The sequence below is a fragment of the Pedobacter puniceum genome (genome assembly GCF_009674685.1).
GTDB lineage: Bacteria > Bacteroidota > Bacteroidia > Sphingobacteriales > Sphingobacteriaceae > Pseudopedobacter > Pseudopedobacter puniceum.
On the sequence record NZ_WKJI01000001.1, the window covers coordinates 922,747 to 980,417 of the forward strand.

48 protein-coding genes and 1 riboswitch (2 of these 49 only partly in view) are annotated in these 57,671 nt (G+C 33.1%); of the genes, 34 read left to right on the top strand and 14 right to left on the bottom strand.

The window, feature by feature from the left end:
• The 5 genes in view from GJJ64_RS04150 to GJJ64_RS04170 are tightly spaced (at most 45 nt apart) and all read left to right on the top strand, a layout consistent with a single transcriptional unit that may run on beyond the window.
• Positions 1 to 16 carry the end of a hypothetical protein gene (locus GJJ64_RS04150; protein WP_154286477.1) on the top strand. The gene continues 803 nt to the left of window position 1, outside the view, so 16 of the gene's 819 nt are visible here — the last part of the coding sequence; its start codon lies off the left edge, out of view; the stop codon is at positions 14 to 16.
• A gap of 45 nt (positions 17 to 61) precedes the next feature.
• Positions 62 to 964 carry a histone deacetylase family protein gene (locus tag GJJ64_RS04155; protein ID WP_154286478.1) on the top strand — a complete coding sequence of 301 codons (903 nt, stop codon included), beginning with the start codon at positions 62 to 64 and terminating at the stop codon, positions 962 to 964.
• A gap of 3 nt (positions 965 to 967) precedes the next feature.
• Positions 968 to 2,023 (top strand): nucleoid-associated protein, encoded by a 1,056-nt coding sequence (locus tag GJJ64_RS04160; RefSeq protein ID WP_154286479.1) that lies wholly within the window; start codon positions 968 to 970, stop codon positions 2,021 to 2,023.
• A gap of 15 nt (positions 2,024 to 2,038) precedes the next feature.
• Positions 2,039 to 2,812 (top strand): HipA family kinase, encoded by a 774-nt coding sequence (locus tag GJJ64_RS04165; protein ID WP_154286480.1) that lies wholly within the window; start codon positions 2,039 to 2,041, stop codon positions 2,810 to 2,812.
• Complete coding sequence (locus GJJ64_RS04170; protein WP_154286481.1) at positions 2,799 to 3,182, top strand: DUF3037 domain-containing protein; 384 nt, start codon at positions 2,799 to 2,801, stop codon at positions 3,180 to 3,182. Before GJJ64_RS04165 ends, GJJ64_RS04170 begins: the two co-directional genes overlap by 14 nt.
• Here the strand turns inward: GJJ64_RS04170 and GJJ64_RS04175 are convergent, their stop codons facing one another.
• The gene (locus GJJ64_RS04175) at positions 3,183 to 4,118 is read right to left on the bottom strand and encodes a hypothetical protein (RefSeq protein ID WP_154286482.1); all 936 of its coding nucleotides are present in this window, start codon (positions 4,116 to 4,118) and stop codon (positions 3,183 to 3,185) included.
• A 1,247-nt stretch (positions 4,119 to 5,365) separates the two neighbouring features.
• Here GJJ64_RS04175 and GJJ64_RS04180 point away from each other — a divergent pair.
• The 12 genes from GJJ64_RS04180 to GJJ64_RS04235 all read left to right on the top strand — a co-directional run bounded on the left by GJJ64_RS04180 (position 5,366) and on the right by GJJ64_RS04235 (position 18,224).
• Entirely contained in the window at positions 5,366 to 7,039 is a 1,674-nt protein-coding gene (locus tag GJJ64_RS04180) for a tetratricopeptide repeat protein (protein ID WP_154286483.1), read from the top strand.
• Positions 7,039 to 7,368 carry a nucleotide pyrophosphohydrolase gene (locus GJJ64_RS04185; RefSeq protein WP_154286484.1) on the top strand — a complete coding sequence of 110 codons (330 nt, stop codon included), beginning with the start codon at positions 7,039 to 7,041 and terminating at the stop codon, positions 7,366 to 7,368. The genes GJJ64_RS04180 and GJJ64_RS04185 overlap by 1 nt, the downstream gene beginning before the upstream one ends.
• Complete coding sequence (locus GJJ64_RS04190; RefSeq protein WP_154286485.1) at positions 7,365 to 8,981, top strand: McrB family protein; 1,617 nt, start codon at positions 7,365 to 7,367, stop codon at positions 8,979 to 8,981. Before GJJ64_RS04185 ends, GJJ64_RS04190 begins: the two co-directional genes overlap by 4 nt.
• The gene (locus tag GJJ64_RS04195) at positions 8,981 to 11,194 is read left to right on the top strand and encodes a DUF2357 domain-containing protein (RefSeq protein WP_154286486.1); all 2,214 of its coding nucleotides are present in this window, start codon (positions 8,981 to 8,983) and stop codon (positions 11,192 to 11,194) included. The genes GJJ64_RS04190 and GJJ64_RS04195 overlap by 1 nt, the downstream gene beginning before the upstream one ends.
• A 151-nt stretch (positions 11,195 to 11,345) precedes the next feature.
• The gene (locus GJJ64_RS04200; RefSeq protein WP_154286487.1) at positions 11,346 to 11,975 is read left to right on the top strand and encodes a hypothetical protein; all 630 of its coding nucleotides are present in this window, start codon (positions 11,346 to 11,348) and stop codon (positions 11,973 to 11,975) included.
• 222 nt (positions 11,976 to 12,197) lie between these two features.
• Positions 12,198 to 12,770, top strand: coding sequence for a UbiX family flavin prenyltransferase (locus GJJ64_RS04205; RefSeq protein ID WP_039453760.1), 573 nt, complete (start codon positions 12,198 to 12,200; stop codon positions 12,768 to 12,770).
• 62 nt (positions 12,771 to 12,832) lie between these two features.
• The gene (gene mtaB, locus GJJ64_RS04210; RefSeq protein ID WP_154286488.1) at positions 12,833 to 14,152 is read left to right on the top strand and encodes a tRNA (N(6)-L-threonylcarbamoyladenosine(37)-C(2))-methylthiotransferase MtaB; all 1,320 of its coding nucleotides are present in this window, start codon (positions 12,833 to 12,835) and stop codon (positions 14,150 to 14,152) included.
• Positions 14,153 to 14,167: 15 nt separating this feature from the next.
• On the top strand, positions 14,168 to 15,331 hold the full coding sequence (locus GJJ64_RS04215) for a prolipoprotein diacylglyceryl transferase (protein WP_154286489.1): 1,164 nt from the start codon (positions 14,168 to 14,170) through the stop codon (positions 15,329 to 15,331).
• Entirely contained in the window at positions 15,331 to 15,792 is a 462-nt protein-coding gene (locus GJJ64_RS04220; RefSeq protein ID WP_154286490.1) for a GtrA family protein, read from the top strand. Before GJJ64_RS04215 ends, GJJ64_RS04220 begins: the two co-directional genes overlap by 1 nt.
• The gene (locus GJJ64_RS04225) at positions 15,785 to 16,579 is read left to right on the top strand and encodes an inositol monophosphatase family protein (RefSeq protein ID WP_154286491.1); all 795 of its coding nucleotides are present in this window, start codon (positions 15,785 to 15,787) and stop codon (positions 16,577 to 16,579) included. Before GJJ64_RS04220 ends, GJJ64_RS04225 begins: the two co-directional genes overlap by 8 nt.
• On the top strand, positions 16,576 to 17,061 hold the full coding sequence (locus GJJ64_RS04230) for a heme-binding domain-containing protein (RefSeq protein WP_149074165.1): 486 nt from the start codon (positions 16,576 to 16,578) through the stop codon (positions 17,059 to 17,061). The genes GJJ64_RS04225 and GJJ64_RS04230 overlap by 4 nt, the downstream gene beginning before the upstream one ends.
• Before the next feature lie 20 nt (positions 17,062 to 17,081).
• Positions 17,082 to 18,224: a putative sensor domain DACNV-containing protein gene (locus tag GJJ64_RS04235; RefSeq protein ID WP_154286492.1), complete on the top strand. Its 1,143-nt coding sequence runs from the start codon at positions 17,082 to 17,084 to the stop codon at positions 18,222 to 18,224.
• Here GJJ64_RS04235 and GJJ64_RS04240 read toward each other — a convergent pair.
• Together GJJ64_RS04240 and GJJ64_RS04245 are read right to left on the bottom strand one after the other, a co-directional pair.
• Positions 18,213 to 18,389: a hypothetical protein gene (locus GJJ64_RS04240; RefSeq protein WP_154286493.1), complete on the bottom strand. Its 177-nt coding sequence runs from the start codon at positions 18,387 to 18,389 to the stop codon at positions 18,213 to 18,215. The two genes, GJJ64_RS04235 and GJJ64_RS04240, sit on opposite strands and share 12 nt — an antisense overlap.
• Entirely contained in the window at positions 18,376 to 18,651 is a 276-nt protein-coding gene (locus GJJ64_RS04245) for a hypothetical protein (RefSeq protein ID WP_154286494.1), read from the bottom strand. Before GJJ64_RS04245 ends, GJJ64_RS04240 begins: the two co-directional genes overlap by 14 nt.
• Positions 18,652 to 18,835: 184 nt before the next feature.
• Positions 18,836 to 19,025: riboswitch (cobalamin riboswitch) on the top strand.
• Between the two features lie 102 nt (positions 19,026 to 19,127).
• On the opposite strand from GJJ64_RS04245, the gene GJJ64_RS04250 reads away from it, so the two are divergent.
• The 5 genes from GJJ64_RS04250 to GJJ64_RS04270 all read left to right on the top strand — a co-directional run bounded on the left by GJJ64_RS04250 (position 19,128) and on the right by GJJ64_RS04270 (position 23,748).
• Positions 19,128 to 21,044 (top strand): TonB-dependent receptor plug domain-containing protein, encoded by a 1,917-nt coding sequence (locus GJJ64_RS04250; protein ID WP_154286495.1) that lies wholly within the window; start codon positions 19,128 to 19,130, stop codon positions 21,042 to 21,044.
• Positions 21,045 to 21,079: 35 nt separating this feature from the next.
• Positions 21,080 to 21,658, top strand: coding sequence for a DUF6580 family putative transport protein (locus GJJ64_RS04255; RefSeq protein ID WP_154286496.1), 579 nt, complete (start codon positions 21,080 to 21,082; stop codon positions 21,656 to 21,658).
• 170 nt (positions 21,659 to 21,828) lie between these two features.
• Positions 21,829 to 22,332: a bifunctional adenosylcobinamide kinase/adenosylcobinamide-phosphate guanylyltransferase gene (locus tag GJJ64_RS04260; RefSeq protein WP_154286497.1), complete on the top strand. Its 504-nt coding sequence runs from the start codon at positions 21,829 to 21,831 to the stop codon at positions 22,330 to 22,332.
• Positions 22,333 to 22,340: 8 nt separating this feature from the next.
• On the top strand, positions 22,341 to 23,033 hold the full coding sequence (locus tag GJJ64_RS04265; protein WP_154286498.1) for an SIR2 family NAD-dependent protein deacylase: 693 nt from the start codon (positions 22,341 to 22,343) through the stop codon (positions 23,031 to 23,033).
• Positions 23,026 to 23,748: a Dph6-related ATP pyrophosphatase gene (locus GJJ64_RS04270; protein ID WP_154286499.1), complete on the top strand. Its 723-nt coding sequence runs from the start codon at positions 23,026 to 23,028 to the stop codon at positions 23,746 to 23,748. Before GJJ64_RS04265 ends, GJJ64_RS04270 begins: the two co-directional genes overlap by 8 nt.
• Positions 23,749 to 23,968: 220 nt before the next feature.
• On the opposite strand, the gene GJJ64_RS04275 is transcribed toward GJJ64_RS04270, so the two are convergent.
• From GJJ64_RS04275 to GJJ64_RS04285, 3 genes are all read right to left on the bottom strand, one after another.
• Entirely contained in the window at positions 23,969 to 25,360 is a 1,392-nt protein-coding gene (locus GJJ64_RS04275) for an arginine decarboxylase (protein ID WP_149074173.1), read from the bottom strand.
• A 91-nt stretch (positions 25,361 to 25,451) separates the two neighbouring features.
• Positions 25,452 to 26,366, bottom strand: a complete 915-nt coding sequence (gene ctlX, locus GJJ64_RS04280; RefSeq protein WP_154286500.1) for a citrulline utilization hydrolase CtlX — start codon at positions 26,364 to 26,366, stop codon at positions 25,452 to 25,454.
• 22 nt (positions 26,367 to 26,388) lie between these two features.
• Positions 26,389 to 27,831 carry an arginine deiminase family protein gene (locus GJJ64_RS04285; protein ID WP_154286501.1) on the bottom strand — a complete coding sequence of 481 codons (1,443 nt, stop codon included), beginning with the start codon at positions 27,829 to 27,831 and terminating at the stop codon, positions 26,389 to 26,391.
• A 120-nt stretch (positions 27,832 to 27,951) separates the two neighbouring features.
• Here GJJ64_RS04285 and mnmE point away from each other — a divergent pair, with 120 nt between their 5' ends.
• Together mnmE and GJJ64_RS04295 are read left to right on the top strand one after the other, a co-directional pair.
• A complete protein-coding gene (gene mnmE, locus GJJ64_RS04290) occupies positions 27,952 to 29,337 on the top strand; it encodes a tRNA uridine-5-carboxymethylaminomethyl(34) synthesis GTPase MnmE (protein WP_154286502.1) in 1,386 nt (461 codons plus the stop codon).
• A 253-nt stretch (positions 29,338 to 29,590) separates the two neighbouring features.
• A complete protein-coding gene (locus GJJ64_RS04295; protein ID WP_154286503.1) occupies positions 29,591 to 32,929 on the top strand; it encodes an Eco57I restriction-modification methylase domain-containing protein in 3,339 nt (1,112 codons plus the stop codon).
• On the opposite strand, the gene GJJ64_RS04300 is transcribed toward GJJ64_RS04295, so the two are convergent.
• Entirely contained in the window at positions 32,913 to 33,542 is a 630-nt protein-coding gene (locus tag GJJ64_RS04300; protein ID WP_317162911.1) for a TaqI-like C-terminal specificity domain-containing protein, read from the bottom strand. The two genes, GJJ64_RS04295 and GJJ64_RS04300, sit on opposite strands and share 17 nt — an antisense overlap.
• A 42-nt stretch (positions 33,543 to 33,584) precedes the next feature.
• Here GJJ64_RS04300 and GJJ64_RS04305 point away from each other — a divergent pair, with 42 nt between their 5' ends.
• From GJJ64_RS04305 to GJJ64_RS04320, 4 genes are all read left to right on the top strand, one after another.
• A complete protein-coding gene (locus GJJ64_RS04305) occupies positions 33,585 to 34,202 on the top strand; it encodes a master DNA invertase Mpi family serine-type recombinase (protein ID WP_154286504.1) in 618 nt (205 codons plus the stop codon).
• Between the two features lie 101 nt (positions 34,203 to 34,303).
• Complete coding sequence (locus GJJ64_RS04310) at positions 34,304 to 36,136, top strand: ATP-binding protein (RefSeq protein ID WP_154286505.1); 1,833 nt, start codon at positions 34,304 to 34,306, stop codon at positions 36,134 to 36,136.
• Positions 36,137 to 36,327: 191 nt separating this feature from the next.
• Entirely contained in the window at positions 36,328 to 39,555 is a 3,228-nt protein-coding gene (locus GJJ64_RS04315) for a helicase-related protein (RefSeq protein WP_229655456.1), read from the top strand.
• A 179-nt stretch (positions 39,556 to 39,734) separates the two neighbouring features.
• Positions 39,735 to 41,351: a family 43 glycosylhydrolase gene (locus GJJ64_RS04320; protein ID WP_195759222.1), complete on the top strand. Its 1,617-nt coding sequence runs from the start codon at positions 39,735 to 39,737 to the stop codon at positions 41,349 to 41,351.
• A 40-nt stretch (positions 41,352 to 41,391) separates the two neighbouring features.
• Here the strand turns inward: GJJ64_RS04320 and GJJ64_RS04325 are convergent, their stop codons facing one another.
• The 3 genes from GJJ64_RS04325 to sucC form a co-directional block, all read right to left on the bottom strand.
• Entirely contained in the window at positions 41,392 to 43,047 is a 1,656-nt protein-coding gene (locus tag GJJ64_RS04325) for an IPT/TIG domain-containing protein (RefSeq protein ID WP_154286507.1), read from the bottom strand.
• A 9-nt stretch (positions 43,048 to 43,056) separates the two neighbouring features.
• Positions 43,057 to 43,800: a hypothetical protein gene (locus tag GJJ64_RS04330; protein ID WP_154286508.1), complete on the bottom strand. Its 744-nt coding sequence runs from the start codon at positions 43,798 to 43,800 to the stop codon at positions 43,057 to 43,059.
• A 122-nt stretch (positions 43,801 to 43,922) separates the two neighbouring features.
• The gene (gene sucC, locus GJJ64_RS04335; protein ID WP_154286509.1) at positions 43,923 to 45,113 is read right to left on the bottom strand and encodes an ADP-forming succinate--CoA ligase subunit beta; all 1,191 of its coding nucleotides are present in this window, start codon (positions 45,111 to 45,113) and stop codon (positions 43,923 to 43,925) included.
• A gap of 216 nt (positions 45,114 to 45,329) precedes the next feature.
• Between sucC and GJJ64_RS04340 the strand changes: the two genes are divergently transcribed.
• The 5 genes from GJJ64_RS04340 to GJJ64_RS04360 all read left to right on the top strand — a co-directional run bounded on the left by GJJ64_RS04340 (position 45,330) and on the right by GJJ64_RS04360 (position 49,397).
• Positions 45,330 to 45,983 carry an ABC transporter ATP-binding protein gene (locus tag GJJ64_RS04340; protein WP_154286510.1) on the top strand — a complete coding sequence of 218 codons (654 nt, stop codon included), beginning with the start codon at positions 45,330 to 45,332 and terminating at the stop codon, positions 45,981 to 45,983.
• Positions 45,984 to 45,985: 2 nt separating this feature from the next.
• Positions 45,986 to 46,729 carry a hypothetical protein gene (locus tag GJJ64_RS04345; protein WP_154286511.1) on the top strand — a complete coding sequence of 248 codons (744 nt, stop codon included), beginning with the start codon at positions 45,986 to 45,988 and terminating at the stop codon, positions 46,727 to 46,729.
• Positions 46,726 to 47,334 carry an HAD hydrolase-like protein gene (locus tag GJJ64_RS04350; protein WP_154286512.1) on the top strand — a complete coding sequence of 203 codons (609 nt, stop codon included), beginning with the start codon at positions 46,726 to 46,728 and terminating at the stop codon, positions 47,332 to 47,334. The genes GJJ64_RS04345 and GJJ64_RS04350 overlap by 4 nt, the downstream gene beginning before the upstream one ends.
• Before the next feature lie 75 nt (positions 47,335 to 47,409).
• A complete protein-coding gene (locus tag GJJ64_RS04355; RefSeq protein WP_154286513.1) occupies positions 47,410 to 49,035 on the top strand; it encodes a S41 family peptidase in 1,626 nt (541 codons plus the stop codon).
• A gap of 95 nt (positions 49,036 to 49,130) precedes the next feature.
• Positions 49,131 to 49,397, top strand: a complete 267-nt coding sequence (locus tag GJJ64_RS04360; RefSeq protein ID WP_154286514.1) for a hypothetical protein — start codon at positions 49,131 to 49,133, stop codon at positions 49,395 to 49,397.
• Between the two features lie 148 nt (positions 49,398 to 49,545).
• Here the strand turns inward: GJJ64_RS04360 and GJJ64_RS04365 are convergent, their stop codons facing one another.
• The 4 genes from GJJ64_RS04365 to smc all read right to left on the bottom strand — a co-directional run bounded on the left by GJJ64_RS04365 (position 49,546) and on the right by smc (position 57,514).
• Positions 49,546 to 50,040, bottom strand: coding sequence for an FKBP-type peptidyl-prolyl cis-trans isomerase (locus GJJ64_RS04365; RefSeq protein ID WP_154286515.1), 495 nt, complete (start codon positions 50,038 to 50,040; stop codon positions 49,546 to 49,548).
• 34 nt (positions 50,041 to 50,074) lie between these two features.
• Entirely contained in the window at positions 50,075 to 52,081 is a 2,007-nt protein-coding gene (locus tag GJJ64_RS04370) for a thioredoxin domain-containing protein (RefSeq protein ID WP_154286516.1), read from the bottom strand.
• Between the two features lie 1,011 nt (positions 52,082 to 53,092).
• Positions 53,093 to 53,974 carry a glycoside hydrolase family 25 protein gene (locus tag GJJ64_RS04375; RefSeq protein ID WP_154286517.1) on the bottom strand — a complete coding sequence of 294 codons (882 nt, stop codon included), beginning with the start codon at positions 53,972 to 53,974 and terminating at the stop codon, positions 53,093 to 53,095.
• A gap of 3 nt (positions 53,975 to 53,977) precedes the next feature.
• The gene (gene smc / locus GJJ64_RS04380) at positions 53,978 to 57,514 is read right to left on the bottom strand and encodes a chromosome segregation protein SMC (protein WP_154286518.1); all 3,537 of its coding nucleotides are present in this window, start codon (positions 57,512 to 57,514) and stop codon (positions 53,978 to 53,980) included.
• A 63-nt stretch (positions 57,515 to 57,577) separates the two neighbouring features.
• On the opposite strand from smc, the gene GJJ64_RS04385 reads away from it, so the two are divergent.
• Positions 57,578 to 57,671, top strand: the start of a protein-coding gene (locus GJJ64_RS04385; RefSeq protein ID WP_154286519.1) for a hypothetical protein. The gene runs 362 nt beyond the window's last position; the window shows 94 of its 456 coding nt (coding positions 1–94); the start codon lies at positions 57,578 to 57,580; its stop codon lies beyond the right edge, outside the window.

Sequence of the window (57,671 nt, forward strand, 5' to 3'; positions counted from 1 at the left end):
CGAATTGGTTTCTTAACACAGATGATAAGCTTATTTTCGTTGATAAATTTCTAAACTTTTAATGCTTAAAATAGCTTACGATTCTATTTATGCCCATCCTCTGCCAGAGGGGCATCGTTTCCCGATGCTGAAATATGAGCTTATTCCGCTACAACTTAAACATGAAGGTATCATCACACAAGATAATTTATACGCTCCCGATATTTTAGATGAAGAAATTGTACTCTTAACCCACGAAAAACAATACTGGGAAAAGCTTAAAAATTTATCATTAACCTATCAAGAAGAGAAAAGAACAGGTTTTCCGCTATCAGCACAGTTGGTAGAAAGAGAATTGCGTATTGCCCAAGGTACTATTGATGGCTGTTTTTATGCTATTGAAAATGGCGTGGCTTTTAATGTTGCTGGTGGTACACACCATGCGGGCAGCAATTGGGGAGAAGGTTTTTGTTTGTTAAATGACCAAGCTATAGCAGCTAATTATCTTATACATAAGCAAATATACAAATCTATTTTAATTGTTGATTTAGATGTTCATCAAGGCAATGGTACCGCTCAAATATTTCAAAATAATCCTCAGGTTTTTACTTTTTCTGTTCATGGCGATAAAAATTTCCCTTTTAGAAAAGAACAGTCTGATTTAGATGTTCCTTTACCAGATGGCGTTGAAGATGATGAATATTTAACCATGCTAGCCCAAAAATTAGATGAAGTATTTGATAAAGCTAAGCCCGATTTTGTTTTTTACCTTTCCGGAGTTGATGTTTTAGCTACCGATAAACTAGGTAAACTGGCTTTAAGCCCCACAGCCTGCCAAAAAAGAGATGAAATGGTATTTAAAAAATGCTTGGCTCAACAGCTTCCTGTTCAGGTAAGTATGGGTGGTGGCTACTCGCCCAATATAAAAGATATTGTTGATGCCCACTGTAATACCTTTAAAGTGGCAAATGATTTATATTTTTAGGGCATGATTACATTTTTTGAATCCGATTTAGAGCATATCTCTGTTCATAAAGTAGGAAATAAAGTACAAGACGAATATTTTACCCTTTCTGATAGCACCTTACACATACAAGACGAGTTTCTGCGTAATTTATTGATGCAGTATTTCTTAAAACCTTTTGAAAAAGTGAATGAGGTTTATAGATTTATGCATTCTAGCGATTTAGCTTTAAATGAAATCTATCATTTCGCTAGTCAGATTTTTAAAGATACCACCAATTTTCATGAGCTTAGTCAGCAAATAACCCGTCATTTATACGATATTTCAAACCATCCAAAAATAAAATCGGGCGAGGTTTATATCGCTTTGTTTAACGATGTACAAATAGAAGGAGAGCTTCATCAAGCTTTAGGTATCTTTAAATCAGAAACCAAAGAAACTTACATGAAGGTTTACCCTGATGCTGGCGGCTTTGCTTTAACCTATGAACAAGAGGCTATCAACATCCAAAAACTAGATAAAGGCTGTTTAATTTTAAATACCGATAAAGAAGAAGGCTATAAAGTGGTGGTGATAGACCAAACCAACAAAACACAAGAAGCCGCAGTGTATTGGAAAGATGATTTCCTGAAATTAAAAATCAGAAACGATAACTTTAACCAAACCAATAATTACCTAAGTTTATACAAGAACTTTGTTAACGAGAAAATAGACGAGCAATTTGAAGTATCAAAACCAGATAAGATTGATTTATTAAACAAATCCATCAAATACTTTAAAGAAAAAGAACAGTTTGATTTTAACGAGTTTTCTGAAGAAGTTATTGGAAACGAAACCGCTGCAACATCATTTAAAGCAATGGTTCAGAATTTTGAGCAAGAGTTTGATACACCCATAGGAGAGCGCTTTGATATTTCTACACAAGCCGTAAAAAAGCAAAGTAGCGCCTATAAAACCGTTTTAAAATTGGATAAAAACTTCCATGTTTATATCCATGGCGATAGACAATTGATAGAAAATGGCTTTGATGATAGTAAAGGCATGAATTACTACAAAATTTACTATAAAGAAGAAAAATAGCCGATATTTAGCTTGATGATGGAATTAAGGAAAGTAACGGTCACCAGATATGTAACCCCTTTAAGAGAAGGCGGTTCTATGCCTGCTATTGCCGAAGCGGATGATGGTTTTCTTTATGTTTTAAAATTTAGAGGTGCTGGCCAAGGTACAAATGCTTTAATTGCCGAATTAATAGGAGGAGAACTAGCCCGTAAATTGGGTTTTAAAATACCAGAGCTTGTTTTTGCAGATTTAGATGAGGCTTTTGGACGTACCGAGCCTGATGAAGAAATTCAGGATTTGCTAAAATTTAGTACCGGATTAAACCTAGCTTTACATTACCTGTCTGGTTCTATCACCTACGACCCTGGTGTGTATCAGGTAGACCCTCTTTTGGCCTCAAAAATTGTTTGGCTAGATGCTTTCTTAATGAATATGGACCGTACCGCCAGAAATACCAATATGCTATGGTGGCACAAAGAGCTTTGGTTAATAGACCATGGTGCTTCTTTATATTTTCATCATTCTTGGGATAATTGGCAAGAGCAAGCAAAAAAGCCCTTTACGCTAATTAAAGACCATGTTTTATTAAAGCAAGCTACCAAGCTTGATGAAGCACATGACATTTTTAAAGCACAAATTACACCCAATGTTTTAGAAGAAATTGTACAGCTTATTCCTGATGATTGGTTAAAAGGAACTTATTTTGATAGTCCGGAAGCTTATAGAGATGCTTATGTAGCATTTTTAACCAGTCGCTTAAATCATGCCGATAACTTTTTAGAAGCCGCCAAAAATGCAAGAGCGTAATTTATATGAATATGCGATTATTCGCCTTGTCCCTAAAGTAGAAAGAGAAGAATTTCTAAATATTGGGGTGGTATTGTATTGCGCTAAAGCTAAATTCTTAAAAGCTGTTTTTTATATAGATGAAAACAGATTAAAAGCATTTCCATCAGCCACAGAAATTGATGATTTAAAGCAACACCTACATATATTTGATTGTATTTGTAAAGGCCAAAATTGCGATTCGCCTATTGCTCAGTTAGATTTACCCTCTCGTTTTAGATGGTTAACCGCCACCAGAAGCACTATTTTACAATGTTCTAAAGTACATCCGGGTTTAAGCCAAAACCCTGAGGAAACTTTAAGTCAATTACTAGAGCAGTTTGTGAAGTAACTAATTCATTTTCCCTTTTACATAAAGCGTTACCAAAGAAGCATGCTTAATGCCTAAAGTATTTCCAGGTTCTATTTCTAGCATATTGGCTAAATAAACATCCAAAATACCTTGGAAAACTTTTCTTTGGGCTTTCTCGGTATCCTCATCAAAAGTTGGGAAATCATACACCGTTAATTTACCCGATGTTTCTACAATAGCCCTAAAGGCAAAATTAAATTCTTTATAAGCTTTGCTGATGTTTACCTCGTATTCTGGATATAAATAAGCATAAGATTTACTTTGCGATAAAGCTTTATCAAAAGTGCTGGTTTTCTCTACACTAATATTTTTACTGATGGCTGTAAACTGCACAGGGTTACGGGCTGCAAATAAATAATTAGAATCTAGCGGATGTAAATTTGCCTGTTTAGCCCTCTCGGTAACAAATAAAGTATCTTGCTTACTTGGTTTTCTTAATTCTGCAACTGTAGTTTTAAGCTTGCTTTTGATGTAATTATCTGCATAAAAAGTCATGTAAACATTAGAGCGTACATCGTTTTTAACGCGTAAACTTTGTACTTCTAAACGCTGCAAAACAATACTGTCTTTTGCTAAAGAAATCACACTAAACCATTCTTTAGCAAAGTTATAATAGCTTTTATGATCGTGGTGGAGGTAAAAACCAACCATTTTATTCATGGTAGGACTAAAAACATCAACAGAATCTTGAGCTTGGAAAGCTAAAGTCCACTCGGGTTCTTGCTGAAAGCCTATCTCATTAAAAGATAATCCGTTTTTAAATTCCCTTCTCACTTCATGGAAAACTATCCCTTTTAAGTCTTCAAAAGTAAGTTCAGAGTTATTAACCGTATTTTTATCAGATGAAGAGCAAGCCGTTAGCCATACACAAAAAACGATAAGTAAATAGGATAGCGCTTTAATTTTTGATGTCATATAAATTTTTGGAAACGCAAAAATAAGATGTTTTTGTATTGGTGGTGAGTTTTATTGATTGAATTTTGATGGATTGAATGATTGATTCAGTTGCCAGTTGTGGGTTTCCTGTTCTCAGTTCTGGATGGTGAGTTTTATTTATTGAAGGATTGATTTTAGAATGATTGATTAAGCTTTCTGCCTTCTGCTTTTTTGATTGATTTTTTAATTTTGAATTTTTTACTTTTTAATTTTTCCTTTTGAATTTCCCTCTGAATTTTTCCTTCCGAGCCACTTTCATTCTAATTAATTTTTATAATAATTTAGAAACTAGAAATTTTTAGTGTTTCACCCTAGGATCACCCTACTACCACCCTAGGATGAGCCTACTTTCTGCTTGGTAAAGAAATGGTAAAAATCACTCAATTTTTGACTTTCAATAAATATTTACTTACTTAGAGTTAAAATCTAATTTATTAAAATGCCTGTGAATTTGGATGTAAATCATTATACAATAAGTTGTATAAATACCAATGTTTTACGTTGTATTTTTTCGATTTACACAATAAACAAGTTACTAGAACAAAAAAAGAAAGCCATTTTGAAAGGTGTGCAAAGACATAGAAACAATTTAGCCATTTTGCAGTGGCGCATTTGGTTTTGGCTCTACCAGCAAACTGACCCTTCGCAAAGCCAAAATTTGCCGCCATACAGGAAATCAGTATCGTTTATTCTGTTATATTTGCCCATATTTAAGTTGACACGGCTTTAATGAGTAAGGCAGAAAGTGGCGAACGTAATTTGAACAGATAACAGGTTATAAAGCTTGTGAAATTATTAAAAGTTTCAGGAGACGAGTTTGTTTCACTTTAGGTTTTGTGACAATTAATTGAAGCTGTAGCGACAGACCTATTTAGCAAAACAAGGAATAAAAAGGGTTTAAGAAAAATCAAGAACTGAATTTATGCAAATTATTCATCAATTAAATAATTTCCTCTTAACAATATTTCCGGAGTTAGTGGGGGGGGGGTAATGACTTAATTATCAGTACATTAGAAAGTTATTACGCTTATGGTCCTTTTAAACCTAAAGTTACTATTAATAATAACTGGATAACTATTGATATTGATACTCCTGCTATTCTTTCCCAAGATGTTGATTACAGAAAAGTTGTAACACTATGTGAAAAGGGAAAATACACTGAAGCAAAACCAATTCTAAAAAATCTTATTGAAAAGAATCCTTCCAATTCGGAGTACCACCGGATTATGGGACAAATATTATCTGATGAAGGTGACCAAGAAGAAGCGATTAATTGCTTAATAGACGCTTTGCGTTGGGATTCGAAAAATGGTTGGGCTTTGCTGATGATGGGAAATATTTTTGCAAAATTCAAAGATGATGTTCCAACGGCAATGAAATATTATGACCAAGCATTAGTCACCAATCCTAATGACAATATCACGATTAATAATATTGGTGCTAACTTAATGCAACAAGGAAAACTTGAAGAAGCAAAGAAATATTTCTGGGAAGCCATCAGAATAAACGACAAATACCCAAATACTCATTTTGCTTTAGGAATGATTGCTGAAATTGAAGCGGACTTGCAGTCTGCTTTTTACAGTACCATACAAGCGATTAAGCTAAATAAAAACAAAGATGTTCTTTATCAAAATTCGGTAAGACAAGCATTTGAAATAGCCAAAAAGATAATTGCAACCGATATAGGTAAAAAAATTTTCAGAGAATACAGACATAAACTGGAATTTGAAGGTGATAGAAAAATCGACATTGTTCATGACCAAGAAATACCGACTGCTGCAAAATTTGAGTTTGCTGAAAATTATGAAAGAGATATTCATATTGTAAGATATAAACCAAGCTATCCAGCTGTTGAACACCTTATCATGCATGAATTAGTTCATCTTGATTTTGTAATTCAAGCAAGAAAGGACGATTTAAATCAATTGTTCATTTCCAATCAAAGCCACAAGACTCAATTTATAACTGGACTTGAGTCGACTATAAAGAAATTCAATAAAATGGGAATTTCTGAAAAGTCAATTGCGGACTATTGCTCAAACTTGTTTGACGGGATGAATCGCCAAATCTTCAACACGCCAATTGACTTATTCATTGAGAACTTCTTGTTTACCGAATTCCCTGATTTAAGAGCTTATCAGTTTATATCTCTTTACACTATGTTACAGGAAGGCTTAAAAGCTGTAACTGATAAAAAGATTGTTGAACTATCACCTAAAGACATCATTTCAAAAAGCAAGGTTTACAATCTTGTGAATGCAATTCAATTTAAAGAATTGTTCGGTCTTGATTTTATAAAGGACTTTAATGCAACACCAAGCGAATCAAAACTTGCAAATGACTTCTATGAAGAATTCCTTCAATACAGAGATGATAAAGAACCTGCTGAAGAATATGAATTGGTAATGCATTGGGCAGAAGACTTGAAACTTGATAAGAACTTCGAACTTGTTAATGAAAAAGAATTCAGAACAAAAAGAACAAATATAGACGAGCTTTTATCATCCATTGAAAAAGATCCTTATGATTTAGAATCCAAAGACCCTTACAAAGAAAGGGAAATGGAAAAATTCCAAAAGTCACAACAGAGCATAAGGACAAACATGGCAGTGGTCATGTTCATGGTTGATGCACTACAATTTTTCGATGGAATGCCCAAAGAAGAAATAAAGAAAATTGCTTTTGAAATAGCTATGCAAGGAACTCAAGGCTACAGACCTGACAAAGACGATTATCGAATCAGTTCCATCAAAGGCAAAACGTTTTCAGGTTATCACATTCTTGCATACTACTATGTGAGTTGGGCTTTGGCAATTCCAGAAATGCTTTCTCAATTACAGTTACCTTATGATGATGAATACAAACTTGCCTCAACTATACATAAACCCAATAAGTAATGAAGGAAAACGAAGAAATAATAGAAGCACTTTTAAAATTCAGAAATGAAAGAGATTGGGAGCAATTCCACAATCCTAAAGATTTAGCACTTGCAATAAATGTTGAAGCGGGTGAGTTGCTTGAATTATTTCTTTGGAAAAATGCTGATGAAGCAAACAAAGAAAAAGTAAAAGAAGAATTGGCTGACATTTTCGCTTTTGCATTCATGCTTGCTGAAAAGTATCAGTTTGATGTGAAAGAAATTGTGCTTGAGAAAATTAAGCGAAACGCTGAAAAATACCCCGTTGAAAAGGCAAAAGGGTCAGCAAAAAAATATAATGAGTTATGACAGAACAGGTAATGATATATGAAGTAAAAAGTGCTGCTTCATCAAACGCAAAAGAACTTTTCAGTGATGATTCCAAATATTTTTACTGGAATGAAACCAAATTCAAAAATTTAAATTTAGGTGACTTCGTCTTTGTTGTTAATAGAACAGATCGTTGGGTTTTATTGAGTAAGCTTGACAATATTGACATTCCAACAACTGAAAGGGGTGACAAAACAATATTCAGCGATTTAGGGAAAGATTTTACTGTTAGTGGAAAGTGGAACAAATTCATACGATTAGAGATTCTGAATAATTTATCAATACCAAACGACTGGCAATGGCAAAGTTTGGGGAGCAGTGAGACAACATATTTAAATGGTCCACGAATTGGGTTGGACAGTTCTGAGAACAGATTAAAAAACATCAGTCAATTATTACAATTATCTCAAGACGATACAATAGCACAAATACTTGAAAATTGTAAACTTAATTTCAATGGAAGCACAACTAAGCCAACTCCAATCAAACCGATTCAAAAACCTAAAGAAAATAATCAGGATGACATGAATATATTAACAGCCATAAAAACTAAACCTTTTATTCTTTTAGCAGGAATATCAGGAACTGGGAAATCAAGGTTAGTTAGAACTCTTGCCTACAAAACTTGCAGTAAGGAAGAATTAAAAAAAGACCCTAAAAAACCTGGCAATTTCGAACTAATTCCTGTTAGACCTAATTGGCATGACTCTTCGGAACTGATGGGATATGTTAGCAGAATCAATGGCGAAAAATATATCACTACTTCTTTTTTGAAATTCATAGCTAAAGCATGGAAGCATATAGATGTCCCATTTTTCCTTTGCCTTGACGAAATGAATCTTGCTCCTGTTGAGCAATACTTTGCAGAGTATTTGAGCATCATTGAAACAAGACAAGTAAAAGATGGGAAACTGGTTACTGATTATATTATTTCTAAAGAAAGTTTTGAGAATCAAAATCTTTATAATCAGTTATTAACCGATTTGGAACTTAGCGGAAACGAGTTCTCTGAAGGTATTAGTATTCCAAGCAATCTTGTTGTCATAGGAACTGTAAACATGGACGAAACAACACATTCGTTTAGCAGAAAAGTTCTTGACAGGGCAATGACTTTTGAAATGAACAATGTTGACCTGACTGGTGGCTTGGAATTGAATAAAGAATACTGGAATTATCCAAAATCAGAAGATGAATATTATAAATCAGAAGACCTGATTGGAAAATATACATCAGGGGCTGAAGTATATTCTCAAGATTTCAAAGAGAAGGAAGAAATTATAGGATTCCTTCAGAAAGTAAATAATGAACTTGAGGGAACACCATTCAAAATTGCCTACAGAGTTAGGGATGAATTTTTGATTTATTGTTTTTATTCCGGTCAAAATAAAGCAGCTAATTGGTTAACAAATGCTTTAGACGAAATGACAAGTATGAAGATTTTGTCAAGAATCGAAGGGGATGAAACAAAAACAGGAAATGTTCTAAAGAATTTACAAAGAATAATAACAGCCGATTTTAAAAAGTCATATGCGAAGATTAAGGAAATGGAGTCTCGCCTTCAATCAAACGGTTACACCTCATTCTGGTCATAATGCAAATTATAAGAGTAGATCACATAGACTTTACTTTGGTTATTGAATGCAATAACCTAGAATCTACTTTTAGTAAAGCAAGTAATCGGCAATCACAAATTTTGAATGCCACCTCCTACTCGGTTAATGAAGGAGATATATCAATTTACAATTTCGAATCAAGGACACTTCAGAAACTTATCGATAGCAAAACCTATCCTTTAATCTTTGAGAACAAAGATTATTTTATTGGGATTACCTTCAAAGATAAAGCCGTAGTTAAATCACCTTACATTTATTCCAAGCTCAAAGAAGTAGAAGAGAAATTTTTCTATCGTGAAGAACTTGGTTTTTTAGCGGGAACGATAAACTTCGGTAATGATCTTGGTAAAAGTCATCTGGTAATAAGATTTACAAAAGATAATTTACTCAAAGAAATTAATCTTGAATTTGAAGTCTTCCCGACCAAACTCAACTACAGAAGCGATTATGAAAAAATTGTTTCAGACATTGAAAAAGAGTATCCTTACCTAGTTCTTGATTTCCTTAAAAAAACCTATACATCATTTAAAACAGGTAGCACACCAAACACAGACCTGATTTGGTGGCAAGTATTTGGCGGTCTTTATGCTGATTTCCTCCATTCATCAAAGTTCATTTTAAACAAGCCGCATAGCCGAATAATTAGGCAAACCAAGTATTTAAAAGCTGACAGAATTCAAAAATGGACTACTGCTTTAGAAGAAGAATATTCACAGTTCAAATCATTTCCAAATAAGAATTACCGTTCGGCGTATAAAACGTCAAGCACAAACACTTCCGAAAACCGTTTTTTTAAACACGCTGTTTTTCAAACTCTAAGGCGATATAAAAAGGTTAAATCATTTATAGAAAGACGTTTTTCAAATTCAATAACTGAGAACTACAAATCGGAACTCTCTCAAATTGAAAAGCAACTTGAAATAATTTCAGTAAATCCTTTTTTCAGAACAATAGACGATTTTCATGGCATAAAGCAAGAATCACTTGTTTTGCAAAAAGCTACTGGCTACAGCACAATCTATAAGTCATGGATAATGCTGAACAGTGGACTGAAGTTTTTGGATGGCATTCAGAAAATAGAACTAAAAAATATCGCTGACTTATATCAAATTTGGTGCTTCCTAGAAATAAAAAATGTTTTACAAAATCTATTGGGCAAAGAAAATCCTGATGATGTTGATTTAGCAGAGATTCAAATTGATGATTTCGTTTTCAAAATTGAACGTGGGGTAAAGTCTAAAGTCTCTTTCTTCAATAAAGATGGAGAAATAATCGACTTGTTTCATGACTTCTCATATGATACTTCAGAATCACAAAATGTCAAATCATTTACAGTAAATCAACGCCCCGACATAGTTCTAAGGATAACAAAGAATGATTTGAAGGAGAACTATGTTCTCACTTATTTGTATGATGCAAAATACCGACTTGCATCAGACGACAAAGAAGGATCTCCTGATTTACCAACTGAAGACTCTATCAATCAAATGCACCGATATAGAGATGCTATATATTATGTAAACAAGGACAAAGCAAAACCTGAAAAAGAAGTAATTGGTGCGTATATACTTTTCCCTGGCTCAGGAGAGATTGAAACCATAAAAAAACTTGACTACTATAAATCAATTGAATCTGTAAATATTGGAGCATTTCCTTTAAGACCAAACGACTATTCAAACAGAGCTTTATTAGAAGACCATTTAAGAACAATAATTGGACTTGATACTGAGTCAATTTTGAATGATGTCTCACCACAGAAAGAAAGTGCTTACGAGTCACCAAACCCATTTGTTTTAATTGGTTTTGTTCCAACAGAAAATCATATGCTTTGTTTTACAAATAGCGCAACACCTTTTTACTTTTCAGGAAAGAAAAAACCATCCAAATTTGGTTTTAGAAACTTGAAATACTTTGCTCCTTACATCAAAGAAAAAGGAGTAAAAGAATATTATGAGATTGTTGATTATCAAATAATACCACGTAAACAAATTTTCAAAATAAACCATCCATTATATAAAGACCAAGAAGACGAACGACTCCTAATACGACTAGGTCGACGAGTTTTTATTGACAACGGAAAATACCTTAAAATTTCAGATGGCAGTATAGGACAAATTCCATATAGATATACAAATTTGAAAAATATCAGAACACCAAAAGACAATAAGATCGAAGTATTAAAAGTAAGTTAGTAATGTTCTAGCCTCTAATAAATAGGACAGTTATTGACAAAGTTGCGAATTAATAAATAACTTGATAATGAAACATTTATTAAACCTTATCGTTTTTAAGATGTTATAAGTTTACATCATCAATAATAAAGGAAAGCATATCCTCTATATCATGAAAGCAAATTATTTAATAACGCTGGGTTTTTGTATCCTTTTGCTGAATAGCGTGAATGCCCAAAGTTTAATCATCCCAGCAAAAGGAAAACACATTATAAAAGATAAATCCATTAAAGAATTAAGGTTAGACTCTTTGGTGCTCAATAAAAAGTCATCTTTAGAAATACAGGGCAAAAAAGATTTTACCATTTATGCTAATCATATCATCTTGGCAGATAAAACTTTTATCACTGCACATGATGATAAAAATAATGGAACCAATCTTATACTATCTGGTAAGTTTATAAAAATTGGTAAAACGGTTGTAGATGTATCTGGTAGAACTTACGAAGTAGGAAATAAAACCGAAGCAAATGGTAATGGTGGTAAGTTAACCATTGTGTATGATAGCGATGGTTTAAAACCTCAGCACTTAGACAACAAAGAAAAAAATTACATCGAAACTTTAGCTAAAGGAGCTTCAACCAGTACAAACCCTTATGTTGATGTTCAAAATTTATGGTATCGGGTAGCTTTAGGCTCCGGAATTGGTCGCTCGCCAATGGGTTTACCACAAGGAAAAGTATATGATGCCAGCGAAGGTAAGGATGGAGAAGTAGAAATTAAGCCTTTAAATGAAAATTAATTTCTCTTTAATTTCTATTTATTAACTCGAATAATCAATTGAAAAAAAAACAAAAAAAATCTGTTAAAATTTTATAAATATTTTGGTAATAATAAAAATGTTCCTACATTTGTAATGCCCTCCCAAAGGGCATGTTTTTCATAGGTAGATGTAGGGTCGAATACTTGTTATTCGGCCCTTTTTTATTTCAAACTAAATCTTAGCTTAGCCGTTAATATAATCATGAGAAAAAGAAAGATTGTTGTAGCCGTTACCGGAGCCAGTGGTGCTATTTATGCAAAACTTTTGTTAGATAAATTAGTGAAACTGCAAAATCAAATAGAAGCTGTAGGTGTTGTGATGTCTGATAACGCTAAAGACGTATGGCAATACGAGTTGGGTCATCAAGATTATCAAAACTATCCTTTTACTTTTTATGCTAAATCAGATTTCATGGCTCCATTTGCATCTGGCTCTGCCAAATACGATACCATGATTATTGTACCATGTTCTATGGGTACAATGGGGCGCATTGCAGCAGGAATATCAAACGATTTAACCACCAGAGCTGCTGATGTTATCCTTAAAGAAAGAAGAAAATTAATCTTAGTTGCCCGCGATACGCCTTTAAATCTTATTCATATCACCAATATGAAAACCGTAACAGAAGCAGGGGGTATCATTTGCCCAGCTATACCATCTTTTTACAGTAAGCCCCAAACTATTGAAGAAGTAGCTTTAACCGTGGTGAACAGAATTATTGATTTAGCTGGTTTAGATGATGATACTTACCGCTGGGGAGAAAATCAAGCTTAAAGCTGATGCTGATTTAAAATACCTTTCAACCAAAATTAGTATCTTTGCCGCCATTAATAGAGATGAATAAAAAAGTTGCTTTTTACACTTTAGGCTGTAAGTTAAACTATTCTGAAACTTCAACCATTGGCAGGCAGTTTAGTGCGGCTGGTTTTGATACGGTAGATTTTACCGATCAAGCTGATATATATATTATCAATACTTGTTCTGTAACAGAAAATGCCGATAAAAAGTGTAAGAAAGTAGTTAAGGAAGCTTTAAAGCACTCGCCATCTGCATATATCGCTATTGTTGGCTGTTATGCACAACTAAAACCTCAGGAAATTGCCAATATAGAAGGTGTAGATGTGGTTTTAGGTGCTGCCGAGAAATTTCAGCTGATAGAGCATATTACCGATTTAACTAAGAAGCCTAAAGCAGAAATTTATAATAAACCTATACAAGAGGATACAAGTTTTGTATCTGCCTTTTCTATTGGCGACCGTACCCGTACTTTCTTAAAAGTGCAAGATGGTTGCGATTATTCTTGTACTTTTTGTACTATTCCATTAGCCCGTGGTGAAAGTAGAAGCGATACCATTGCCAATGTTGTGAAACAAGCCGAAGAAATTGCAGCTTCTGGTATTAAAGAAATTGTACTTACAGGTGTGAATCTTGGAGATTTTGGTATTCGTGATGGCAAAAGAGAAGATAAATTCTTTGATTTGGTTAAAGCTTTAGATGAAGTGGAGGGTATCAACCGTATTCGTATATCATCTATAGAGCCTAATTTGTTAAGTACCGAGATTATTGAGTTTGTAGCACAGTCTAACAAATTTGTGCCTCATTTCCATATTCCATTACAATCTGGAACCAATAAAATATTAGCCTTAATGAAAAGGCGTTACCGCCGAGAGCTGTATGCGGATAGGGTAGCTACTATAAAAAGTATCATGCCCAATTGCTGTATAGGTGTTGATGTTATTGTTGGTTTTCCCGGAGAAACTCGTCAGGATTTTTTAGATACTTATGAGTTTTTAAATCAATTAGACATATCATATTTACACGTTTTTACCTATTCTGAAAGAGAAAACACACCTGCCGCAACTATGGAAGGTGCTGTGCCTATGCATGAAAGGGCAGAACGTAGTAAAATGCTCCACATCTTATCAGATAAAAAAAGAAGGGCTTTTTACGAAACCGAAGTGGGCAACATAGCCGAAGTTCTTTTTGAAGGAGATATTAAAGAAGGTTTTATGCATGGTTTTACCAGAAATTATGTAAAGGTAAAAGCTAAGTATGACCCTATTCTAGTAAATGAAATTAAAACCGTTAAGTTAGAACAAATCAGTGCCGATGGGGATATGGAAGTTACTGAAGTTCAAGAAATTCTTACCCACTAAAAACCAAAATTATTTATGTTTCCTACGCTATCTTATCTTATCGAGTATTTAACAGGTGTAAATATTCCTTTGCCAATACAAACTTTTGGTTTTTTTGTTGCCTTAGCTTTTATGGCAGGTTATTGGGCTTTCTCAGAAGAGTTTAAAAGAAGAGAGAAATTAGGCGAGGTACATCCTTTTCAAAAAACGGTAGTTATAGGAAAAGGGCTTAGCACCAATGAAATTATCTTGAACGGGATATTTGGCTTTTTGATAGGCTTTAAACTGGTATACGGTATTTTTAATTATGCCGAGTTTGTAAACAGTCCGCAAGACGTTTTATTATCTACCAAAGGGAATTTTGCTGCTGGTTTTTTAATTGCCATTTTATTTATTTATTGGGCTTATACCGAGAATAAGAAACAAAAACTTGCTCAACCTAAAACAGTTGTTCAAACGGTTCATCCACATGAATTAATGGGAACTTTAATTGCTTGGGCTGCCATTACAGGTATTTTAGGGGCAAAAATTTTCGATAATTTAGAATATTGGGATCGCTTTATGCAAGACCCTATTCAAAACCTATTATCATTTAGTGGTTTAACTTTTTACGGTGGCTTAATTTGTGGTGGAGCAGCAGTATTGTATATCGCCAATAAAAACGGTATCAAACCAGTTCACATGTTAGACATTGGCGGACCGGGTATGATGTTAGCTTATGGCGTTGGGCGTTTAGGCTGTCAGTTATCTGGTGATGGAGATTGGGGAATTGAAAACTTAAACGCAAAACCTAATTGGTTAACTTGGTTGCCAGATTGGGCTTGGGCTTCCAAATATCCGCATAATGTGATTAACGAGGGTGTGCCAATTGCCGGCTGCGAAGGTAAGTTTTGTTTCGAGTTAGCTAATCCTGTTTATCCCACACCATTATATGAAGCTTTTATCTGCATCCTACTTTTTGCCTTTCTTTGGGCTATAAGAGATAGAATTAAAGCTCCGGGTTTGTTGTTTTCTATTTACCTGATTTTAAATGGTATAGAACGTTTTTTAATAGAAAGTATTCGTGTAAACTCTAAATATGAAGTTGCCGGACTTTCCTTCACACAAGCCGAATTAATTTCATCAATTATGATATTAGCAGGTATAGGAGGCATTATTTGGTCTGTAAAAAATTATAAGTCGGGAAGGGCGGTAGCCTAATGCCTGTTTTATTAAAATCAGAGACTTTAAATGCTTTTTATCAACATAAAATGGTGCGTTTTTTCCTTTCTGCAGGAATTGCCACCATTACAGATGTTTTGGTGTATTATACCATCATCAATTATGTATTAAAGAATCAAAGTATACAATTTAACCAGTTTAGGGCTAGTGCCCACGAGTTTACTTTAACCATTTCTTACTCGGTTGGTATTATTGTTAATTTCTTAATTACCAAATACACCGTATTTAACGAATCTAGTCTGAAAGCCAGAAAGCAATTTATACGCTTTGCTACCATAGCTTTTATTGGTTTTTTTGCTAATTACGCTTTATTAAGATTTTTTGTAGAGCTGTGTGGTTTTTGGCCTACGGCCGGGCGTATTAGTTCTGCTTTAAGTTTAGGTTTTGCCAGTTACTACATCCATAAATTATTTACGTTTAAAGTTCGTACCCATGCTTAACTATCAGGAATTGTGTGATGAAGTTATCCGTATTGCTAAAGAAGCCGGAGCTTTTATCAGAAAAGAATCAGCATTATTTCAATCCTCAAAAATAGAATATAAAGGTACCAATGATATGGTTTCTTACGTGGATAAAACCTCTGAAGAAATGATTGTATCAGCCTTAGCAAAAGTTTTACCTGGTTCTGGCTTTATTGCCGAAGAAGGAGAACATCAAAAAGCCGAAACTTTTAATTGGATTATAGACCCTTTAGATGGCACTACCAATTTCATTCATGGTATTCCGGCTTTTGCGGTAAGCATAGCTTTGCAAGAAGGAGATGAACTGGTTTTAGGTGTAGTTTATGAAATTGGTAAGGACGAATGCTTTTACGCTTGGAAAGGAAGCGCTGCTTTCTTAAATGGTAAAGAAATAAAAGTCTCTGCTAGTACTAAAGTAGCCGATAGCTTGCTAGCAACAGGTTTTCCTTATTATGATTTTACCCGTAAAGATGCCTATATGGCATTATTTGGAGATTTAATACAAAGCTGCCACGGTTTAAGAAGGATAGGAGCTGCTTCTGTAGATTTAGTTTATACAGCTTGTGGTCGTTTTGATGCTTATTTTGAATACAATTTAAAACCTTGGGATATTGCAGCAGGGATGTTTATTGTACAACAAGCAGGCGGAGAAAATTTTGATTTTGAAGGAGGGAAAAATGCTTTAAAAAATTGCGATATTGTATCCACAAACGGACACATATCACAAGAATTATTAAGGGTTATAAACAAGTATTTTAAATCATGAAGAAGAAAATTTTATTAGGCTTATTGGCTGTTTTGGTGATTATACAATTTATTAAACCAGAAAAAAATGTAAGCTCTACACCATCTGTTAACAGTATACACAATAAGTTTCCTGCAAATGAGGAAACCATGCAGATTTTAAAAACTGCTTGTAATGATTGCCATACCAACAATACCGTTTACCCTTGGTATGCTCATATACAGCCAGTGGCTTGGTGGTTAGATAGCCATGTAGATGATGGTAAAAAACATTTAAATTTTGATGAGTTTTTAACTTACAAACTTAAAAAGCAAGACCATAAACTAGAAGAATTAATAGAGTCTCAGGAAGACCATTGGATGCCTTTAGATTCTTATACTTGGATACATAAAGATGCTAAGTTAGATGAAAAACAAAGACTTGCATTGGTTAATTGGGCTAAAGAAACACGTTTAAAAATTCAAAGCGACCCTGCTTTTGCATTAGAAGAAGATAAAAAATAGAAAAATGTATAATGGCTTCTATGCAATACTCCCCAAAGTATCAGTCGGCAAAAATTGTTGCTCCTAAAATAGAGGAGCACTTTCTGCATCATATTGCTTTAGCAAGCCATAAAGGAGAGCAGGATATTGCTACTATACCGCAGGTAAGTATCATAGAAGCTATTATTGATGTTTGTTTCTGGGCGAGTTTTAGAAGTGAAGAAGGTAAATATCCACGTATTTCTTTAGCTTTTTTATCTCCAGAGCAAGCTTTACATCCGGTAGTATTTCAAGAGAAATTAAGTTTAAATGCTTATGTACTTTCTAAATTAGCCCCAGGTATAGAAGGTGCCGGTATACATTTAGGCGTTTGGTATCAGGATGGTGAGCTTTATGTTTGGGGCTCTACCACCAGCATTCCCGATTATTGTTTCGTTTTAGATGTTTCTGAACCTGGCTTATTGGTAATCAAACATAAGCGTATTAATGGTTACGGAAAATTTACCAACGTTGTCATCCTCAAGGGTGATGAAATTAAAATTGTGAATGAAGATAGTGGTATGCTACCTGATAGTCCGCAAATTCTGAAATCACTTTTAGGTTTTACGGCACCATATTTAAGAAACGATACGGCTAATATCCTGATACAATTAGCAGTTTTTATGCGCTCTCATGGTAGAGGAGGGACTTTGTTGCTTACTCCTTCCAATGGTGAACTTTGGAAATCTTCATTAATACAGCCTTTTCACTATCAGTTGAATCCACCGTTTGAAGGCTTAGCTAATTTAATTTTAAAAGACGGTGCTAACATCAGTGAAAGCTTATGGGTAAGTAAGCTAAAAAGAGAAGTTGATCATATTGCTGGCTTTACAGCTATAGATGGCGCAACGGTTATTAATGATAAATATGAGCTTTTGGCTTTTGGTGTAAAGATTGGCAAGCGAGAAGGAAATACCAGCGTAAAAAAGATAGCTTTTATTGAGCCTGTTATAGGTGGTGAGGCTTCTTTGTTAGAAGTTTCGAGATTGGGTGGTACCAGACACCTTTCTGCCGCTCAGTTTGTTTTTGATAATCATGATTGTATTGCTTTGGTAGCTTCGCAAGATGGATATTTTACAGTGTTGTCTTGGTCAGAAAGTATGAAATGCGTACAAGCGCATCGTATAGAAACTTTACTTTTTTAACTTCTTTTTGTTTGAGCTTTCATTGTCTGTTTCAAAAATAGAAACAGGTTTATTAGCAATCTCATCGTTTCTTTTTACCAATAAATCTCTTTTAGCTTTTAGCTTTTTCCAGTCTTTTCTATTGGCTTGTGGTTCATCAAAAGTCATAGCTTTAAATTTTAGCATGTCTAAAAATTAATAAATTAACCGTTAAAACTGCAGCACCCAATAGAAACTGAAACATATCGCCAAAAGGCAATAATTTTAAAGAAATAATCCAGCTGCCTATACTCAAAATTGATAAAACATAGAGTAAACTAGTGTATAACACATGCTGTTTGCCTTTATTTAGTTCTTCACTTAGTCTGTGTTGATGATGATTAAAATTTGTTTGTAGTGCGCTTTTGCTTTTTAAAGCTTTTACGCTACTGGCGATATTGATTTTCATAGCGATAATATTTTGGTAGACTATAAACTATAATCGATAACTGTACCAAAAAATCAATAAAATAGCTTTTACAGAAAATATATCAATTTGGGAGCTTTTAACTTAATGCTATAGCTTTTTTATAAAATTTTAGCGCCTATTGTGAATTGTTTAAAAAAAAATACAGCAGTCAATTGTTTAACTGTTATCTTCGCGGCGTTATGGTTCTCGTTTTAGAACGAGATTAAAAGGGAATGAAGTGTAATTCTTCAACTGTCCCGCAGCTGTAAGCTCTTTAAAACTGTTTCTAAATTTTGCCACTTGTCTGGTTCTACAGATGGGGAAGGCTAGAAACGGGGAGTAAGTCAGAAGACCTGCCTAACAGTTAAAAATTCATAGCTTTCGGGGATTGAAGCGTTTGAATGAGAATACTACCATAAGGTATTTCAATTTCAAAACCAATTTTCTGTTTGCTGTGGGCTAAAACTCACAACAAAATGAAAAGAAAAAACATTTACGTTGCAGCAGGCCTAGGGCTTGTTCAACTGGCATTAACAGATGCCCGGCTTTATGCACAATCGCAAAAGCCTAGTTCTTTAAACGAGGTAGTGGTTACAGCATCTCGTTCTCCAAAAAAAATCAGTGATATTGGTAAAATGGTTAGGGTAATCTCTAGAGAAGAGATAGAGCGCTCTCAAGGTAGGACTTTACCAGAATTGTTAAACACTGTTCCAGGTTTAAATGTTACCGGTAGCGGTAGCGCTTTAGGCGAAGTAAAATCAGTTTATCTAAGAGGTGCATCAACAGCTAATACGCTTATTTTAATAGACGGTATTCCGGTGAATGATGCATCAGGAATTTCTGGTGAATATAATTTAGCAGCTATCGCAATAGACCAAATAGAAAGAATAGAAGTATTAAAAGGTGCTAGCTCTACTTTATATGGTTCAGATGCTGTAGCAGGTGTTATCAATGTCATCACTAAAAAAGGAGAGGGCAAGCTTAAAACAAATGCCTTGTTAAGTGGTGGCTCTTACAATACTTACAAACAAGCTGTTGGTCTTAATGGTAATATCAATAAAACAGCTGTAGCTTTAAATTTTTCTAATTTAGATAGTAAAGGTTTTTCGTCTGCCCAGCCTTTAAATGCAGCTTCTCTTTTTGAGAAAGACAAATTTAGTCAGCAAGGTTTAAGTCTTAATTTATCTCAATACCTTAACAACACCGTAAAAATATTAGGTGGTTTACAACTTAATAATAATAAATCTGGTTTAGATGGTGGAGCTTTTCAAGACAATACTAATTATAACTACAATAAAGTAGCTTTATTAGGAAATATTGGCGTTAATGTAGCTTTAAGAAAAGGTAATTTAAGCTTAATAGCTAGCCAAAATAATGTATCTAATAAGTTTAATAATAACGGCGCTAATAGTTATTATAAAGGCAGTATTACCAATGTAGAAAGTATATTCTCATACAAAGTGAATAACTTTTTAGATTTAACATCAGGGGCTAATTACAAATACAGTGCTACCGACCAATTTAGTGGTTTTGGTGCGCCACTTACTGCAGGAAATGCTAATAACAATATCGCTAGTCTTTTTACCTCTCTATTCTTTAACGTAAAAGATGTTTTTAGGATGGAGCTAGGTGGTAGATACAATAACCATAGCGCTTTTGGAGATAATTTTACTTATACTTTTAATCCTTCTGTATTACTATTCAATAGTATTAAGGTTTATGGTAATATTTCTTCTGCTTTTAGAGTACCAAGTTTATATCAGCTTACTTCAGAATATGCAGACCCTAATGGATTAAACCCAGAAACATCTTTTAACTATGAGGCTGGCTTTAGTACAGATTTATTCCAGAATAAATTAAACATCAATACCAGCGTCTTTTTTAGAGAGATTGATGATGTGATTGATTTTGGCTCTAGAGCAGATGGTAGCTTTGGTTATTTAAATCAGAATCAGCAAAATGATGAGGGTATAGAAACCGAAATTGGCTTTAAACCTAGCGATAAATTAAGCATCAGTGCATTTTATGCTTATGTATATGGTAGGGTAATTAAATCTCCGGGTACGCCAGGAGCTTTTAATCTTTCTAGAAGACCAGTAAATTCATCAGGCGCTAATGTGAGCTATAACTTGAATAAAAACTTAAGTTTTAGCCTATTATACAAATGGACAGATAGTAGAAGAGATATTTATTACGATACCGATTTTAACGAACAAAATGTAGTTTTAACATCGTATCATAAGTTTGATGCCTATGTACAGTATAAAACAAAGAAAAATGTTACGCTTTTCGCGGATGTAAAAAATCTCTTTGATGCCAGATATAATGATTTTGCAGGCTATAATACCATGGGTACAAACTTTAATGTAGGTATAAGCTTTCTTTTTCAATAAGATTTAATAAATTTACCATTCATAATTTATAACATATGTCTTTAAATAAAATAAACGTAAGAAACTGGGTATTGGTAGTGATGATTCTTGCCGCAGCTGCTACAAGATTTTTTAGCTTAGGCGAACAAACTGCTTGGTCAAATTTTACCCCTGTAGGTGCAATTGCTATGTTTGGTGGTACTTATTTTACCAATAAATACAAAGCTTATTTAGTTCCTCTAATTACCCTTTTTATAAGTGATATTTTTGTAACCTATTCTTACACAGGAGAGTTTACTTTATTTTACGATGGTTTTATTTGGGTTTATATCTGCTTTGTAGCTATGGTATTTATTGGAAGTTTAATTAAAACAGTTAATGTAAATACTGTTTTATTAGGTTCATTAGCTGGTGTTTTAATTCATTGGTTAGTTACTGATATTGAACCTTGGTTAGGTGGCACTTTATACAATAAAGACATTACAGGTTATTACCAATCTTTAATTGCAGCAATTCCTTTTGAGAAAAACCTATTGTTAGGAAACTTAGTATTTGGTGCAGTTTTATATGGTGGTTTTGAATTAGCAAAATCTAAATTCACTATCTTAAAAAGTCAAAAAGAATTGGCATACTAATGCCAAATGGTATACCTTAAAGAGGTTGTCTAAATAATCGTATTTGTCACATTGAGCGGAGTCGAAATGTACTCTGAATTACTCAAAAAAGGCTTCGACTCCGCTCAGCCTGACAAAAAATGATGTTGTAAGACAACCTCTTTTTTTGTGTTTAAAATTTAAGAAATATCATGATTTACTATATATCTGGGGGTGCCCGTTCTGGGAAAAGTAGTTATGCACAAAATCTTGCTTTATCTTTAACCAATAAGCCTGTTTATTTGGCTACGGCCCGTAATTGGGATAAAGATTTTGAAAAACGTATCATCAGGCATCAACAAGACCGAGATGAGCGCTGGGAGAATATAGAAGAAGAGAAATATCCCGCTAAAATTGATTTTACAGGCAAAGTAGTAGTTATAGATTGTGTAACCTTATGGCTTACCAATTTTTTTGTAGATACTAAATACGATGTAGAAGCATCTTTAGAACAAATAAAACAAGCTTTTGATGATTTAACGCAACAAGAGGCTACTTTCATCATCATCTCTAATGAATTAGGAATGGGCTTACATGCCGATACAGAATCCGGAAGGAAGTTTACCGATTTGCAAGGTTGGTGTAATCAATACATTGCTAAAAAATCGGATAAAGCTATCTTTATGGTATCAGGTTTACCACTTACGCTAAAATAAATTGCCTTATGAAAAAGAAAATCATTGTTTTAACTGGTGCCGGTATCAGTGCGGAAAGTGGCTTAAAAACTTTTAGAGATGCCGATGGCTTGTGGGAAGGTTATGCTATTGAAGATGTTGCTACACCAGAAGCTTGGCAAAGAAACCCAGCCTTAGTACAGCAGTTTTATAATGAAAGAAGAAAAGGTGTTTTAGCAGCAGAACCTAATCCTGCACATTTTGCCTTGAAAAAATTAGAAGAAAAGTTTGAAGTCCTAATCATCACCCAAAATATTGATGATTTACATGAGCGAGCAGGTTCTTCAAATATTATGCATTTACATGGAGAAATTGTTTATGCCCGCTCTTCGCAGAACCCGGCCTTGCTATATAAATTAGATAAGCCTGAAATAGAAATGGGAGAATTATGTGAGTTAGGCAGTCAGCTACGCCCACATGTGGTGTGGTTTGGCGAGGCTGTACCCATGATTACCAAGGCTATGCATGAAATGCCTTTGGCGGATATAGTTATCTTAATTGGCAGCTCATTAGCTGTGTATCCCGCTGCGGGTTTATTAGAGCTTGCTCGTAAGGAGGTACCTGTTTATGTTATAGATCCTAAAATACCTGAAGTTAGAATCTCCAATCCACTTATTAAAATAGAAGAGAAAGCTAGCCTTGCTGTTCCTCTTTTAGTTGAAAAACTGTTGAAACATGAATAGGAAACCATGTATTTTTAATTGGAGCGGGGGTAAAGACTCGGCTTTAGCTTTATATTACTTATTGCAAAATCCAGATTATGAGGTTAAATATTTGGTAACTACTATTAATGATAGTTTAAATCGTATTTCTATGCATGGAGTACGAGAATCACTCTTGTTGCAACAGGCAGCAAGCTTAGGTATTCCATTATATCAAATTAGATTACCGGAAATGCCAGGTATGTCAGTATATGATGAAATCATGCATCATCATTTAACCATTCTGAAAGAAGAAGGAATTACACATTCCGTTTTTGGAGATATTTTTTTGGAGGATTTAAAAGCTTACCGCGAAGCGAAATTACAAGAAGTAGGGATGGAGGCCGTATTTCCACTGTGGCAAAAAGATACTAAAAAATTAATTCACGACTTCTTGAATTTAGGTTTTAAAACTGTAATAGCTTGCACACAAGAAAATTTAGGAGCTTATGTAGGGAAAGTTATTGATATAGCTTTAATAAACAGTTTGCCAGAAAATATAGACCCATGCGGAGAAAACGGAGAATTCCACACTTTTGTGTTTGAAGGCCCGATATTTAAAAACGCTATTTCTTATACTTTAGGCGAGAAAGTTTTTAAAAGCTATCCAACTCCCAAAAATGAAGATGATGTTTGCTTTACAAAAGACGATAAACCTAAAAACCTAGGCTTCTGGTATGTGGATTTGGTGGGGTAGATGTACTAGTTTGTTAGGTGGTTAGTTGGTTAGTTTGTTAGGTGATTGATTTATTAGTTTGTTAGGTGGTTAGGGGTTAGTTTTTTTGTTCATTGGTTCACTAGTTGATTAGGGCCTATAAATTTGTATAATTAGTCTTAAAAACAAAAAGTGCTTAAACTCTACAGAATTTAAGCACTTTTAACTTATTACTTTTGAATTTTCACTTTTGAATTTTCAATTAAATATATCCCAGAATCTTCAAAACTTGTTTACTGTTTTGCTCTTCGCCAAAAACCTCATAGTTAAAAGTTTCGTCTCTATTTCTTCTGATGATGACATGCTTAGGAGAAGGTAATAAGCAATGGTGTATACCACCGTATCCACTTAAAACTTCTTGATAAGCACCCGTATGGAAGAAACCCAAATATTGTACTTTACGTGTTTTAGGCATAAAAACGCTGTTCATGTGTGCTTCTTGGTTGTAATAATCTTGTCCGTCGCAGGTAATACCACCTAAGTTAACACGTTCATATTCAGCATCCCAATTATTAATAGGTAATAAAATATAACGCTGATTTAATGCCCAAACATCAGGAAGGTTAGTGATAAAAGAACCATCAAGCATTAACCACTTTTCACGATCGTTTTGTTGTTTTCTACCTAGTACTTTGTATAGGATACCAGAAGCTTCGGCACAAGTGTATTTGCCAAATTCGGTAATAATATCTGGTTCCATTACCTCATGTTCGGCACAAATTTCTTTAATACGTTTTACAATCTCATTGATCATGTATTCATAATCAAAATCAAATACCAAAGAATCTTTAAATGGCATACCACCACCAATATCTAAAGTATCTAATTCTGGATTGATTTTCTTGAACTTACAATATAAGGTAACGTATTTTTCTAACTCGTTCCAATAATAAGGTGTATCAGAAATACCAGAGTTGATGAAAAAGTGTAGTAGTTTAACTCTAAAATTAGGGTTTTTGCTGATTTTAGAATTATAAAAGTCTATAACATCTTCTTGTCTTATTCCTAAACGTGAGGTGTAGAACTGAGAATCTGGCTGCTCTTCTGCTGCAATTCTAATTCCTAAGTTACAAGGGATATCTAGCTCAACTTCATCATCATATAAATTAAACTCTTCTTTATTGTCTAAAACAGGGATAATATTTGTAAAACCATCATGCAACATATCTATAATATATTGCTTGTATTGAAAAGTTTTAAAACCGTTACAAATAACCGTAATATCTTTAGTAACTGCACCTTTCTTCTCCAAAGCATCAATCATAGGCATATCAAAAGCTGACGATGTTTCTAAGTGAATATCATTCTTTAAAGCTTCCTCTACAATATGCTTAAAGTGCGAGCTTTTGGTACAATAGCAGTATTTATAACTACCACGATAGTTGTTTTTAAGAATAGCAGTTTGAAATAGAATCTTGGCCTGCTGAATTTTTTTACTGATGATAGGTAAATAGGTGAAGCGCAGGGGAGTACCGTACGTTTCAATCATCTCCATTAGGTTTAGATCATGAAAATATAATTCATCATCAATAATGTCAAAACCTTCTTGTGGGAAACCAACACTGAGGTCTAAGAATTCTTCGTAACTCTGCATTCTTTAGAATAAAATTTTCGCAAAAATGTAATTAAAAAATGAAAAAATGTTAGTCTTATTGTAAAATTAATTTGAATATACTTTTGCGCTATTATAGAGACGGTAAATGAACTTCAGCTATCATGCATCGGGCACTTCCACCACCGTTTTTTTCTATGGTTTCTAAAGGCGCTTCTACTATTTTTACAAACTGTTCTATTTCTTGTATTTGTTTAGGGTTTAAGCTATTGTAGGCACTTCTAGACATCACCAAAAGGTGCTCGCCATTTGTGTTTTGTAACGCTAACATGTTTCCTGCAAATTGATTCATTTGTGCTAAAGAAATCTCTATCAGTAATTTGCCAGTTTTACTTAAACTGTCTTTTATAAGTTGTTGCTCTTTTAAATCTTTAACAGCAGCGAGACAAACTACAGCAAATTTTGGAGCTACGCACATCATCACGTTAGTATGGTAAATAGCTAAGCCTTTATCATCTTCTGCATGAAACATCATAGCTGTGTAACCGCTTTGTTTACAAAATTCATGTAAAACTTCTTGATGCGTTCTGGCAGATAAGCAAGCATAAGCTATTTTATTTTCACGGTCTAGCACCATGCTACCCGTACCCTCTAAAAATTTATGCTCTTTCTCATAAAAGCTTAAATCTTTTAATGCTTTAACCTGATAATGCTTTTTTAAACTTTCAATAATATCTAATCTTCTTTCTTGCCTGCGGTTTTCTGCTAGCATTGGGTAAAGAAAAATTTCACCGTTTTCATGAAAAGAAATCCAGTTGTTGGGGAATATAGAGTCGGGGGTGTGTGGCTCTAAAGTATCTTGTATAATATTAATATTAAGTTTATTAGCTCTCAATACTTCAACAAAAGCATCAAATTCTTTTAAAGCTTTTTCTTGTACTTCTTCTTGAGCAGTTTGTGCATCCTGAAAAGCATTACTATCTAGTGTTTGTTGGTTAAGCGCAAAGGCAACGGGCCTAATCATTAATATCTGAGATGTGGTTTGCATGGTGTCTCTTATTGATGAATCATTAAATATCTGCTCTTAGTAAAGGCATACTCATACAGTGGAAACCACCACGAGCTCTTGATAGCTCTGCAGATGGCATAGTAATGAAAGTATCTGTTAAATCTTCTACCTGTAACTCGTTGTTTTCTAGCTTTTGCAGCAGTTTCTTTACTGGGATAACTTTAAATCCTTTTTGCTTAAAAGCCTCAATGGTATGGTCGTTTCTATCATAACCCAAAACAACACCTTCTTTAATGGCAAGCAGGTTACAAGAATCTGTCCATTGCTCACGAGAATCAAAAGGAAATTTTTGGTTGCCAGAATAAATAAACTCTACTTTTTCTGTTGATTTTAAATCGTTTACACTGATATCTTCTAGTAAATCTTCAATACAAGCAAATCTTTTAGGATATTGAACTTTACCTTTAACAAATTGCGTAATTTCTGCTTTTTCTGATACTTGTTCTTTTAATAAATGGTCTATAGGTTCAGAACCATCGCCACTAAAATCTGCTTTACCAATAGCGTGTAAAATTACCCAAACATTGCGCTTAACCTGTGTAAAAACGGTATCTATGTGCATAAAATCTCGCTTATGCGGAATTTTAACTACTGAAACTTTATCTACCACGTTCTTCTCAAATAGTATCTTTATAGCTTCGTTAATGCCACGAGCGGATGTTCTTTCGCTATGCCCAATAATCACATGGTTTTTGCTTACCACCATAACATCACCACCTTCCAAGGTGTTTTTTTCTACTTGCTCTTCACCAGGCCTCAAGAAATATTGCAAAGAATCAGGAATTTCAATAATGTTCGCTTTATAAGCTTTAAATAAAGGGTGATTAAAGAAAATGTATTTTGCTAAAAGAGCTTCTCTGGAACGGGCTTTTTTAGCAGGTTTATTGAGTAAAACAAAATTATTGATGGTAATGCCTATATCTCTAGTAAAAATAAGATTTGGGATAGGCGCAAAAATCATAGTATCATCATTTAAAGAACCAGAAATCATCACTTTAGCCAAATCCTCTGGTGATGTTTCTAATAACTCCTGCTGTAAAAGGTAATTGCAATCTTCTATGGCGCAAACTGCCGCAACTAGCTTTTTCTTGATATTTTCATCAGTAAGGATGTCTTTTAATAAAAGCTGTATTTCTATTACTTTATCAGATTTATAAAAATTAGCATGACCCGGCTTATAAAAATCTCTGCTTTTATCAGCATCAATATCTTTAAGCTTTCCTCTAATTTTAGTAGGGTCTAAAAAGTACAAGAGTAATTTTATATAATAATCGTACTCGTCTTTTCTGATGGTATCTAAATGAACAATATCTTCAAACAACCAATCTTGCGCTTTAGATGGCACTACACGCCCCAATCCGCTATCCGGACTGTGTATGAGTAATCTTTCTAAAGTTCCAATTTCTGAGCTTACTTGTAATTTAAAATGTGGATCTAATAGCATAAATTTTATCTATTTACTCCAATTTAACAGATTTACCTTAAAATATGTGTTAAGCTCATATAAAATTTACAATAGTAGGTCCCTCAATCATCTAACATAAAACAATATCTTTGCAGGTATATGTCTTTACATCAAGAAGAAACCATTGTTGCTTTGGCAACACCAGCAGGAATAGGGGCAATTGGCGTTATCAGGCTATCAGGGCCAGAAGCTATAAGCATCACCAATAAAGTATTTTATGGTAAAAATTTAGAAACCCAAGACTCACATACCATACATTTTGGAACCATAAGAGATGAGGGTTTTATTATTGATGAAGTTTTAGTTTCGCTTTTTATAGCTCCAAAATCATATACCAAAGAGAATGTGGTGGAAATTAGCTGCCATGGCTCAGATTATATCATTGCCAGCATCATTAAATTGATGATTAAAAATGGTGCTAGAGCAGCAAAAGCGGGCGAATTTACTTTAAGAGCTTTTTTAAATGGTGGCTTAGATTTATCTCAGGCAGAAGCTGTTGCAGATTTAATTGCTTCAAGTTCAAAATCGGCACACCAGCTGGCTTTACAGCAGATGCGTGGTGGTTTTTCTAACGAGTTGAAAAACTTAAGAGAGCAATTGATTCATTTTGCTTCTATGATAGAGTTGGAATTAGATTTTAGCGAAGAAGATGTAGAATTTGCAAACCGCGACCAGCTTAAACAACTTATTTTGGCTATTAATAAAGTAGTTTTAAGGTTAATACAATCTTTTGAGATGGGTAATGTCATTAAAAACGGCATACCCGTTGTAATTGCAGGAAAGCCCAACGTTGGGAAATCTACCTTGTTAAATGTTTTATTAAATGAGGAAAGAGCCATCGTTTCTGATATTGCTGGTACTACCAGAGATACCGTAGAAGACGAAATTACTTTGCAAGGTGTGCGTTTTAGATTTATTGATACCGCTGGGATAAGAGAAACAGCAGACATTATTGAAGCAAAAGGAGTAGAGCGCACTTTTGAGAAGATAAAATCATCGGCCATTGTGCTTTATCTGTTCGACCCAAGAGAGACATCCTTAACAGAATTAAAAGCTATTATTGATGATTTACAACAAGTTATCCAAGAAAATAATAGCAAGTTACTTTTGGTAGCCAATAAAACCGATGAAACACAGGTTAACGATGCCTTAAGTGGCTTTGAATCTTTAGGCGAGATTTTATATATCTCAGCAAAGGAAAAACACAATATTCAATTATTAGAAGATGAGCTTTTAAAAGCAGCAAACCTTAGTCAAATCAATAAAGATGAAGTGATTGTAAGCAATATCCGTCATTTAGAGGCTTTACAAAAAACAGAAGCATTATTAAGCCGAGTTTTAAACGGTATAGATAACCCTGTAACTTCCGACTTTTTAGCTATGGATATTAAACAGGCTTTATACTATCTGGGTGAAATAACTGGCACCGTTACTACGGATGATTTGTTGGAGAATATATTTAGTAAGTTTTGTATTGGGAAGTAGATTTTTTATTGACCTAATTGTGTGTTGGCTTTCGCCGATGTATAAGAAGATTTATTAATGAAGTTTCTTACCTTGTAAAAATTGAAAATTATATGTTATAGCATATAAATCATTGTTTTTCGTGAATTTTATATGTAAAAGCATATTGAAAAAATAGTTTTTTTGCTTAAATCCTTATTTGCAAAACTATTAACTTAAAATTATATTTACCAAATCCCAAAATTTAATACCATCATATTATTACAGAACCTACATGGATAACCTAATAAATAATTTCTCCATTGATGCTTTACAAAGCTTTTTTTACAACAAAATATCAAGCTTTAAACCTATTAAAGAAAATCTTTCGGACATTTTATTAAAAAATAATTTCAACCAGTTTACTGATTTATTAAAAATAGGCGAAACCACTTTTAATGGCTCCGAAGATTTATTGGTTTTTACATGTAAAGCAAAAACTATTTTATCAGAACGTTCTTCAAAAAAACAACAGTTTGAAATTGCTAAAAAAGTCCTAAAAGAAGATTTTAAAGATGGTGCCATCTTTGTTTTTTATGATGATGCAGGTAGTTTTAGATTTTCTTTCCTCCGTAAAAACTACGGAAATAAGGAGCAGAAATTCACGACTTGGAAACGCTATACCTACTACATAGAGAAAGATAAAACTAACAAAACCTTTAAAAATAGAATTGGAAATGCCGATTTTTCCTCTTTAGACGCAATACAAAAAGCTTTCAGTGTAGAGAAACTGACTGAAGATTTTTATAAAGAGCTTTTCGCGTGGTATCAATGGACATTATCAGAAGAAATTGGGGTAACGTTTCCAAACAATACAGAAACACATGAAGATGACCGAGTAAAATTAGAAGAACAGATTATACGTTTGATAACTAGATTATTATTCGTCTGGTTTATTAAACAGAAAAAACTTGTTCCTGCTCATTTATTTGATACTGAAAATTTAAAAAACTATTTAAAAGATTTCAATCCTAATAGTAAAGAAGATGGCAATTATTACAATGCCATTTTACAAAACCTATTCTTTGCAACATTAAACAAGGAAATCTCCGAAAGAGCATTCTCAAAATTAGTTAAAGAACGAGATATAAAAACATTATACCGTTATGCAGAAATGTTTTCAATCTCTGAAACAGAAGTTTTAGCCTTATTTAACCAAGTACCTTTCCTAAATGGTGGTTTGTTTGAATGTTTAGATAAAACAGAAAAAATGAACGGTACTAACCAAGTCTTAGATGGCTTTAGTAAAAACCCTACTAAATCTGCTAATGGTAATTTTAAGCACCGGGCATTTATCCCAAATTGTATCTTTTTTGATGATAAAAAAGGTATAATTCCACTTTTAGAACGCTACAACTTTACGGTAGAAGAAAATGCTCCAAATGAGATACAGGTTGCGCTAGACCCAGAATTATTAGGTAATGTTTTTGAAAATTTATTAGGTGCTTTTAACCCAGAAACTAAAGAAACTGCTCGTAAACAATCAGGGTCTTTTTATACTCCAAAAGAAATTGTAAGTTATATGGTAGATGAAAGCTTAATCTTTTATCTGCATAATAGCTTTCCAAATTTAAAAGAAGAAAGTATCCGAGAACTATTTACAGCAGAAGAATTACCACTTGATTTTGCTAATAACCAAGCACTTTGTGAAGAAGTATCCTTAAAATTAAAAGAAATTAAAATATTAGACCCTGCTTGTGGTTCTGGTGCTTTTCCAATGGGTATTTTAAACAGAATGGTAGAGGTATTAGAAAAACTAGCTTGTCATAAAGAAAAATCTATTTACGATTTAAAACTTCATTTAATAGAAGAATGTATTTATGGGGTTGATATACAAACCATAGCAGTACAAATAAGCAAGTTGCGTTTCTTTATATCGCTTATTGTGGAAGAACACGATATTGATTTTACAAATCATCAAAACAACTATGGGATTCTTACCTTACCAAATTTAGAAACAAAATTTGTAGCTGCTAACACTTTAATTGGTATAAAACGTAAACCAGCGCAACACAATTTATTCGAAAATCCACAAATTGACCAAACTAAAGAAGATTTATTAGAAATTAGAAAAGAGCATTTCTACGCTAAAACAGCTAATCGTAAAAAAACTTTGAGAGAAAAGGATGCCGAGTTAAGAGAAAAACTATCACTACTACTTCAAAACAATAACGATTATACGGCTGAAGATGCCATACAATTTTCAAAGTGGAATCCTTACGACCAAAATGCTAGCTCTCCATTTTTTGATGTAGAATGGATGTTCGGCTTAAAAAGTGTAAGTGCTAATGAAGGTTGTTTTGATGTTGTGATTGGGAATCCACCTTATGTTCAATTACAAAAAGACGGCGGTAGACTAGCAAAAATGTATGATAAATTAGGCTATAAAACTTTTGAAAGAATGGGAGATATTTATTCGCTTTTTTATGAAAAAGGTAATCAAATTTTGAAAAATGGTGGATGTTTAACATATATAACAAGTAATAAATGGATGAGGGCTGGATATGGAGAAAGTACAAGAAGATATTTTGCAGAAAAAACTAATCCAATTTTACTAATTGATTTTGCTGGACACAAAATATTTGATAATGCAACTGTAGATACAAATATCTTAATGTTTCAAAACGCTAAAAATGAAGGTGAAACAAAATCCTGTATAGTTAAAAAAAAATGGGATGATAGTTTACATAATTATGTTAATGATAATCAAACTATAAATAGTTTTACCTCATCTAATAGTTGGATTGTTTTAAGCCCAATAGAATTAGGAATTAAAGAAAAAATAGAAAAAATAGGTACACCACTTAAAGATTGGGATGTAAATATTTATCGAGGAATTCTCACAGGTTACAATGAAGCCTTTATTATTGATGGTAAAAAGAAGGATGAGTTAATAGCAGAAGATCCAAAATCTGCCGAAATTATTAGACCTATTTTAAGAGGTAGGGATATAAAACGTTATTCATACGAATTTGCTGAATTATATATAATTGCCATGTTTCCAAGTAAAAAATATGATATTGAAAATTATCCCGCTGTAAAACAGCATCTTTTAAGTTTTGGATATGATAGATTGAAACAAACTGGAGATAAAGGCGCCAGAAAGAAAACAACCAATAAATGGTACGAAACACAAGATAGTATAGGTTATTGGGAGGATTTTTATAAACAAAAAATAATCTATCCAAACATGACTAAATATCTACCATTTGTATTTGATGATAAGGGATATTTAACAAACCAAAAGTGTTTTATTATTACAGGGGAGAATATCGCTTTTTTAACTGCTTTTTTAAATTCTTCTCTTTTTAAATATTGTTTTAAAGATAACTTTCCTGAATTATTGGGAGGAACAAGAGAGTTAAGTAAAATATTTTTTGAAAAGATACCTGTATTGCAAGTTTCAGAAGATATTAATACTGAATTTGAAAGATTAATTAATCAACTTCAAGATTCCATCAATAATAGTCAAGTAACTCAACTACTTGAGATACAAATTGATAATAAAATTTTTGATTTATATTGTTTAAATAATGAAGAACGAGAAATTATTGGTTTTATTGAGATTGAATAAAGTTAAATTCTTCATTTGTTAATTTGTACAAATTACTAACTAGAACTTCAATTTTTGATTCAAGAATTCTGGTGTCTTCGTTTTTTTTCTTTTTTACTATTATCTCATTTACTAATTTAATAAATGATTTCTGCTCAATTTCAGATATTATTGGGATTGGGAACATGTTTACATTTTGTCCGCCAACTTGGACATCCCCAACACCTGTTTTATTCATGTTAGTAATAAAGCTATACCATATTATAATTTTTGAATTCAAAATAGAAAGTAGATACTCTAATCCTTTACCTATCAGAATATAACAAGCATTATTGACTATATATCGATCTGAATCTATGGAAAATGCCATTTGATTACCAATAATTTTCCAAATTATTTTTTGTTTATAAAAATCCTCCATATAAGCACAATTCCTTAAATTGTAGAGTGTATCTCCCTTATCAGTCCTTTTTGCTAAAATTTCAAAGTATTGATCTAAATGTTTTTTTATTGCAGGATAATCCTCTGCCTTAATAGGTTTTATGCCTTTTTCTTTAACTCCATTGTGTATATTGATTAACCATATATCAGCAAAATCATAAGTATATTTTTTAATATCTCTGCCTCTTAAAATAGGTCTATTATCTTATACAATTTTTAACAATATATTTAAGCCATGATATACGGTTACATAAGAGTAAGTACTGATAAACAAACAGTAGAAAATCAAAGATTTGAAATAAATCAATTTTGTAGCAAACAAGAATTGTTTATAGAAAGATGGATAGAAGAAACTATTTCAGGCACAAAGGAAGTTGATAAACGTACTCTCGGAAAGCTTCTAAAAAAGACTCAAAAAGGTGATGTATTAATTTGTTCAGAATTATCACGTTTAGGTAGGAGCTTATTTATGATAATGGAAGTACTCAATTATTGCATGAAAAAAGAAGTGCAGGTTTGGACTATAAAAGATAATTATCGTTTAGGGAATGATATAAATTCTAAAGTGCTCGCATTTGCTTTTGGATTATCTGCCGAAATAGAAAGAAACTTGATCTCCCAAAGAACTAAAGAAGCACTTTCAAGAAAAAAAGCAGAAGGCGTTGTTCTTGGCAGGCCGATAGGAAAAAAATCAACAAAAGTTAAACTAACTGGTAAAGAGAAAAAAATTTCAGATTTACTAAAAAAAAATGTTTCTTACAGTGCAATTGGAAGAATATTAGGAGTACATCGCTTAACTGTTTCTAAGTTTGCACATGAAAGACTAAAATCCTTAACTAATTTAAACTTTTAATATATTGTTTTGTAAATTCATTCAAAAAGTAGTTCTCTTTATGGGGTTAAAATTTCCCTGAAATATAGAAGAGTTCTTTAATTTTAAATTAGAAATTTGGTATGCAAAGCCTTTCAGAAATTATCAATTTATTAAACAGTACAGATGAATGCGCTACCCTAGAAGCTAAAAGAGGTACGGCCATTGGTCATTCGGTTTTAGAAAGTATTTGTGCTTTTGCAAACGAGCCAGGTTTAGGTGGTGGTACTATTATTTTAGGGGTAACCCGTGATGAAAGCTCCTTATTTCCTGTATATCAAATAGAAGGTATAAAAGATCCAGATAAATTACAAGCTGATTTAGCCAGTCAAACCGCATCATTATTTAACCAACCTATTAGACCACAAATAGAGTTAGAAACAACGCCGAATAATAAATTAGTACTTAAAATTAAAGTACCTGAACTTCCAGATGGGCAAAAACCACTATATTTTAAAAACGAAGGCTTACCCAAAGGTGCATACAGGCGTATTGGTTCTACAGACCAGCATTGTACCGAAGATGATTTATTTGTTTTTTACAACAAGGAAGATAGTTTAGATAGTACCATAGTTAATGATACTAGCTTAGAAGATATTAGTGAAGAAGCTATCACACTATACCGTAATTTACGTAGCAAAGTAAATGAATATGCAGAGGAATTAACTTATAGTGATATTGATTTACTTCGCTCGTTAGGATGTATAAAAAAGCATAAAGACGATTATAAATTAACTTATACAGGTTTATTGGTTTTTGGTAATAGAATGGCTTTAAGACGCTTAATGCCAATGGTAAGGGTAGATTATATACGAGTTCCCGGCAACACCTGGGTAGAAAACCCCGACAGTAGGTTTACTACTGTAGATATGCGTGGCCCCATGATACAATTAGTGCAACGTATTTTTAGTGCCATAGCAGATGATTTACCCAAAGGTTTTCTATTACCAGAAGGCGAGTTACAAGCTACCAATATTGGTTTGCCATCTAAAGTGTTACGTGAAGCAATAGTTAATGCACTTATCCATCGTACTTACAGAGAGAATCAGCCTATTCAAATTATTAGGTATGGCAATCGTTTAGAAATTAAAAACCCAGGCTTTTCGCTTAAACCCGAAGAACAATTAGGAGAGCCTGGCTCTAAAAATAGAAACCCCTTTATCGCATCCATATTTCACGAAACAAACTTAGCAGAAACCAAAGGTAGTGGAATAAGGATTATGCGTAGCTTAATGGAAAAATCATCACTAGCTCCACCAACATTTGAAAGTAACCATACAGCAAATCAATTTACAACAAGGTTATTACTGCACCACTTCCTTAGTGAAGCTGATATAGCATGGCTTAAAACGTTTGAAGTTTACCAATTAAACGACGCACAAAAAAGAGCTTTAATTTTTGTTAGAGAAACAGGAGCCATAGATAATCAAGCTTATAGACAACTTAATGGATGTGATATTTTAAAAGCGAGTACAGAGTTAAGAGCCATGAGAGATGTTGCATTATTGCAGCAAAAGGGTAAAGGAAGAGCCACTTATTATATTATAGATAGTGGGTTTAATGCACCACTTACATCGCTAAGTACACCAGTTAGTGTGCTTAGTGCATCAGTTAATACACAACCTAATACCCTTAATACAGAACCTCAATCGTTATTACATGAGTTTCCAGATCATTTGCAAAGTGAGATAGCTCAAATTACAGTGAGAGAGAAAGACATCAATAAGATAAAAAATCTGATTTACAAAATATGTAAGCATAGAAGTTGTTCTGTAAGAGAAATTGCAGCGCTCATAAAAAGAAAAGAAAATACAGTATTAAGAAATTATATTATACCTATGAAAGAGGATAATAAACTTCAATACACAATTCCTGATATGCCAAATCATCCAGATCAAGCCTATCAATCTATTTAATAAACACACTTAATACATAAGCTAGCTTATGTATTAGTGCTTAATACATAAGCTAAACTAAAATGGCAAACAATTTTATCACCAATAACACTACTCATAAAAGCTTAAAAGGCAGGTTAAACACCTTAATTGGCATTAGTGAAGAATTAAAATTTTTAGTAGGTTTCTTTTATTTTTCTGGCTGGCAAGAGTTGTATCAAAGCTTACAAAAAAATACTACTTTAAAATTAAAGCTATTAGTAGGTTTACAAGTTTGTAACCACTTAAATAAAGTTTTAGAGTATATTAATCAAGATGAAGCACTATCACAAGACGAGCATTTTAATGAGTTTATTACCTCACTAGGTTTTGCATTAAATAATCAAGAATTAGATACAGAAGCATTTTACAACCAAGTAGAATTTTTCTTACAAATGCTTCAGGATGAACGCTTAATTATTCGTAAAACAGAAAACCCAAACCATGCTAAATTATATCTATTCAGATTAAATCAAGAACAAGCAGAAATCCAGAATATGGAAGGGCAATTTGTAACGGGTAGCAGCAATTTAACAAAAGCAGGTTTATCTGGTCAAGAAGAATTTAATGTTGAAATTAAAGATTATGGTTTCAAAGATGCAGAGAGTTATTTTGACGAATTATGGGGGAAAGCCATCCCAATTTCTGAAGTCGAAAATCGCAAACAATTTCTAATTCAATTTATACAACACAAATCCCAAGCGGCAACAATAACCCCATTTGAAGCTTATGCGCTCATTTTAAAAACATATTTAGATTTACAATTACAAAAACAAATTAAGCCAGAAGTAGAAGGATTATTAGAAGAAATTGGTTTTAAAAAGTTTGCTTATCAAACAGATGCCGTAAACCAAGCATTAACTGTAATTAACGAATACAATGGAGTAATCATTGCCGATGTAGTAGGTTTAGGTAAATCAGTTATTGCATCACTTATAGCAAAAAACTTAGGTAAAAGAGGCATGGTAATTTGTCCTCCAGGATTAATTGGTGATAGAAATTACCATACAGGCTGGTGGGAGTATATCGAAAAATTTAAACTTTACGATTGGGAAGTACAAAGTAGAGGTAGATTAGAAGAGATTGCAGAAACCATTAATAATAAAGGTATTGAAGTTTTAATTATAGACGAGGCTCATTACTTTCGTAATCAAGACACCGCAGACTATGAAGCACTTCTAAATATATGCAGAGACCGTACAGTTATTTTATTATCAGCAACACCATTCAATAATTCTCCAGCAGATATTTTTTCACTCCTAAAGCTTTTTATCATACCGGGTAAATCAGGTATTTCCGTCGATGACAATTTAGAGGGCTTATTTAGTAATTTTAATTACAGATATAAGCAGTTATCCACCATTACAAAAAATGCAAATTCGTTATATAGTTTAAAAATTAAAAAAGCAGAAGCTTTATATAAAATCATAATTGATGATCAATTACCTATTGATATAAAAAAGGTAAGAAGTGCAACAAAACACTTAGCTAATCAAATTAAGCAAATTATATCATCTGTAGTAATTCGTAGAAACCGTCTGGATTTAAAACAAGATTACATCTATGCTAAAGAGGTATCCGAGCTTTCAAAAGTAAAAGACCCAATAGAGTTATTTTATCATTTAACACCAGAGCAAAGTATTTTTTATGATAGCATATTAAATGAATACTTCTCAGAAAATGGAAGGTTTAAAGGGGCTATTTACCAGCCGTTTAGTTACGAGAAAAAAGTTGAAGATGAAGAAAAACTAGACGAAAAGGGAAACAGAGCCTTCCAACAACAGCGCAACTTATATGATTTTATGAGAAGATTGCTGGTTAAGCGTTTCGAAAGTTCTTTTGGTGCATTTGAAAAATCTATTGACAGGTTTTTAAATGTACACCTAACTGTTAAAGATTTTATTAATAGTTCTAATGGTAAATTTATTTTAGACAGAGACTTTATGGAACGTATTCTCGCTTTTGACGAGGAAGATATACTAGCCAATTTGGATAAATATGCACAAGGAGATTTAAAAAAGAAAACTCCTAAAAATAATACAGTTTACGATATTAATAAATTTGAACGCAAAGAAGAGTTTCTAAATGATATTGATAATGATATATCAATTTTCAAAGAGATTAAAAAAGCTTTAACTAATCTAAATATTGTTCAAAACGATCCAAAAAGAAAAGAGATTACAAAAGAAATCAAAAGAATACTAACTACTGATAAGAACCGTAAAATTATTTTATTTTCAGAATATGTAGATACAATTCTTCATTTAGAAGATTATCTAAGAGTAGAGTTTGGAAACAGATTGCTTGTATGTGCTGGTAAAGTATCAAAAGAACTATCAAAAAATTTAAGTTCCGATTTTAACGCACAATACAAAGGTGGTCAAACTAATAATTTTGATGTAATAATTACATCAGATAAACTATCTGAGGGTTTTAATTTAAATAGGGCAGGAGCAATTATAAATTATGATATCCCATGGAATCCTACACGAGTAATACAAAGAGTAGGTAGAATAAATCGTATTGGTGCAAAAGTTTTTGACGAACTATATATTTATAATTATTTTCCATCAGAAATAGGTGCTGATATAGTTAAATCAAGAGAAATTGCACAACAAAAAATGTTCTTAATTCATAGTTCTTTGGGTGAAGATGCCAAAATATTTGATATAGAAGAAGAACCATCTGCATCTGGTTTATACAGTAAGTTAAACCAAAGTCCGGATGAAGATGGAGAATTAAACACAGTAACGATAGTGAGAAATACGTTTAAAGATATTGAGGAAAAATATCCAAGCGTTATTGAAAAAATAAACAATCTCCCACCTCGTGTTAAAACAGCTAAGAAGTTTGATACAAATAATTTGAATGTATTAAGAAAAAAGGGGTTAAGTCTTTTTGCTCAAGTGGTAGATTTAACAGAAAAGAGCAGTGGAGATATAGAAGAGGTAATATTCGAAGAATTACTTAAAAACGTGAAATGCGAATATGAAGAACCTCGCTTATCATTATCAGATGAGTTTTGGCCTACGTATGAAAAAATTAAAAACTTCAAACCTAATTTCAAAACAGGCAGAAGTGATATTGCATTAGAGTCAAAAGCATATGAAAACTTACAAGTCTATTTAAAGATTTTAAATGGGAAAGAAGAAACATTAGCAGAATTTATAAAAATGCTCCTTCTGGACATAAAGAAGTATCATACACTTTCAACTCGTTCGATTGGTAGATTAGGAAGGAAAATAATTTCAAAAGAAACAAATGAAAAAGAGTTAAAAGCTTTTAGAGATGATATATTTTGGTTAAGAAATCATTTAGGATTAAACTATCTAAACAAGATTTTAGAACGTGTAGATAAATACCAAAATGAAGTAATTATTGCAGTTGAGAATATCTATTGAGTTAAATCTAAACTTAACTATAAATTAAGTACCAATTGTATTAAGGAAACTGAATATGTGGATGTTTTTTGTATAAAGATAAGCCTAACAGGTAATTAACAGTTTTTTCCTGTGATTTCTTTTTTACCATTGATGTTTTTTAGATATATTATTAATTAGCGTAATTTAATTTATAACAAATGCGTTTGATTTTTTTAAAGCACTCTTTTTGTCAGCCTTATACCATAATGGCCATTCTTTTCAGTATGTTCTTTGCTCAGCATAGTTTGGCTCAAAAGCTTAATATAAAGAACAATATTTTCTGGAATACCAAAGATGGAAAACCTATTTACAGTCAGGGCGGTGGGATATTTACTTTTAAAGACCCGAAAACTGGTCAGGAGAAATATTATTGGTACGGCGTTCATTATAAGGGAGGTGAGCTCTATCGTAATTCGCCTTATAAAACAATTTCAGAGGCTAGTTTTGAGTCTGTTACTTGTTACACTTCCACAGATTTAGTAAACTGGACATTCGAATCTGATGCTTTAATAAAAGCAGATGCTAATGAAAAGGGCAAAGGTGGATGGCTGGGACGCTTAGGTGTAGCTTACCTCAAAGATATCAAACAATACGCTATGTTTATTCAGCATGATAGCGGAGTGTTAATAGCTGTTGCTGATGAGCCTACAGGGCCGTTTAAATGGCATCATAAAATCAGTATGCTAGATAGAATTGGAACACCCAATACTGGAGATCAAACTGTTTTTACTGATGAAGACACTGGTAAATCTTACCTGGTTTATTCTTACGGAAGAGGTAGAAATAAAATTTACCTTTCTGAAATAGGTATAAAAGATGGTAAGGTGGATTTACTGAATGTAGAAAAGGTTTATGAAGGTGAAGGCAGAGAAGGAAATTGTATGTTTAAATACAAGGATAAGTATTATATGGCTGCCTCTAATCTATACGGTTGGGATGCTTCTTTTGCTTACTATCTGGTAGCAGATAATATTTATGGGCCTTATACACCCAAAAACAACATGTTAGTTATAGAGGGTAGCGAAAAGGATTATGCCCATGTTACCCAAACCGGTTTTTTTGTTACGCTTAGAGGTACTAAGCAAGAAACAGTTGTTTATTGCGGAGATAGATGGGCTGATTTTGCAGGTAATGGCTTAGGTTATAACCAATGGGTTCCATTATCTTTTAACGGAACAAAGCCTTATTTCAATTCTCTTGATTCTTGGAATCTTGATGCTAAAACTGGTGAATGGGAAGTAGCTATTAATAATAATTGGGTTAAAAACGGAAGTTTTGAAGCCGATAGAAAAAAAATGCCTAGCCCTTTTAAACCTGTGCAAACTTTTTTGATAGGATGGGAAAATACTATTTTAAAAGGAAATAAAATATCGCTTGACAGCATTACATCTCCAATATTAAACTTTGTAAATAGTGAAGAAGATAGAAAAAGAGTTTTAGGAGAGAAAAGTTTAAATATAAGTGATAAGGTAAATTTCAAACGTCAGGTTTCGCAATTGATTAGTTCTTCTCCCTATGTTAAACTACCTGATGGTTATTATACCCTTACAGCAAACTTTAGAAATAGCAAAGGGTTCTCAAAATTAGAGATGTATACGGAGAGTTCAGGAAAACACCTAACAATTTCTATAAAAGGTACTCATCCAGAATGGGAGACCATACATTTAAAAAGGATACTCGTTATAGGTGGTAGAGTTGAGATTGGTTTTAAAGCCTACGGAAAAGCCAATGCTTATTGCCATATTGATGATGTTTCACTAATTAGAGAATTGTAGCTCCATAATATTAAAGCCGGGATTTATCCCGGCTTTATCTTTAATTAGTTATAGTGAAATTATTTTCACTTACCACAGTTTGACCATTAGTAACAACCGTAATTTTCATTTGACCTAATTGCACACTAGTTGGCACTGTAACACGCAAACTTGTTGATGTACCGCTTAAGACAATAGCATTGGTAGAGCCAAATCTAACTGTATTATTACCATAGAAACTATTAAATCCGGTGCCATTGATGGTGACGATTTGCCCAGGTACGCCACTAGTTGGACTAAATGACGTGATGCTATGTCCTCTAACAGTAAAATCTCCTGGCGCAGTATAAGTTTGACTTCCTTGTACTAAAGAAATTTTAACATTACCAATAGCTACTCCTGAAGGTACAGTAACAACTAATTTGGTACTAGTTGCCTGTCTTGAATAGGATTGATGAGAACCAAAATTTACATAATAATAAGCACCTGATTGAAAATTACCTGTAAGTTCTATCTCTTCACCTGGGCTACCACTTGTTGGACTAAAGCTTGTGATAGAAGGCGTTAATAATCTAAATTTTTGTGGAGCTTCGACATCAAAAGGACCTATCCTTAATCTTACACTATGCTCACCAGCTGTTAAATTATGAGGAACAGTTGCGCTAATATTTGAACCATTAGAATAAAAGCTCATGATAACATTGCCGATAGAATAAGCATTATAATACTGCCCTAAATGGCTGCCAAATAAAGTGATATTTGTTCCTGGATAGCCACTAGTTGGTGAAATAGAAGTTATAACAGGTGCCGATGCTGTAAAATCATCAGCTAAAGTTGTTAAAGTACCATTTAAAGTATAAGATACTTTAAACTGACTTTTAGTAATATTTGTAGGTACAGTTACTCTTATCTCTCTAGAATTAACAAGGCTGTAGTCTACCGGAATATTATCTAAGTAAATCCTTAAACTGTTACTATAACTTTGATAGTTAAAATTCTCGCCTGTTATGGTGATTGTAGAACCTATTGGCCCAGATTTAGGAAAATAATTTGTTACAACAGGTAATAAGAAAAAAGTATAGTTTCCTATAGTTTGGTTAGCAATTAAAACTTGAAGATTTACCTGATTACTGTAAGAAGATGTATTATTAATATTAGCGGGTACTTCAACCGTAATTCTAGTAGCGCTTACGGTTAAAACTTTTGCACTCACATTGGCAAATCTTACAGCAACTTTTGTAATATCTGCTGTATTAAATTGACCGGTTATAGTAATCACATCGCCTGTTTTTCCTATTGATGGTGATACATTAGTTAAAGTATAAGCTGGTAAAGTGATATTGATAACATCGCCAAATACGGTACCTCTATTATCTTTTAAATAGGCTCTTGCATATAAGATTCTTTGAAATTGAATGTTATTTAGATAAATATCAGATTCTATGGAAAAATCCCCAACAACAGGTTTGTTTCCTAAAGATAAATTAATTCCGCTAATTTCACTAATAGAAGGATCGGAGCTATATCTAAAACCATACTCTATAATTTCATTTTTCCCAACGCTTTTGATGTTTCCTTTAAATGAAACTTTTCCTGATGGTAATAGACTTAGAGATACACTTTCTAATTGCGGAAATTTTATATCATCCTTCTTGCAGGCAGATAAGAATGCAGTTAATACTATAAAAACTACAAATATACTTTTGATGTTTTTCATGATGATGATTTAGAAATTATAACCTAATCTTATTCCATTGAGTAAGCGGGTGCCCACATTAAAAGAAGTATATTCTGAGGAATAAAAGTTGACATTTGTAGAGCCACTAGAGTTTATTTCTGGTGTCTTATAAGCTATATGAGCAAAACCATAACCCAGCTCATAACCAAAAAAGAAATTTTTAGAGATATAATAGTCAAACCCTGTAAATACATTTAACCCATACTGAAAGTAAGCTCTATTATTTAAACTATAAAATGTTTGTTGGTTATTAGAATTTACAATTATCCAAATATTTTTGGTGTTAAGCGTAAGTTGTTGATTATCAAAATCACTACTTGCAGAAAAGTTTTCTAAGGAAACGTCTACACCAAAATAAGGAGATAACCTTTTAGTACCTTTAAAATGTTTTTCTAAACCAAAATTAACTGATGTTTTTGTGCTTTTCTTTTCATAATAATACCTAAAAGGGTTAGTGCCGTAAGGATTATTATTATCTTCTAAATCTTTAATAACATTAACATTAAGGCCTAGTCTTAAAGCAATTAAATCTGAGATAAAATACCTCACTTTAATTTGATTGAGCGAGTTGTTTAAATTAACCTGACCATTAAATGGATTAACATTTAGCTCTGTTGAAAAAGTACCTTTGTTAGCTTTTAAATGCTCAGGCTTGTTTTTTGTTGAATCTGTTTTAGAAAAAACAGAAAATGAAATGGCACTACAAAGTGCTAGGGTAAAGAGTTTCCTCATAAATAGAAATTAAGATTATAAATTATGTGAATTAAATTAGGTAGTAAAAGTTTTTCGTTAGGGTAGGATGGGATCAAAAAGAAACCCCTATCATTTTTATAGATAGGGGTTTAAATAAATTCTTATGCTAATACTTCAGAAACTAAATCTGCTGCCTCTTTTAATAAGATAGCTGAGTATACTTTCAATCCTGATTCATCAATTAGTTTCTTAGCTTCTTCTGCGTTGGTACCTTGTAAACGTACAATAATTGGAACGCGAATATCACCAATTTCTTTATAGGCATCAATAACACCTTGTGCAACTCTATCACAACGTACAATACCACCAAAAATATTAATTAAGATAGCTTTTACGTTAGGATCTTTTAAAATGATGTTAAAAGCTGCTTTAACAGTAGTAGCGTTAGCAGTACCACCAACATCTAAGAAGTTTGCAGGCTCGCCACCAGCAATCTTAATAATATCCATAGTTGCCATAGCCAAACCAGCACCGTTAACCATACAACCTACGTTTCCATCTAATTTAACATAGTTAAGGTTAGATTCAGAAGCTTCAACCTCAGTTGGATCTTCTTCAGTAGTATCACGCATTGCTGCATAATCCGGATGACGGAATAAACCATTATCATCTAAGTTAACTTTAGCATCAACAGCCAAAATTTTATCATCAGATGTTTTTAAAACTGGGTTAATTTCAAACATTGAAGAATCTGTAGCTTCGTATGCTTTGTATAAAGCAGCGATGAATTTTGTCATCTCTTTAAAAGCATTTCCAGATAAACCTAAATTGAAAGCTATTTTTCTAGTTTGGAAACCTTGTAAACCAACTTTAGGATCTATTTCTTCTTTAAATATTAAGTGAGGAGTGTGTTCTGCAACCTCCTCAATATCCATACCACCTTCTGTAGAGTACATGATGATGTTACGACCTTTAGAACGGTCTAACAATACAGAAACATAAAATTCTTTAGTTTCAGACTCTCCAGGGTAATAAACATCCTGGGCAATCAATACTTTATTAACTTTCTTTCCTTCTGCACCAGTTTGAGGAGTGATCAACTGCATTCCAATAATATCAGAAGCTTTTTGCTTAACCTCGTCTAAATTTTTAGCTAGTTTAACACCTCCGCCTTTACCACGTCCGCCTGCATGAATTTGTGCTTTTACCACAACCCAGTCAGAACCAAAATCTTCTTTTAACTTTTTGGCTGCTTCAACAGCTTGTTCAGGTGTATCTGCTACTATACCTTCTTGGATACGTACGCCAAAACTTTTAAGTATTTGTTTGCCTTGATATTCGTGAATGTTCATCTTGTAAAAATTTGCCGTGAAAATACAAATACAAAGCTATAAATGAAATGAAAACAGAAAAATAATTGGATTATTATCCAACTTTTCTTCCTATTAATGCAAATTCTTTACATAGTATTTACTTTTCTTGTAGGTATTTCTATAATATTTGGCATTTAGCATGTTACATTTTTTGATTTACCTATGCATCTGCTTAAAAAATTATAGTTTTGTAATATGCTGAAAGCGCAATCCATCAAAAGAAAATTTGGCGACTTATCTATCCTTAAAGGTGTTGATATAAGTGTTGCAAAAGGAGAAATTGTAAGTATAGTAGGGGCTTCCGGAGCAGGTAAAAGTACCTTGTTACATATTATAGGTACTTTAGATAAAGCTGATGAAGGCACTGTAGAGATAGACGGAATAGTTGTAAACCAATTAAACGCTAAAGCATTAAGTAGTTTCAGAAATAAAAACATAGGTTTTATTTTTCAATTTCATCATCTATTACCAGAGTTTACGGCTTTAGAAAATATTTGTATCCCGGCTTTTATAGCTAAAACTAGTAAAGCTGAAGCAGAGAAAAGAGCAATGGAGCTTTTAGCAATTTTAGGTTTAGCAAATAGGGCTAACCATAAACCTGCTGCACTTTCTGGTGGCGAGCAGCAAAGGGTAGCTGTTGCCAGAGCATTAATAAATAAGCCGGCTTTAATTCTGGCTGATGAACCTTCAGGTAATCTAGACTCGGCAAATGCTAAAGAATTGCATCAACTTTTTTTTAGTTTGAGAGATCAATTTAACCATACTTTTATTATTGTAACCCATAACGATGAATTAGCCGAAATGTCTGATAGAAAAATCACGATGAAAGACGGCTATATATTTTCTTGATTTTGAAAAAAGTACTCATTACCGCAGCGTCAAATGCTAATGCTTACCAATTGGCTTATCATTTACCTCATCATGAAATTTTATTTGCTGATACCGAAGGTCAAAAAATCATCATCCCTGAGGGAAATAAATCTTCTTTTGCGCATGAGCTATTAAGCCTATGTCTTGATTTAGGTGTTGATCTTGTTTTTCCTTTAAAATTAAGCGAGCAAAAAGCTTTAGCAGAGGCTAAAGTATTGTTTGAAGAGTACGGAATAAGCTTAGCTTTACCAAATTTGATACAAGCTCAAAAAATTCATCAACTTAAACATCTTCATTCAGAATTAAGCATTCCATATGAAACAGTAGTAGATTTTGCCTCATTTTCTAAAGCTATCCTAGCTTTAGGATATCCAGAGAAAAAGATTGCTATCAGCCAATATGAAGGCATAGGAGATTTAATTATCATTAAAGATGATGTTAAAAATGATCTTTTTAATGGTTTAAAAATGATGACGTTTACTTTGGCTAGTAAAATTTTAAATCAAAATCCATTTACTAAAATAAATCTGTATCAGGTAGAGGGTAAGCTGCAAGTTGTGCGGTTTATTAAACTAGAGGAAGATTTTATTTATGTGAATGAGGTTACTAAAGAACTTAAAATAATAATCAAAGATCTGACAAAAGATATATCACTTTTTGGTTTTTATGAATTAATAGCTTGCGAGGGTAAAATTCTGAGATTAAATTTAGTTGCTGCTGTATGATAAGTTATAATGATTTAGATGCTGATAAAAAGGCCTTTATTTTTGAATTGGATAATGTTTTAATCCCAGAAAAGGATTATGATTTACAGGTGTATTATTTGTTTGCCAACTTTATAGAGTATTTAGAAACTTTTCCGCCAGCACAAGATATGGTTGATTTTGCAAAGAAAAGATACGAGGTACATGGTAAAATCGGCATGTTTAAAGCTATTCAAGAAACTTTTGGCATTGCAGAGAAGTATGAAGAAAATTTAGCTTTACTTTTCACTAATGCTCGTTTACCCTTAAAGTTATTGTTATATAAAGAAGCTTTAGAATTGCTACAAGAAATCACTATTAACAGAAAAGAACTTTATATTTTAACATCAGGTAATCCTGCAACGCAGTTGAATAAGATTACCCAAACCGAGTGGAATGGTTTAGAAAAATATTTAAAAGTTTATTTTGTTGATGAATTTGAGTCAAAGCCTTCATACACAAGTTTTAATTTTTTATTAGAAGAAAACAAGTTGAAGAAAAGCGACGTTATTTATTTTGGTAAAAATTCTTTAGATGAGCAATTTGCTATGAATGCAGGCGTTGCTTATCAAGCTGTTTTACCTTAATTTTTTTATTTCATAAACCAATAAAGAAAAAACCTATTTGGTTTTTTTTCGTAAGTTTATGTAAATCTACATGATATGTTTAAAAGATTTTATACAATAGTATTATTGATAGCTTTAGGGCTTGCTTCTTGCAAGAAAGATAAGCCTGCACCAAATAATAATACAAATAATAACAACACGGGTAACGTTCCAACACCAACCACCAATAGGGCAGAGCTTACTAAAGACTCTATTTTTTTGTATGCCAAGCAAGTTTATTTATGGAACGATGCTATTCCTGATTATAGCGTAGTTAAGCCCAGAGATATAAACTCATCAAGCAACCAATTAGATAATTTTAATGCTTTATTATTTAAAATAAGTCAATATAAAATTAATCCTTTATCAAATAAACCTTATGAATTTTATGATAGTAATAACGATAACATATCTGATGAACCTAAATTTTCTTACATAGAAGATTTAGTTGCAAGTGGACAAATAGCTATCGTAAATCCAAAAAAATCATCTGTAAACTTGAATGGAGAGGGAAATGACACAGGATTGAACTTGTCTTATTTCGGTAGTAATAATAGTTATATTATGGTAATCAGATATATTTCACCATCTTCTCCTGCAAGTTCAACCAGTCTTACGAGGGGCGATACAATTTTAACATTAAATGGTAGAGCCTTTGGTAGAGAGTTAAATTCAAATTTTGATAACGATATATTTTCTATTGTTAGCGCTTTAGAAAGTAATACTGTTACAATTACCGGAAAAAAAATAGGTACAAGAAGTTCTTTTTCTTATACTTTAAATAAGAATAAATACATTTCTTCTCCTGTTTTAAAAGATACTGTATTTACGGAAACTGGAGGTAAGAAAATTGGATATTTAGCTTATGCTCGTTTTTCTGATGAAACCAACTCTGTACCAGCACTTAATGCAGTGTTTCAAAAATTTAGCTCAGCAGGTGTAACTGATTTAATAGTCGATTTGCGTTACAACGGAGGTGGCTTTGTTTCTACAGCAGAGCATTTAGTAAATTTAATTATACCTTCTCAACACAATGGAAAAAAAATGTTTTCAGAATTTTTTAATGCCACAATGAGAGAAGGCAAAGCCATAATTCTTAAAAACCAACAAAGAAGAGATCAAAGCGGTAACATAACAAGAGGAAATTATTTTGATGGTGTTGATTATAGTGTAGCAGGAAATACCACAAATATTGATAAGAAAAGTGGTTTAACTAATGTTAATAGAGTGGTATTTATTACAGGTCCAGGAACAGCATCATCTAGTGAATTGGTAATTAATTCTTTAAAGCCTTATTTAGGTGAAAATTTAAAAATAGTTGGAAGACAATCTTATGGTAAACCGGTTGGCTTTTTCCCTATCAGAATAGATAAGTATGATGTTTATTTTTCTATGTTTGAGACACAAAACTCACTAGGACAAGGTGCTTATTATAATGGGTTTGTGCCAGACAGAGTAGTTCTTAATGATGATCACAGTAAGAATTTTGGTGATAAAGCTGAACTTAATATAGCACAGGCAATCAACTTTATCAAATATGGCAGTTTTAGCTCTTCAAGTGTAGCAAGTACTAAAGGAACATCTGTAAGTAGCAGCTCTTTAAATAGCATGAAATCTTTAGATACAAAAGATGTCTTCTCGAGAGAATTTAAAGGGATGATTGATTATCCGGGCAGAAAATAGTTAAGCTTTTCAAATATTTTTTTTACAAAAATTAGAACAAATAGTTACTATCTTGAGCGTTATAACAATAATTATAAACTCAAAAATTTTAAATTATGGTAACCGGACTAATTGCAAAAGAAGACATCTTAAATTACAAAATTGTTCATGCGGTAGATCATCAAAGTGAAGAACTTTATGAAAAGTTGATGAATGCAGTGCGGTTAGGTAATACTTTTAAGGCAAAAGTAACTATTACTTTTATGACTGCCGATGGACCTAAAAAGGTAGAAACTACTGTTTGGAATGCCACTAAAGAGTATATAGAGTTAAAAGGGGGGATTTTAATAGCAACTAAAAGCTTGTTGAGTATAGAATATTAATAAACATTATTCAGACCATGAATTTGTTAGGCTGTGCGAAGTCGAAACTTTTTTCATTCTTTTACTAAGTTCAGGATGATTTTTCATATAAAATAACAGACATAAAAAAAGCGAAATCTAATCAGATTTCGCTTTTTTACTTTAATACTTAGTGATGATGACCACCTTCACCATGAACATGGCCATGGTCTATTTCTTCTTGTGTTGCAGGTCTTACATCTTGGATAGTACCGTTAAAATGTAATTCATGACCTGCCATAGGATGGTTTAAATCAACCATAACAGCATCTTCAACAACAGATACTACTCTGCCTTGAAACTGATTACCATTATTATCCTGTAAAGGTAAAATTGTACCAACTTCTGGTAAACCAGCTTGTGCAAACATTTCTTTAGGTAAATTAGCTATTGCAGCATCGTCATACTCTCCGTAAGCATCAGCAGCAGCTAAAGAAAATGCATAATTATCGCCAACGGCTAGGCCGCTTAAATGTTCTTCAAATTTTGGTAACATCATACCCACACCGTATAAAAAAACTAATGGTCTTTCTGTAGTAGCGCTTTCTACGTGTTTTTTTTCTCCCTCTTCTGTAACGTATAAATCATAAGTTAATGATACTACGTGGTTGTTTTCAATTTTCATGCTGTTGTGTTTTTGAAATGGTTATCATCCATTTCTATTTAAATATTTGTTTAATTGCTTCGCTAACTTCGCTTAGGGGTAATTGGCAGGTTTTGTTTTTACAAACAAAAATTCTGGTGTCACCAACAAACTTGTCTTGCAGCAAAGGTAAGTTTCCTTTTTCGCCTCCTAAAATAATCTTATTAGGAATGTAATATTTTTCTAATTCTTTTCTTTTTTCTTCGAATTCTGAACCAGTAATTGCTATTTCGAAGCTTCCTTGAATCTCATCTAACAATAAAGATGCCCAATTAGAATAAGCAGAAGCATAAGATTTTATATGAGGCTCTACTGTTTTTAGCATGTGCTGATAGATATGCTGGTAATTTTGGCAATCGTAAAAAATAGCAAGTTTTTTAAAATTCCAAGCTAAAACCGAGTTTGAAGCCGGTATTACATTATCCATCACTTCATACTTTCTTGCTATTAAAGCTTCATCCTCATCTGAAGTATAAAAGAATAATCCTGATTCTCCATCATGGAAATGATTGATGACAAAATCACAAAGCTTCTTAGCTTCTTGTAACCAGTTTTCATCAAAGGTAATTTCATAAACACTTATAAAAGCTTCGGCTAATAGTGCATAATCATCTAAAAAAGCATTGATACTAGCTTTACCATCTTTATAAGTCCTATACAAGCCTCCGTTTTCTTTATATAAGTTTTTGATGATGAACTGAGCATTATTTAAAGCTAAACTTTTAAATTCTTCATCAGCGAAAGCTTTGTAAGCATCACATAAGCCTTTAATGGTTAAGGCATTCCATGAGGTTAAAATTTTATCATCTAAACCAGGTCTTACTCTGGTAGAACGTTGCTGAAACAAAATGGCTTTTGCTTGTTTTATCTTGCTATTAAAATCATCTATGGCTAAACCAAAATGCTTGGCTACATCTTCTTTTTCTTTCCTTATCCAAGGGTTATTGATTTCTTCTTCTTCCCAATTTCCTTCTTCCGTAATTTCAAAATAGGCGTTAAATAATTCGGCATCGGCACCTAAAAGCTCATCAATTTCTGTTTTATGCCAAGTGTAAAATTTACCTTCAACACCTTCACTATCGGCATCTAAGGCCGAGTAAAAGCCTCCTTCTGGCGATGTCATCTCTCTTTTTAACCATGCTATGGTTTCATACACTATTTCTTTATAGCGTTCTTCTTTACACCATTTATAAGCATCAGCATATAAACTTAACAACTGACCATTATCATACAGCATTTTTTCGAAATGGGGGATATGCCATTTTCCATCTACCGAGTAACGAGCAAAACCTCCGCCCAAATGATCATAAATTCCGCCAGCAGCCATTTTATCTAAAGTTAGCCTCACAATAACATGGGCTGCTTCGTCTTTAAGTAAGTGTGCAGCTTTCATTAAGAAGGCCCAGTTATTAGGCATTGGGAATTTTGGTGCTCTGTTGTGTCCGCCTTCAGAGAAATCAAAAAGTTTTTTCCAAGGTGTTAAAGCATCTTCTATATTTTTTAAGCTATAGGGTTGATGTTCTTTAACAATAGCCAATTTGTCTGCTTGTTGGATGCCTTCTGTTAACCTTACCGCGTATTCAATGGCTTCATCTGGTTTAGTATCCCAGAAATGGGCTAAATTGGTTAATAAATTTTTCCAATCTTTTTTAGGGAAATAGGTTCCGCCATAGATAGGACGCTGGTCTGGCAAGCAAAAACAATTTAATGGCCAACCGCCTCTGCCAGTCATCAATTGTACGGCATTCATGTAAATTTGGTCTATATCTGGCCTTTCTTCTCGGTCTATCTTAACGCAAACAAAAAAACGGTTCATCAGCTTTGCTACTTCTTCATCTTCAAAGCTTTCATGCTCCATAACATGGCACCAATGGCAAGCAGAATAGCCAATACTTACTAAAAGTAGTTTATTTTCTGCTTTGGCTTTTGTTAAAGCCTCTTCTCCCCAAGGATACCAGTCTACAGGGTTATTGGCGTGTTGTAATAAATAAGGTGATGAGGAATGTATAAGTCTGTTTGGCATCGTACTGTTTTATTGAAATCGAATCAAAAATGAAACCATGTTTTAATGTTGGTAAAATAATATTTAAACAAGGAATAAAAGGAGGAATATTTTAAATATTACAATACACGGATGATGATTATTTTTTAGAGATTTTGAACTAATTGGCTATTGCGCTCAAGGCTTTCCGGCCTCATAGGCGGCCAGCCCTAGTCACTTTTTTCTTGAAAAAAAGTGCCTAAACATTCAAGGCTGATGAATATTTGTCGTTCCGTCTAAATAAATCTTTATCCACAATCCTGAGTGTTCTAAAGGGTTTTGCTTGATGAAAGTATTTACAACACCCGTCGGATTGTTTCCCGCCTGTGCTTTATGAAAGTTTATACAAAAGATTTATTTGCCTTCAATCCAAATCTTCATAGGCCGTCCTCGTTCTTCGGTAAGTTTGGTTTAATATTATTGGAAGTCCCTAAATATCGCTTTTTAGGCATTTTTATACTTTATACTCTGTACTTTATACTTAAAAGGCAGTTCTTAAATATCCGCTCTTTAGGGTCTTTATACTTTATACTCTGTACTTTATTCTTAAAATCCCTCCCTCTTTGATTCTCCCTCCTAAGGGAGATACTGACGGCATACCTATCAAGTGTATTATAAACAGAAATCTTATTTTAAAAGACAAATCCTCATCCATTTGCAAAGTATCCCCCTCTTGAGGGGGTATAGGGGGAGGTTCTTTATACGCTACCTTCTACTATATCTAAATTTAAGCTATTGAGGTCTTTTTACTTTCTACTCAATACTTTCTACGTCCAGAAAGGAACAACCATTCATAAAAAAATAGATTATCCCGAAGTGCATGAGCAACAATTAGTTCATTGGTTAAATTTGATTAGGTTATAAGTCCTAAATATCCGTTATTAAGTAATAAGTATAAACTATCTAATATTTAGGCATCTTTCTACTTTGTACTTTTGACTTTAAGCACTCGTTGCAAACAAGCATAAGATGAATATCCCCAACATCTATATTTTAATAACTTTTCTGAATCAATAAAGTACTTAAATCTACCTCATCGCCATTAAAAACATTCATATCTACTTTACCTTTAATACCATCTATATGGGCATTATCGGCATGTTGCCAAAAATGCCAAGCTGTTTCTGGTAGTTTAAGCTTAGGCTGATAGTAATGAGCTATCCAAATAGTATAATCGCCAAACTTTTCTTTTAAATTATCTTCAAAGAATTTATAACCCGTATAAATGATAGGTTTAGTTTTGCTTTTGGCTTCAATTTCATTAAGAAACTCTTGTAAATTTAGTTGAAGTTCTAGTTTGCTTAATCCTCCGGTTTCTTCAATATCAATAACAGGGGGGAGGTCGCCGGCTTCTAAATTAACAGTTTGCAAAAAGAACTTAGCTTGCCATTTACCAGATTTTTTAGGTTTAAAATAATGATAAGCTCCTCTAATGATACCTGCTTCTTTACTTTCTCGCCAATTTCTTTGGAAATAACTATCTACCAAGGTAACACCCTCTGTAGCTTTGATAAACGCAAAGGATAGCTTTACGTTGTATGATTCCATTGCCACCACTTTTTCCCAATTAATCTTACCCTGATAGGAAGAAACATCTATACCATGAACATGGTACTTACGCGGAATACGGATACCAAACTCATCATCATTTGGGTATTCATCAAAAATAAATAAGTCTTTAACCCACCTACCTGTAGAAACAGCTGTTCTAAAAAGTTTGCCATAATATAAAGGGGAAAACAATAAAAGAACAACCAAAGTAATGATAAACTTAAGTTTATGCTTTTGAGCAAAAGTCTTTTTGGTGCTTCTTTTCTTTCTGGTAACTGGCTTTTTAGTAGTTGTACGGCTTGTTGTTTTTCTTGCTGGTGGCATAAATTAGGCTACTTCTCTTAAATCAACTGCTACAACTCTAGAAACGCCTTGTTCTACCATGGTAACGCCATAAATAATATCTGTACTGGCAATGGTACGCTTGTTATGAGAAACTACAATAAACTGAGATTCGTTAGAAAACTTACGTATGATATTGTTGAATTTATCAATATTGGTATCATCTAGCGGGGCATCAACCTCGTCAAAAATACAGAATGGTGCAGGTTTTAATAAGTATAGCGAAAACAATAAAGCTGTAGCGGTTAAGGTTTTCTCACCTCCTGATAATTGATTGATAGACAATGGTCTTTTACCTTTTGGCCTGGCAATAATATCAATATCAGAATCTAAAGGCATATCCGGGTTGGTAAGAATTAAATCGCAGTTATCTTCTTCATTAAATAATGAGCGGAAAACACGCATAAAGTTTTCTCTTACATGAGTAAAAGCTACCATGAATTTCTCTTTCGCTGTATCGTCAATCTCTTTTATAGTTTGTAAAAGAGAGGCTTTAGCTTCTGATAAGTCTTTTTTCTGAGCCTGAATAAAAGTATAACGCTCTTCCATTTCTTTATAGGCTTCCATAGCCATGGGGTTGATAGCGCCAAATTCATCCAATTGTTTTTTGATTTTATCTACCTTTTCTTTGGTATCTTGTTCTTCGGCTCCTTCAGGGATTTCGGTATCTAATAAATCTTCAATTTCTATATTAAACTCTACCGATAAACGCTCTTTTAAAGCATTTAATTCTAGTTTGAGGTTGTTTTTCTGGTCTTTAATCTCCGTTAGTAAAACATCTGTATTTTCTTTTTTTCTTCTGATTTCTGATAGCTGATTTTCTAAATCGTTAACCAAACCACGTACCGCATAATAGTCTTTTTCTGCTTCTTGAAGCGCTTTTTCCATTTCTTCTTTTTGGTTGTACATGGCAATAAGGTCTTCATCATCATGGTCTACAAACTGTAAAGTATCTTTAATGGTAAGCTTGGTTTCTTCTAGCTCGGCACTGTGTTTATTAATTCTATTTTCCAGATTTTCTTGTTGTGATTCTCTATACTCTAAATCTTTATCTAAACTGCTAACTTTATTTTGCTGTTGGTGGAATTTGATATTCTCGGCATTAAAAGCAGAGGAACGCATGGTTAAAACCTCGCTAAGCTCGTTAAAAGCCAATTGTTGTTCTATCAATTGCTCGTTTATGATTTGCTTTTGAGCTATCAAATCGGCAATTAAAGGCTGTTTTTCTAATAATTCTGAAGCTATATGTTGTAGCTTTTGCTCAATATCCTGTTTTCTATTCTGACTGTTTTCTATAAAGGATTGATATTGTTCTTGTTTGGTTTGCACCGATATCAACTCGTTTTGTAGAAGATTAATCTGAGCTGATAAGGTATTAATCTCCTGTATTTTAGTAGCGGCTTTAAGTGTTTGTACTTTTAAAGCGCCTTCTTCTATATGGTCTTTAAGTTTTTTAAGCTGTACTTCTGCCTCTTTAATTTCTTTATTGAGGTTTTCAAGATTTTTAGCCCTACCAATTCTTTTACCCTCAAATAAACCAACCGAACCTCCTGAAAGGGTGTATTTACTCTTATTAAACTTTCCTGATTTTCCTATCAATACCATAGGAGAATTTAAAAGTTCAGCATTTAAATCTTGCTCTCGGCTATCATCAACTAAAAAGACATGACTAAGCAAATGGCTGAATAGCTTTTTGTATTTCTTATCTGTTTCTGTAACAGATAATACGGGTATAGCACCTTCTGGAGCTGCTAATTCTTGCACTTCTTTATCTTCTAAATTGTTTAATATAAAGAAGTTAGCTTTTCCTCTTGAAGAATTACTTAAAAGCTGTATAGCCTCAATTGCATCGCCATATTGCTCTACTACATAATGGTTCATCAAAGGCTCTAGAAAATTTTCTATGGCTACACGATACTCCTCATTACAAAAAAGAATATCAGAAAGTAGCGGAGCCTTTTTTGTCCATTGGGTATTCTTTCGTAAAAAGCGAATAGATTCTGGAAAGCCTTCCAAATTGTCAACCATACTTTTGGTAAGGTTATATTCATTTTGTTTGGCATCCAGCTTTCTGCTGATGCTGTTAAATTGTTCTTTATTATCGGCTAAAATAGCCTCTGTAGAAGCTAAATTTTCCTTTAATTCTTCTTCTAGCTCTTGTAAATGTTCTAGCTGATGTTTCTTACTCTCTAAACTTTCAGAAATATCGGCTATAGCCTTATTAAAATTAGATAATTCAATTTTTCTAGAGTCGGTATCGGCTATATTTCTACGCGTTTCTTGGTCTAAAGCTTCCTTTTGGATATTTAAAATCTCGATATCTTTCTCTACCTGGTAAACCTGATTTTGCAAAGCATTAGATTGGTTTTGCATTTGGTCTAGCCCTTGTTTAGATGATTGCTGTTGTATACGCAATTCCTCTACCTCGGCTTTTAAAGCCTCTAATTTAGCGCTGATGCTTTGCAGATTTTGCTCTTCCTGTAATCTTTCCTCGTTTAAGCGTTTGATATTATAAAAAACGTGATTAAGTTGTGTTTTATCTTTCTCTAAATCATCATTAAGTTTACTCTCTTTGTCTTGTAAAAACTTAAGCTGTTCGTTTTTAATCTTTTTCTCGCTTTCGTATGCTCTAATTTTACTTACAAACTCGTTAGTAGCTTTTTGCTGAACAGATAAGTTTTTCTCTTTTGTAAGGTTGTTAAATTTATGTTTTTGGATGTCTGCATCCAACTGATCAGCTAAAGTATTGATACCTTGTTTAACTTCTAATTGCTCTTTTTCGCGTTCATCTAAATGTGCTAACGAATCTCTAAAACCAATAATCCTGAAAGATGCCAATACAATACTTAAAGCATGATATTGTTCCTTTAATCGATAATATCGTTCTGCCTTTTTAGCCTGATTTTCTAAGGTTTTAAGGTTTCTTTCAATCTCGAAAAGTAAATCTTCAACCCGACTTAAATCTGCTTCGGTATCTTTTAACTTATTAAAAGTTTGCTTTTTGCGGAGTTTATATTTGGATATTCCTGATGCCTCTTCAAATAAAGCTCTTCTTGAGTTTTCTTTGTTGGTGATGATTTCATCTATCATTTTTAACTCGATGATAGAGTAGGAGTCTGGCCCGATACCAGTATCTAAAAATAAATCGGTAATATCTTTTAGCCTACATTGTACATCGTTTAAACGATATTCTGATTCGCCCGTACGATAAAGTTTACGGGTTATGGTTACCTGCGAAAAGTCTGTCGGCAGGATGTTTTTGGTATTGTCAAAAGTTAAAGATACTTCAGCAAGGTTTGCAGGTTTTCTGGATTTTGTGCCGTTGAAGATGATGTTTTCCATTTTCTCTGATCGCAGCATTCTGGTACTTTGCTCGCCCAAAACCCATCTGATAGCATCTACCACGTTAGATTTACCACAACCATTTGGCCCTACAATAGCGGTTACGCCTTCATTAAAGTTGATGGTAATCTTATCTCCAAAACTCTTAAAACCCTTAATTTCTAATTTGTTTAACTGCATGCGTTAATAAAAACAGTGTATCTTTTTAATTCCTCAAAACTAATTAATTTCTTAATTTGCAGTATGGAAAACCTCATATACATTTTAGCACCTATCGCACTTTTTCTCTTTAAAGCTTACCAAAACTTCCAAAAAGAGCAAGAGAAGGCTAGAAAAC

Excerpts from the sequence above, each read along its gene's own strand:
- GJJ64_RS04155 (WP_154286478.1), top strand. The coding sequence starts at position 62 with ATGCTTAAAATAGCTTACGATTCTATTTATGCCCATCCTCTGCCAGAG.
- GJJ64_RS04160 (WP_154286479.1), top strand. The coding sequence starts at position 968 with ATGATTACATTTTTTGAATCCGATTTAGAGCATATCTCTGTTCATAAA.
- GJJ64_RS04165 (WP_154286480.1), top strand. The coding sequence starts at position 2,039 with ATGATGGAATTAAGGAAAGTAACGGTCACCAGATATGTAACCCCTTTA.
- GJJ64_RS04170 (WP_154286481.1), top strand. The coding sequence starts at position 2,799 with ATGCAAGAGCGTAATTTATATGAATATGCGATTATTCGCCTTGTCCCT.
- GJJ64_RS04175 (WP_154286482.1), bottom strand. The coding sequence starts at position 4,118 with ATGACATCAAAAATTAAAGCGCTATCCTATTTACTTATCGTTTTTTGT.
- GJJ64_RS04180 (WP_154286483.1), top strand. The coding sequence starts at position 5,366 with ATGGGACAAATATTATCTGATGAAGGTGACCAAGAAGAAGCGATTAAT.
- GJJ64_RS04185 (WP_154286484.1), top strand. The coding sequence starts at position 7,039 with ATGAAGGAAAACGAAGAAATAATAGAAGCACTTTTAAAATTCAGAAAT.
- GJJ64_RS04190 (WP_154286485.1), top strand. The coding sequence starts at position 7,365 with ATGACAGAACAGGTAATGATATATGAAGTAAAAAGTGCTGCTTCATCA.
- GJJ64_RS04195 (WP_154286486.1), top strand. The coding sequence starts at position 8,981 with ATGCAAATTATAAGAGTAGATCACATAGACTTTACTTTGGTTATTGAA.
- GJJ64_RS04200 (WP_154286487.1), top strand. The coding sequence starts at position 11,346 with ATGAAAGCAAATTATTTAATAACGCTGGGTTTTTGTATCCTTTTGCTG.
- GJJ64_RS04205 (WP_039453760.1), top strand. The coding sequence starts at position 12,198 with ATGAGAAAAAGAAAGATTGTTGTAGCCGTTACCGGAGCCAGTGGTGCT.
- mtaB (WP_154286488.1), top strand. The coding sequence starts at position 12,833 with ATGAATAAAAAAGTTGCTTTTTACACTTTAGGCTGTAAGTTAAACTAT.
- GJJ64_RS04215 (WP_154286489.1), top strand. The coding sequence starts at position 14,168 with ATGTTTCCTACGCTATCTTATCTTATCGAGTATTTAACAGGTGTAAAT.
- GJJ64_RS04220 (WP_154286490.1), top strand. The coding sequence starts at position 15,331 with ATGCCTGTTTTATTAAAATCAGAGACTTTAAATGCTTTTTATCAACAT.
- GJJ64_RS04225 (WP_154286491.1), top strand. The coding sequence starts at position 15,785 with ATGCTTAACTATCAGGAATTGTGTGATGAAGTTATCCGTATTGCTAAA.
- GJJ64_RS04230 (WP_149074165.1), top strand. The coding sequence starts at position 16,576 with ATGAAGAAGAAAATTTTATTAGGCTTATTGGCTGTTTTGGTGATTATA.
- GJJ64_RS04235 (WP_154286492.1), top strand. The coding sequence starts at position 17,082 with ATGCAATACTCCCCAAAGTATCAGTCGGCAAAAATTGTTGCTCCTAAA.
- GJJ64_RS04240 (WP_154286493.1), bottom strand. The coding sequence starts at position 18,389 with ATGCTAAAATTTAAAGCTATGACTTTTGATGAACCACAAGCCAATAGA.
- GJJ64_RS04245 (WP_154286494.1), bottom strand. The coding sequence starts at position 18,651 with ATGAAAATCAATATCGCCAGTAGCGTAAAAGCTTTAAAAAGCAAAAGC.
- GJJ64_RS04250 (WP_154286495.1), top strand. The coding sequence starts at position 19,128 with ATGAAAAGAAAAAACATTTACGTTGCAGCAGGCCTAGGGCTTGTTCAA.
- GJJ64_RS04255 (WP_154286496.1), top strand. The coding sequence starts at position 21,080 with ATGTCTTTAAATAAAATAAACGTAAGAAACTGGGTATTGGTAGTGATG.
- GJJ64_RS04260 (WP_154286497.1), top strand. The coding sequence starts at position 21,829 with ATGATTTACTATATATCTGGGGGTGCCCGTTCTGGGAAAAGTAGTTAT.
- GJJ64_RS04265 (WP_154286498.1), top strand. The coding sequence starts at position 22,341 with ATGAAAAAGAAAATCATTGTTTTAACTGGTGCCGGTATCAGTGCGGAA.
- GJJ64_RS04270 (WP_154286499.1), top strand. The coding sequence starts at position 23,026 with ATGAATAGGAAACCATGTATTTTTAATTGGAGCGGGGGTAAAGACTCG.
- GJJ64_RS04275 (WP_149074173.1), bottom strand. The coding sequence starts at position 25,360 with ATGCAGAGTTACGAAGAATTCTTAGACCTCAGTGTTGGTTTCCCACAA.
- ctlX (WP_154286500.1), bottom strand. The coding sequence starts at position 26,366 with ATGCAAACCACATCTCAGATATTAATGATTAGGCCCGTTGCCTTTGCG.
- GJJ64_RS04285 (WP_154286501.1), bottom strand. The coding sequence starts at position 27,831 with ATGCTATTAGATCCACATTTTAAATTACAAGTAAGCTCAGAAATTGGA.
- mnmE (WP_154286502.1), top strand. The coding sequence starts at position 27,952 with ATGTCTTTACATCAAGAAGAAACCATTGTTGCTTTGGCAACACCAGCA.
- GJJ64_RS04295 (WP_154286503.1), top strand. The coding sequence starts at position 29,591 with ATGGATAACCTAATAAATAATTTCTCCATTGATGCTTTACAAAGCTTT.
- GJJ64_RS04305 (WP_154286504.1), top strand. The coding sequence starts at position 33,585 with ATGATATACGGTTACATAAGAGTAAGTACTGATAAACAAACAGTAGAA.
- GJJ64_RS04310 (WP_154286505.1), top strand. The coding sequence starts at position 34,304 with ATGCAAAGCCTTTCAGAAATTATCAATTTATTAAACAGTACAGATGAA.
- GJJ64_RS04320 (WP_195759222.1), top strand. The coding sequence starts at position 39,735 with ATGCGTTTGATTTTTTTAAAGCACTCTTTTTGTCAGCCTTATACCATA.
- GJJ64_RS04325 (WP_154286507.1), bottom strand. The coding sequence starts at position 43,047 with ATGAAAAACATCAAAAGTATATTTGTAGTTTTTATAGTATTAACTGCA.
- GJJ64_RS04330 (WP_154286508.1), bottom strand. The coding sequence starts at position 43,800 with ATGAGGAAACTCTTTACCCTAGCACTTTGTAGTGCCATTTCATTTTCT.
- sucC (WP_154286509.1), bottom strand. The coding sequence starts at position 45,113 with ATGAACATTCACGAATATCAAGGCAAACAAATACTTAAAAGTTTTGGC.
- GJJ64_RS04340 (WP_154286510.1), top strand. The coding sequence starts at position 45,330 with ATGCTGAAAGCGCAATCCATCAAAAGAAAATTTGGCGACTTATCTATC.
- GJJ64_RS04350 (WP_154286512.1), top strand. The coding sequence starts at position 46,726 with ATGATAAGTTATAATGATTTAGATGCTGATAAAAAGGCCTTTATTTTT.
- GJJ64_RS04355 (WP_154286513.1), top strand. The coding sequence starts at position 47,410 with ATGTTTAAAAGATTTTATACAATAGTATTATTGATAGCTTTAGGGCTT.
- GJJ64_RS04360 (WP_154286514.1), top strand. The coding sequence starts at position 49,131 with ATGGTAACCGGACTAATTGCAAAAGAAGACATCTTAAATTACAAAATT.
- GJJ64_RS04365 (WP_154286515.1), bottom strand. The coding sequence starts at position 50,040 with ATGAAAATTGAAAACAACCACGTAGTATCATTAACTTATGATTTATAC.
- GJJ64_RS04370 (WP_154286516.1), bottom strand. The coding sequence starts at position 52,081 with ATGCCAAACAGACTTATACATTCCTCATCACCTTATTTATTACAACAC.
- GJJ64_RS04375 (WP_154286517.1), bottom strand. The coding sequence starts at position 53,974 with ATGCCACCAGCAAGAAAAACAACAAGCCGTACAACTACTAAAAAGCCA.
- smc (WP_154286518.1), bottom strand. The coding sequence starts at position 57,514 with ATGCAGTTAAACAAATTAGAAATTAAGGGTTTTAAGAGTTTTGGAGAT.